At 37.6% G+C, this 57,671-nt stretch carries 56 protein-coding genes (2 of these 56 cut by a window edge); all 56 read left to right on the top strand.

Annotated elements, in window-relative coordinates; translation table 11 throughout:
* A protein-coding gene (locus D1Z92_RS03230) for a chemotaxis protein CheD (protein WP_128894219.1) crosses the window boundary here: on the top strand, positions 1-166 show its final stretch. It extends 329 nt beyond the left edge of the window; only the last 166 of its 495 coding nucleotides appear in the window; its start codon lies off the left edge, out of view; it ends in the stop codon at positions 164-166.
* Between the two features lie 3 nt (positions 167-169).
* Positions 170-601: a hypothetical protein gene (locus D1Z92_RS03225; RefSeq protein ID WP_128894218.1), complete on the top strand. Its 432-nt coding sequence runs from the start codon at positions 170-172 to the stop codon at positions 599-601.
* A gap of 17 nt (positions 602-618) precedes the next feature.
* On the top strand, positions 619-1,407 hold the full coding sequence (locus D1Z92_RS03220) for a sigma-70 family RNA polymerase sigma factor (protein ID WP_128894217.1): 789 nt from the start codon (positions 619-621) through the stop codon (positions 1,405-1,407).
* A 27-nt stretch (positions 1,408-1,434) separates the two neighbouring features.
* Complete coding sequence (locus D1Z92_RS03215; RefSeq protein ID WP_128894216.1) at positions 1,435-2,838, top strand: flagellar assembly protein A; 1,404 nt, start codon at positions 1,435-1,437, stop codon at positions 2,836-2,838.
* Between the two features lie 49 nt (positions 2,839-2,887).
* Positions 2,888-3,211 (top strand): hypothetical protein, encoded by a 324-nt coding sequence (locus tag D1Z92_RS03210; RefSeq protein WP_128894215.1) that lies wholly within the window; start codon positions 2,888-2,890, stop codon positions 3,209-3,211.
* A 57-nt stretch (positions 3,212-3,268) separates the two neighbouring features.
* Positions 3,269-3,796: a DUF6115 domain-containing protein gene (locus tag D1Z92_RS03205; RefSeq protein WP_128894214.1), complete on the top strand. Its 528-nt coding sequence runs from the start codon at positions 3,269-3,271 to the stop codon at positions 3,794-3,796.
* Positions 3,783-4,271 carry a hypothetical protein gene (locus D1Z92_RS03200; protein WP_128894213.1) on the top strand — a complete coding sequence of 163 codons (489 nt, stop codon included), beginning with the start codon at positions 3,783-3,785 and terminating at the stop codon, positions 4,269-4,271. Before D1Z92_RS03205 ends, D1Z92_RS03200 begins: the two co-directional genes overlap by 14 nt.
* Positions 4,272-4,497: 226 nt before the next feature.
* Positions 4,498-5,196: a 30S ribosomal protein S2 gene (rpsB, locus tag D1Z92_RS03195; protein ID WP_128894212.1), complete on the top strand. Its 699-nt coding sequence runs from the start codon at positions 4,498-4,500 to the stop codon at positions 5,194-5,196.
* Positions 5,197-5,311: 115 nt separating this feature from the next.
* Positions 5,312-5,959 (top strand): translation elongation factor Ts, encoded by a 648-nt coding sequence (tsf, locus tag D1Z92_RS03190; RefSeq protein WP_128894211.1) that lies wholly within the window; start codon positions 5,312-5,314, stop codon positions 5,957-5,959.
* A 100-nt stretch (positions 5,960-6,059) separates the two neighbouring features.
* Positions 6,060-6,788 carry a UMP kinase gene (gene pyrH / locus D1Z92_RS03185; protein ID WP_128894210.1) on the top strand — a complete coding sequence of 243 codons (729 nt, stop codon included), beginning with the start codon at positions 6,060-6,062 and terminating at the stop codon, positions 6,786-6,788.
* Entirely contained in the window at positions 6,788-7,342 is a 555-nt protein-coding gene (gene frr / locus D1Z92_RS03180) for a ribosome recycling factor (RefSeq protein WP_128894209.1), read from the top strand. The genes pyrH and frr overlap by 1 nt, the downstream gene beginning before the upstream one ends.
* A 61-nt stretch (positions 7,343-7,403) precedes the next feature.
* On the top strand, positions 7,404-8,165 hold the full coding sequence (gene uppS / locus D1Z92_RS03175) for an undecaprenyl pyrophosphate synthase (protein ID WP_128894208.1): 762 nt from the start codon (positions 7,404-7,406) through the stop codon (positions 8,163-8,165).
* Position 8,166: 1 nt separating this feature from the next.
* Positions 8,167-8,955: a phosphatidate cytidylyltransferase gene (locus tag D1Z92_RS03170; RefSeq protein ID WP_128894207.1), complete on the top strand. Its 789-nt coding sequence runs from the start codon at positions 8,167-8,169 to the stop codon at positions 8,953-8,955.
* Positions 8,956-9,057: 102 nt separating this feature from the next.
* On the top strand, positions 9,058-10,221 hold the full coding sequence (locus D1Z92_RS03165) for a 1-deoxy-D-xylulose-5-phosphate reductoisomerase (protein ID WP_128894206.1): 1,164 nt from the start codon (positions 9,058-9,060) through the stop codon (positions 10,219-10,221).
* 172 nt (positions 10,222-10,393) lie between these two features.
* A complete protein-coding gene (rseP, locus tag D1Z92_RS03160) occupies positions 10,394-11,662 on the top strand; it encodes an RIP metalloprotease RseP (protein ID WP_276318860.1) in 1,269 nt (422 codons plus the stop codon).
* Between the two features lie 13 nt (positions 11,663-11,675).
* Positions 11,676-13,124, top strand: coding sequence for a proline--tRNA ligase (gene proS, locus D1Z92_RS03155; protein WP_128894205.1), 1,449 nt, complete (start codon positions 11,676-11,678; stop codon positions 13,122-13,124).
* Positions 13,125-13,248: 124 nt separating this feature from the next.
* Positions 13,249-17,550, top strand: a complete 4,302-nt coding sequence (locus D1Z92_RS03150; protein WP_128894204.1) for a PolC-type DNA polymerase III — start codon at positions 13,249-13,251, stop codon at positions 17,548-17,550.
* A gap of 144 nt (positions 17,551-17,694) precedes the next feature.
* Positions 17,695-18,153 carry a ribosome maturation factor RimP gene (rimP, locus tag D1Z92_RS03145; protein WP_128894203.1) on the top strand — a complete coding sequence of 153 codons (459 nt, stop codon included), beginning with the start codon at positions 17,695-17,697 and terminating at the stop codon, positions 18,151-18,153.
* Between the two features lie 29 nt (positions 18,154-18,182).
* Positions 18,183-19,271 carry a transcription termination factor NusA gene (gene nusA / locus D1Z92_RS03140; protein WP_128894202.1) on the top strand — a complete coding sequence of 363 codons (1,089 nt, stop codon included), beginning with the start codon at positions 18,183-18,185 and terminating at the stop codon, positions 19,269-19,271.
* 33 nt (positions 19,272-19,304) lie between these two features.
* Positions 19,305-19,625 carry an RNase P modulator RnpM gene (gene rnpM, locus D1Z92_RS03135; protein ID WP_128894201.1) on the top strand — a complete coding sequence of 107 codons (321 nt, stop codon included), beginning with the start codon at positions 19,305-19,307 and terminating at the stop codon, positions 19,623-19,625.
* Positions 19,606-19,938: a L7Ae/L30e/S12e/Gadd45 family ribosomal protein gene (locus D1Z92_RS03130; protein WP_240666552.1), complete on the top strand. Its 333-nt coding sequence runs from the start codon at positions 19,606-19,608 to the stop codon at positions 19,936-19,938. Before rnpM ends, D1Z92_RS03130 begins: the two co-directional genes overlap by 20 nt.
* Positions 19,935-22,337: a translation initiation factor IF-2 gene (gene infB, locus D1Z92_RS03125; protein WP_276318859.1), complete on the top strand. Its 2,403-nt coding sequence runs from the start codon at positions 19,935-19,937 to the stop codon at positions 22,335-22,337. The genes D1Z92_RS03130 and infB overlap by 4 nt, the downstream gene beginning before the upstream one ends.
* Positions 22,338-22,348: 11 nt before the next feature.
* Positions 22,349-22,699 (top strand): 30S ribosome-binding factor RbfA, encoded by a 351-nt coding sequence (rbfA, locus tag D1Z92_RS03120; protein ID WP_128894199.1) that lies wholly within the window; start codon positions 22,349-22,351, stop codon positions 22,697-22,699.
* Between the two features lies 1 nt (position 22,700).
* A complete protein-coding gene (locus D1Z92_RS03115) occupies positions 22,701-23,684 on the top strand; it encodes a DHH family phosphoesterase (RefSeq protein WP_128894198.1) in 984 nt (327 codons plus the stop codon).
* Positions 23,681-24,607 (top strand): tRNA pseudouridine(55) synthase TruB, encoded by a 927-nt coding sequence (truB, locus tag D1Z92_RS03110; RefSeq protein WP_128894197.1) that lies wholly within the window; start codon positions 23,681-23,683, stop codon positions 24,605-24,607. Before D1Z92_RS03115 ends, truB begins: the two co-directional genes overlap by 4 nt.
* Before the next feature lie 82 nt (positions 24,608-24,689).
* Positions 24,690-25,628, top strand: coding sequence for a bifunctional riboflavin kinase/FAD synthetase (locus D1Z92_RS03105; protein ID WP_128894196.1), 939 nt, complete (start codon positions 24,690-24,692; stop codon positions 25,626-25,628).
* A gap of 299 nt (positions 25,629-25,927) precedes the next feature.
* Positions 25,928-26,197 (top strand): 30S ribosomal protein S15, encoded by a 270-nt coding sequence (gene rpsO / locus D1Z92_RS03100; RefSeq protein ID WP_128894195.1) that lies wholly within the window; start codon positions 25,928-25,930, stop codon positions 26,195-26,197.
* 226 nt (positions 26,198-26,423) lie between these two features.
* Complete coding sequence (gene pnp, locus D1Z92_RS03095; protein ID WP_128894355.1) at positions 26,424-28,514, top strand: polyribonucleotide nucleotidyltransferase; 2,091 nt, start codon at positions 26,424-26,426, stop codon at positions 28,512-28,514.
* Between the two features lie 252 nt (positions 28,515-28,766).
* Positions 28,767-29,756 carry a polysaccharide deacetylase family protein gene (locus D1Z92_RS03090; protein ID WP_128894194.1) on the top strand — a complete coding sequence of 330 codons (990 nt, stop codon included), beginning with the start codon at positions 28,767-28,769 and terminating at the stop codon, positions 29,754-29,756.
* Between the two features lie 118 nt (positions 29,757-29,874).
* On the top strand, positions 29,875-31,125 hold the full coding sequence (locus tag D1Z92_RS03085; protein WP_128894193.1) for a M16 family metallopeptidase: 1,251 nt from the start codon (positions 29,875-29,877) through the stop codon (positions 31,123-31,125).
* A complete protein-coding gene (gene dut / locus D1Z92_RS03080) occupies positions 31,115-31,561 on the top strand; it encodes a dUTP diphosphatase (RefSeq protein WP_128894192.1) in 447 nt (148 codons plus the stop codon). The genes D1Z92_RS03085 and dut overlap by 11 nt, the downstream gene beginning before the upstream one ends.
* 136 nt (positions 31,562-31,697) lie before the next feature.
* Positions 31,698-32,597 (top strand): dipicolinate synthase subunit DpsA, encoded by a 900-nt coding sequence (dpsA, locus tag D1Z92_RS03075; RefSeq protein ID WP_128894191.1) that lies wholly within the window; start codon positions 31,698-31,700, stop codon positions 32,595-32,597.
* Complete coding sequence (locus D1Z92_RS03070; protein WP_128894190.1) at positions 32,594-33,193, top strand: dipicolinate synthase subunit B; 600 nt, start codon at positions 32,594-32,596, stop codon at positions 33,191-33,193. The genes dpsA and D1Z92_RS03070 overlap by 4 nt, the downstream gene beginning before the upstream one ends.
* Positions 33,194-33,454: 261 nt before the next feature.
* Entirely contained in the window at positions 33,455-34,492 is a 1,038-nt protein-coding gene (locus tag D1Z92_RS03065; protein WP_128894189.1) for an aspartate-semialdehyde dehydrogenase, read from the top strand.
* 78 nt (positions 34,493-34,570) lie between these two features.
* Complete coding sequence (dapG, locus tag D1Z92_RS03060) at positions 34,571-35,791, top strand: aspartate kinase (protein WP_128894188.1); 1,221 nt, start codon at positions 34,571-34,573, stop codon at positions 35,789-35,791.
* 38 nt (positions 35,792-35,829) lie between these two features.
* Positions 35,830-36,702, top strand: coding sequence for a 4-hydroxy-tetrahydrodipicolinate synthase (gene dapA, locus D1Z92_RS03055; protein ID WP_128894187.1), 873 nt, complete (start codon positions 35,830-35,832; stop codon positions 36,700-36,702).
* Positions 36,703-37,152: 450 nt separating this feature from the next.
* Positions 37,153-38,829 carry a ribonuclease J gene (locus D1Z92_RS03050; protein WP_128894186.1) on the top strand — a complete coding sequence of 559 codons (1,677 nt, stop codon included), beginning with the start codon at positions 37,153-37,155 and terminating at the stop codon, positions 38,827-38,829.
* A 211-nt stretch (positions 38,830-39,040) separates the two neighbouring features.
* Complete coding sequence (locus tag D1Z92_RS03045; RefSeq protein WP_370741195.1) at positions 39,041-39,799, top strand: ClpP family protease; 759 nt, start codon at positions 39,041-39,043, stop codon at positions 39,797-39,799.
* On the top strand, positions 39,796-40,020 hold the full coding sequence (locus D1Z92_RS03040) for a YlzJ-like family protein (RefSeq protein ID WP_128894185.1): 225 nt from the start codon (positions 39,796-39,798) through the stop codon (positions 40,018-40,020). The genes D1Z92_RS03045 and D1Z92_RS03040 overlap by 4 nt, the downstream gene beginning before the upstream one ends.
* Positions 40,021-40,186: 166 nt before the next feature.
* Positions 40,187-42,814 carry a DNA translocase FtsK gene (locus tag D1Z92_RS03035; RefSeq protein ID WP_128894353.1) on the top strand — a complete coding sequence of 876 codons (2,628 nt, stop codon included), beginning with the start codon at positions 40,187-40,189 and terminating at the stop codon, positions 42,812-42,814.
* A 76-nt stretch (positions 42,815-42,890) separates the two neighbouring features.
* Positions 42,891-43,622, top strand: coding sequence for a spore cortex-lytic enzyme (gene sleB, locus D1Z92_RS03030; RefSeq protein WP_128894184.1), 732 nt, complete (start codon positions 42,891-42,893; stop codon positions 43,620-43,622).
* Positions 43,623-43,727: 105 nt separating this feature from the next.
* Complete coding sequence (gene yfmF / locus D1Z92_RS03025; RefSeq protein ID WP_128894183.1) at positions 43,728-45,017, top strand: EF-P 5-aminopentanol modification-associated protein YfmF; 1,290 nt, start codon at positions 43,728-43,730, stop codon at positions 45,015-45,017.
* Positions 45,014-46,294, top strand: a complete 1,281-nt coding sequence (yfmH, locus tag D1Z92_RS03020; protein WP_128894182.1) for an EF-P 5-aminopentanol modification-associated protein YfmH — start codon at positions 45,014-45,016, stop codon at positions 46,292-46,294. Before yfmF ends, yfmH begins: the two co-directional genes overlap by 4 nt.
* Before the next feature lies 1 nt (position 46,295).
* Entirely contained in the window at positions 46,296-47,045 is a 750-nt protein-coding gene (gene ymfI, locus D1Z92_RS03015) for an elongation factor P 5-aminopentanone reductase (RefSeq protein WP_128894181.1), read from the top strand.
* A 91-nt stretch (positions 47,046-47,136) separates the two neighbouring features.
* The gene (locus tag D1Z92_RS03010; protein ID WP_128894180.1) at positions 47,137-47,388 is read left to right on the top strand and encodes a DUF3243 domain-containing protein; all 252 of its coding nucleotides are present in this window, start codon (positions 47,137-47,139) and stop codon (positions 47,386-47,388) included.
* Positions 47,389-47,653: 265 nt separating this feature from the next.
* Positions 47,654-48,409, top strand: coding sequence for a DUF3388 domain-containing protein (locus tag D1Z92_RS03005; RefSeq protein ID WP_128894179.1), 756 nt, complete (start codon positions 47,654-47,656; stop codon positions 48,407-48,409).
* A gap of 62 nt (positions 48,410-48,471) precedes the next feature.
* Complete coding sequence (locus D1Z92_RS03000) at positions 48,472-49,299, top strand: helix-turn-helix domain-containing protein (RefSeq protein ID WP_164931431.1); 828 nt, start codon at positions 48,472-48,474, stop codon at positions 49,297-49,299.
* 88 nt (positions 49,300-49,387) lie between these two features.
* The gene (locus D1Z92_RS17200) at positions 49,388-49,552 is read left to right on the top strand and encodes a DUF4175 domain-containing protein (RefSeq protein ID WP_164931430.1); all 165 of its coding nucleotides are present in this window, start codon (positions 49,388-49,390) and stop codon (positions 49,550-49,552) included.
* Between the two features lie 177 nt (positions 49,553-49,729).
* A complete protein-coding gene (gene pgsA, locus D1Z92_RS02995) occupies positions 49,730-50,305 on the top strand; it encodes a CDP-diacylglycerol--glycerol-3-phosphate 3-phosphatidyltransferase (RefSeq protein WP_128894177.1) in 576 nt (191 codons plus the stop codon).
* A gap of 85 nt (positions 50,306-50,390) precedes the next feature.
* Positions 50,391-51,650: a CinA family nicotinamide mononucleotide deamidase-related protein gene (locus tag D1Z92_RS02990; RefSeq protein ID WP_128894176.1), complete on the top strand. Its 1,260-nt coding sequence runs from the start codon at positions 50,391-50,393 to the stop codon at positions 51,648-51,650.
* Between the two features lie 129 nt (positions 51,651-51,779).
* Positions 51,780-52,817 carry a recombinase RecA gene (gene recA, locus D1Z92_RS02985; RefSeq protein ID WP_128894175.1) on the top strand — a complete coding sequence of 346 codons (1,038 nt, stop codon included), beginning with the start codon at positions 51,780-51,782 and terminating at the stop codon, positions 52,815-52,817.
* Between the two features lie 120 nt (positions 52,818-52,937).
* Complete coding sequence (locus D1Z92_RS02980) at positions 52,938-53,594, top strand: regulatory protein RecX (protein WP_128894174.1); 657 nt, start codon at positions 52,938-52,940, stop codon at positions 53,592-53,594.
* Between the two features lie 201 nt (positions 53,595-53,795).
* Positions 53,796-55,337, top strand: a complete 1,542-nt coding sequence (gene rny, locus D1Z92_RS02975; protein WP_128894173.1) for a ribonuclease Y — start codon at positions 53,796-53,798, stop codon at positions 55,335-55,337.
* A gap of 282 nt (positions 55,338-55,619) precedes the next feature.
* Positions 55,620-56,417: a TIGR00282 family metallophosphoesterase gene (locus D1Z92_RS02970; RefSeq protein ID WP_164931446.1), complete on the top strand. Its 798-nt coding sequence runs from the start codon at positions 55,620-55,622 to the stop codon at positions 56,415-56,417.
* Between the two features lie 124 nt (positions 56,418-56,541).
* Positions 56,542-56,802, top strand: a complete 261-nt coding sequence (locus D1Z92_RS02965) for a stage V sporulation protein S (RefSeq protein WP_128894352.1) — start codon at positions 56,542-56,544, stop codon at positions 56,800-56,802.
* A gap of 73 nt (positions 56,803-56,875) precedes the next feature.
* Positions 56,876-57,671, top strand: the 5' portion of a protein-coding gene (locus tag D1Z92_RS02960; RefSeq protein ID WP_164931429.1) for a dipeptidase. 155 nt of this gene lie beyond the right edge of the window; 796 of the gene's 951 nt are visible here — the first part of the coding sequence; its start codon is at positions 56,876-56,878; its stop codon lies off the right edge, out of view.

Here is a 57,671-nt window from a genome sequence, read left to right as displayed (position 1 = left end):
AATAGGTTTGCGTAATGTAGAGATGTGTCACAACCTTTTAAAACAAATGAGCATTCCAATTGAAGGTGAAGATGTAGGTGGCAATAGTGGCCGTACCATTGAATTACACATGGATACTGGAAAACTAACGATAAGCACCGCAAATAAATTAATAAAGGAATTGTAGAATATGAGAAAAAAAATATACTTCAGCTTAATTATAGCAGTGATTACTTTTTTATTTATTCTTTTCATTTCTCTAGCTAGAAATCCTTTATCTACTACTTTGCGTAGCAGTGTTTATGGATTTGCAGTTTCATTTGTCATCATGTTTATCAGTAATCTTTTTATTTCTACATTTTTGAAAAAAGAATCAACAAACAATGAAGAAGAAGTAACTAGCGGAAGTGTTATCGACTTTACAACACCAGAAGATGAACTGAATCATAATACGATACAATCTGAGATGAATGAAAACAAAACTCAAAACGATAAGGATGATCAAAGTAAACAGAATAAAAACGACTTTACACCACTACACTTACCTAAACTAGCGAAAAAAGAAAAAGAAATTTCAGAAAGAGATTTGGTGAATGGTGTACGTCAAATGTTAAATGAGTAAGGAGGGAATGATGTTTGATGAGACATGCTAAGCAATTGGATATATCTACAGATCACTTATGGCAAGAGTGGAAGTATAACGAAGATGCTGAAGCACGGAATGATCTCATAGAGAACTATATACCTTTGGTGGATTATGTGGCTAGTAGAATGGCGATTGGATTACCTTCCAATGTATCACGTGATGATCTTCATAGTTATGGTATTATGGGATTAATAGATGCCGTTCATAAATTTGATATTACTAGAAACTTGCAATTTGAAACATATGCTTCATGGAGAATTAAAGGTGCCATCATTGACGGATTAAGGCAAGTAGATTGGGTGCCAAGATCTGTACGTGAAAAAGCAAAAAAAATGGAGGAAGCATATCGTATACTGGAACAAAAACATTTACGAACCGCAACAGATGAGGAGATTTGTGAATATTTAGAAGTAGATAAAACTCAGTTTCATCAAATGTTGCAAGACATTTCCTTCATCGCGGTTAGTTCGCTAGAAGAGCCAATCGCTAGTGATGAGATGGAAACGAAAATAACGATGCTAGTAGATGAAAAAGGAAAAAAACCTGAACATGCTGTAAAAGACGTTTATTTAAAAGAAATGTTGTCTCACGCTTTAAAACGACTGACGGAAAAAGAACGAATGGTTGTTTCTCTACTATATTATGAAGATCTTACGTTGAGTGAGATTGCAGAAGTGATGTCATTAACTCCTTCACGTATATCTCAGCTTCACTCCAAAGCTATACTTCGTTTGCGTGGATCCTTGAGTAGACAAAAACAACAATTAATGTTCAATGATTAACTATCATGAAGAGGGTGTGAACGAAAGATGGGAAAATCTATCGATGATTATTTACAAATAGAAATATCCGTGGATGAATACAACGCATTATTAACTTGGATCATTCCACCAGATGATGACTGGTCTTTTACGATTCAAGAACTACAAGATTGGCTTGCCAACAAAAAAATTGTCTATGGTATTTCTACAGAAGCATTAGCTAATATCGTTATTGATCCCTCTTATTATGGTAGCAAACGTATCAAAATAGCACAGGGTAAAAAACCAGAACAAGGTAAGAATGGAGAAATTCATTATTTGTATGCTCACCAAGAAAGCATACATGCTCCCATGCAACTTGATGATGGGAGTGTGGATTATAGAGAAGTAAGAACGCTCGCAAATGTAAAAAAAGGACAAGCGATAGCACGTAAACTTCCTCCTAAGATGGGTGAGCCAGGACAAACGATAACAGGAAAAACGATACAGCCCACTAAAGGCATGGAAGCACATTTTAAATTAGGTAAAAATGTGGTGACCAATGAAGATAATACAACGTTATACGCTGCTATCGACGGGTTAGTTACGATAGGAGAAGACGGTGTTGTACATATACTTCCTTTACTTGAAATTAATGGGGATGTTGATTATACGATCGGGAATATTGAATTTGTCGGTCACGTTATGATTACTGGTAGCGTGCTTCCTGGTTTTAAAGTGAAGGCAGAAGGTAATGTACATATAAGAGGCAATGTTGAAGGAGCTATCGTAGAAGCTGGTGGTTCGATTGAAATTAATGCGGGTATTTTAGGGAAGAAAAAAACAACAATTCAATCTGGTAAGGACATCAAAACCGTATTTATTCAAGATGCTAATGTACATGCCAAAAACAATATTATCGTTACACAAAGCATTATGCACTCTCATGTCAAAGCAGAGAATCAGATTATTTGTACAGGTGTAAGAGGGTTTATTATAGGTGGCTTAATTCAGGCTGGTGAAAAAGTGAGAGCGAACCAAATCGGGAACATCATGTCTACACCTACAGCTATTGAAGTTGGCGTTATCACAGATGTGAGAAATGATATTTACATCTATAAAGAAAAATATGAACATGCTGTAAGTAACTTGAACAAACTCAATCAAGCTCTAGCGATGCTAAATCAACAAATATCCAATGGACAATCTGTTTCAGAAAAATTAAAAATGAAAGTAAAGTTAACGAACACCTATGCACAAACGAAGCAGGAAGTTGAAGATTGTAAGCAAAAGCTAGATGTATTAGAGGGCGCGTTAAAAGGTTCAAATAAAGCAGTAATTGAAGTGGTATCCAAGATTTATGGAAACACCAAGTTATCTATGGGTAGACAGAAAAAAGATATAAAATTGGAAATGGAAAGAGTTACTTTTTTCTTAGATGAAGGTATAATTAAAATGAGGACGAAAGCCTAACGTAATGAACAAAGAAGCTTAACTCAAATGAAAGGATTGATGATTGATAATGAACTTGAAACCGATCGAACTACAAGTGACTTTATCCCGCATGCAAGATGCTGCTCATCATCAAAAAAATTCAAATGATAAGCCTGTTTTGGATCAAGAGCGATTAGCGATGCAAGTCGAAAAAGAGCAACGGCTTGCAAAAGAAAAAAGTGTAGAAGTGGATGAAACGGATCATGCGATGATAAGAGATAACCAACAACAACAAGGAAAAGATAATAAAGACAATGTAGAGCAAAAAGAAGAAAATGAAGAAGACAAAAAGGAAGAGGAACAAGCAGCTTCTCATCCTTTCAAAGGGAAACATGTAGACTTAAGTTTATAAAAAGTCATCCATATATCGAATATCATCATTAAGGAAGCAAAAGGAGAAGAAGTCTATATGGCATCAATCGAGAGTTGGCAAATCATCGCATTAATTGGAGTGTTCATTTTCCTTGTTACACTTACATTTCCCAACAAACAAAAACATAATGGACAAGCTATGCAACACACACATGATCAATTTGGGGAAATAAAAGAGGAAGTGAACAAGCAAAGTGTACAGTTGTCTCAGCAATTGCACCAATATCAGCAGGAATTATCTCAATTATGGTTAAATGTTGAAGCAGTGGAAGAGAAATTAGTACATATCACGACTGCTATAGATGATCATCATAAAGAGCAGCAAAAAAACTGGGCTGAGTTTAAAGCAAGAACGGTAAATACAAACACCCAGCAAGTCAAAACAAATGAAAATACAGTTGCCAATACAGGTTTACGAGATAGATACAGTTCTTTATTTCAACTATATGAATCCGGAAAGTCTATTGATCAAATTTGTAAACAACTTGAAATGGAATCAGGAGAAGTGCAACTAATTATAAGGTTGTCACAGCAGGAGGGGCGAGCTAAACATGATGAATTATAAAGTTTGGCTTCGGGGCTTTGCAGCTGGTATGGTGCTAAGCTCTATTTTGTTTGCCATTACGACGTCAGATGAAGATGTGCCTGAGAAAGCAGATGATGCTGGTAGTGTCAGTGCAGCAGGTGATGCAGTCATCTATCCCGAAGATCAAGTCATGTACACGGAAGATCAAGTACAAGAGAAATTAAAAGTAGAAAGAGAGCGTGTTTTAGCAGAAATCGATGTCAATCATCCTAGTCAGATGCAAAGTATTGTAGCCATTCAGAATGGGGTGAGTGCACAAGAAGTGAGTTCCATGTTAGAACAAGTAGGTCTTATTGAAGATCAAACTTCTTTCTTATCTTTAATGCAAGACATGAAACTAATCTCGAAAATTAAAGTAGGCGTATATACTTTTAACGGGGAACCAACAGAGGTAGAAATATTGCAAAAGATAGTAGGTCAGTCAACATGGGATCAAGCAAACCAAGGCTCTTAGCAGTAGTCGACATAAATAAAATACATGATAACGATAAAAATATGTCATAAAGATCAGCATAATAAACAACATGTTATTGCATCGCTTATATAGTTATGGTATATTAATTTTTGGTGTTATATTACACACGCCTCTGAACTCTGTTATAGGTGCTTCTACCTTAGAAGTTGTAGTGGAGGATGAAAGTGGCGGAGGATAAAAAAACCTTAGAGGAGGAAATTAAATAATGGGTGTTATTTCAATGAAACAGTTGCTGGAAGCTGGGGTTCACTTCGGGCATCAAACAAGACGCTGGAATCCAAAAATGGACAAATATATCTTTACAGAAAGAAACGGAATCTACATCATTGACTTGCAAAAAACAGTTAAAAAAGTAGAGGAAGCTTACAATGTCATTAAAGACATTGCTTCACGTAACGGTAAAGTATTATTTGTAGGTACGAAAAAACAAGCACAAGATTCCGTAAAAGAAGAAGCAGAACGTTGCAACATGTTCTACATTAATCAAAGATGGTTAGGTGGAACATTAACAAACTTCGGTACGATTCAAAAGCGTGTAGAGCGTTTGCACAAATTAGATCGCATGGAGATAGACGGAACTTTTGATGTACTACCGAAAAAAGAAGTTGTTCTTTTGAACAAAGAAAGAGCAAAACTAGAAAAATTCCTAGGCGGAATTAAAGAAATGAAAGAACTTCCAGATGCATTATTCGTAATCGATCCTCGTAAAGAGCGCATTGCAGTAGCGGAAGCTAAAAAATTAGGTATTCCAATTATCTCTATCGTAGATACAAATTGTGATCCTGATGATGTGGATCATGTAATTCCTGGAAACGACGATGCTATTCGTGCTGTTAAATTGCTTTCATCTAAAATGGCGGATGCAATTATTGAAGCTAACCAAGGCGAGCAAACAACAGCTTAATATACGGACCTAACTTATGAGGGTAGTCGGAAGGTTTTTACCTGATCACTGCCCTTTTTTCAAGACATGGTGATGGAATTTTTTATTTTAATACCCTAAAGGAGGACGTTAAATCATGGCAGTAACCGCAGCATTAGTAAAAGAGTTAAGAGATAAAACAGGAGCAGGGATGTTAGACTGCAAAAAAGCGCTTGAAGAAGCAAACAACGATGTGAAAAAAGCATCTGAAATACTTAGAGAAAAAGGATTATCTGCAGCAGCTAACAAAGCAGGCAGAATCGCGTCAGAAGGTTTGGTTGAATCCTATATCCACGCTGGTGGACGTATCGGTGTGTTAGTAGAAGTGAACTGTGAAACAGATTTCGTTGCAAAAAATGAAACTTTCAAACAGTTCGTTAAAGATGTAGCAATGCACGTTGCAGCTGCTAATCCAAAATACGTAACAAAAGAAGAAGTTCCAAATGAAGATCTGGAAAAAGAGCGTGAAATCTTGAAACAACAAGCATTAAACGAAGGAAAACCTGAAAAAATCGTTGAAAAAATGGTTGATGGTCGTATGGCTAAATTCTTCGAAGAATATTGCTTGATGGAACAACAATTCGTTAAAGATTCTGACAAAACGATTTCACAATTGTTGAACGAAATGGTAAGTCACATTGGAGAAAACATTTCCATTCGTCGTTTTGCAAGATACGAACTTGGTGAAGGATTAGAAAAGAAAGAAGAAAACTTTGCAGAAGAAGTAATGTCACAAGTAAAGTAATAAAATGAATGCATAGATTGTACCCTTAGGAGACACGTCGTGTTTCCTTCTTTTTTAAAATAATGAACATATACTTACACAACAAATGGAGGTTTGATTCTTGACAAAACCTAAATATGATAGAATTGTACTAAAGCTGAGTGGTGAAGCATTGGCTGGCGATATTGGGTTTGGTATTGAAGCGAATATGATGACATCCATTGCCAGTCAAGTAAAAGAAGTAGTAGACCTTGGTGTAGAAGTTGCCATCGTCGTTGGTGGTGGCAATATTTGGCGAGGTATTTCTGGTAGCAGCAAAGGTATTGACAGAGCGACTGCAGATTACATGGGAATGTTGGCAACAGTCATGAATTCTTTAGCACTTCAAGATGCTTTAGAAAAAATTGAAGTTCCTACAAGAGTCCAGACTTCAATAGAAATGAAGCAAATTGCAGAACCTTACATACGCAGAAGATCCATTAGGCACTTGGAAAAAGGAAGAGTAGTCATTTTTGCTTCTGGAACAGGTAATCCTTTCTTCTCCACAGATACGACAGCAGCGTTGAGAGCGGCAGAAATTGAAGCTGAAGTGATCTTAATGGCAAAAAACAATGTTGACGGCGTATATTCATCCGATCCGAAAAAAGATCCAAATGCGAAAAAGTTGGACTCTTTAACGTATTTAGATGTGCTGAATCAAAATTTAGGCGTGATGGATTCTACAGCCTCTTCACTATGTATGGACAATAATATTCCATTGATTGTGTTTTCTATCACGGAAAAAGGAAACATTAAACGTGTTGTTCTAGGTGAAAAAATTGGAACAAATATTAAAGGGAGTGTATCATAATGGCTGAATCAGTTAAAAAAAATGCAGTAGAGCGCATGGATAAAGCGATTGCCGCATTAAAAAAAGAATTAACTTCTTTAAGAGCAGGAAGAGCGAATCCTTCTATATTGGACAGAATTGAAGTGGATTATTACGGTGCAACTACACCATTAAATCAACTTGCTAACATTAGTACTCCTGATGCTAGATCTTTGCTTATTCAACCGTGGGATAAATCTTCTTTGCCTCTTATCGAGAAAGAAATATTAAAATCTGATTTGGGATTGACTCCGTCCAATGATGGCACGAATATTCGTATTACGATCCCACAATTGACAGAAGAGCGCAGAAACGAATTAGTTAAGCTAACGAAAAAGATCGGTGAAGAAGGTAAAGTAGCCATCCGTAATATTCGCCGTGATAGTAATGATGCCATTAAGAAATTAGAAAAAACGGAAATTACGGAAGACGAATCACGTCGATATCAAGAAGAAGTTCAGAAATTGACAGATCAATACATTAAAAAAGTAGATGAAAATCTTGTAGAAAAAGAAAAAGAGATTTTGGAAATATAACTCAACATGCCCCGATGAAACGGGGTTTTGTATATGCTATGCATTCATGGGGGAAATAATTATGTGGACATGGAAGCGTTGGCTGAAGCGATCTTCCGTTACGGCCGAACAAGTGAAAAGTAACGGTTCCATACCAAGTCATATTGCCATCATTATGGATGGAAATGGTAGGTGGGCTAAGCGGCGTGGGCTACCACGTTCTGCTGGTCATCGAAGTGGTATGAAAAATGTAAAACATATCGCACAAGCAGCTAATAAAATTGGTGTTGACGTATTAACACTATATACATTTTCAACGGAAAACTGGAAAAGACCACAAGATGAAGTGGACTATCTGATGAAACTGCCAGAACAGTTTTTTGAAATTGAAATCAAAGAGCTAGAAGAAAATAATGTGCAAGTTCAAATGATAGGAGATATGGAAGGCTTGCCCGACCATACACTTAAACCTATTCAACAATCAATAGAACGAACGAAAAATAATACCGGAATGATATTGAACTTTGCTGTAAATTATGGAAGTCGTACAGAAATGGTTGCAGCAATCAAACAATTGGCAAAAAAAGTGAAGGAAGAAGAAATGGAATTGGAGCAAATTAATGAAGAGTATGTTTCGCTTCATTTGCAAACTAAAGATTTACCAGACCCAGATCTGTTAATTCGTACAAGCGGCGAACAGCGCATTAGTAACTTTTTACTATGGCAGCTTGCTTATACGGAATTTTCTTTTTCACCTTTATACTGGCCTGATTATAAAGAACAACATCTTTATGAAGCAATAGAACAATTTCAAACGCGTGGAAGAAGATATGGGGGCTTGTAATATGGGACAGCGAGTATGGACAGGCATTTTAGCAGCGATCGTTTTCTTAAGCTTATTATTTTTTGGAGGCACATCCTATACCATTCTTTTATTATGTTTGTCACTAATTGGTTATTTTGAATATGTTAGATTAGTGGGTCTCTCTTCGCGCAATCAATATGCATCATGGATCGGGTATGTTGGCATGTTGTACTTTGTCATACCATGGAAAGAGTGGGAGATAAGTATGATTTCGCCGTTATACTTCATATGGATCATGATGTTTTTGTTCATGTTTGTTACGGTCATCTCCAAAAATAAATTACATATCGAAAAAGTTGCCTATTTATTTTTAGGTATTATATATATCGGAGTGGGTTTTCAGTCCATGTTAAGCGTTCGTCTTGTTTCTGAGGAAGGTATACTATGGTCATTTCTTATATTTTCTAGCATATGGATGAATGATATCGGAGCTTATTTTGCAGGAAGTTATTTAGGTAAAAGGTTGCTGTGGCCAACCATTAGTCCGAAAAAGACAGTGGAAGGTGCACTAGGAGGTCTGTTACTATCTATCGTTACTTCTATCGTATTTTATGTGATTTTTCCCGACACCATTGATTTTGTTTCTGCATTGACTGTAGGTATCATTGCTGGAATATTTGGACAAGCAGGGGACTTAATACAGTCTGCTTACAAGAGAAAGTTTGGAGTAAAAGATTCAGGAAAAATTTTGCCCGGTCATGGTGGCATATTAGATCGCTGTGATAGTTGGCTTATCGTCTTTCCTGTCGTTTATTTTTTAATTTTTTAAACGTGTATAAGTTGTCATTTTACATGAAAGTAATACAACCAATAGCATGTATGGTAAAGATGTAGAAGATATTATCGTAAATCTTAACTGGAGAAAATGATAATGAAAAAAATTAGTATTCTTGGATCTACTGGCTCAATTGGGACGCAAACACTAGACGTCATATCGTACTATCCACATCTTTTTCAGGTGGAAAGTTTAGCAGCAGGGACAAACTTACGTCTTCTAAAAGAGCAAATAACACAATATCAACCGAAATTAGTTGCAGTTTCGACATCAGAGCTAGCTATCGAACTTAAAAACGAACTGAACAATGAAATAGATTATCCTGTTGAAATTATGCACGGAATGGAAGGGTTGTTGGCTGTAGCCACGTATTCAAGTGCGGATTTTGTCGTTTCTGCATTAGTTGGCAGTCTTGGTCTAAAGCCTACCTTTGCAGCGATCAAAGCAGGAAAAACAGTCGGTCTTGCGAATAAAGAGTCTTTAGTGAGTGCAGGTCATCTGGTTACACAAGCAGCGAAAGAACATGGTGTGGATATTCTTCCGATCGACAGCGAGCATTCCGCCATTTTTCAAAGCTTACATGGTGGAAAGCAGGATGAAATACACAAAATAACGATTACTGCCTCTGGAGGGGCTTTTCGTGACTTGAATCGAGATCAATTGAAAGATGTGACTCTAGAACAAGCGCTAAAGCATCCTAATTGGGCGATGGGAGCGAAGGTAACCATTGATTCTGCTACGATGGCGAATAAAGGATTGGAAGTCATTGAAGCTCATTGGTTATTTGATATTCCATATGAAAACATTGATGTGCTAATACATCCGCAGAGTATCGTACATTCTATGGTGGAATTTAACGATGCTAGTGTCATCGCACAACTCGGTATCCCAGACATGACTGTGCCTATACAATACGCATTATCTTACCCAGATCGAATTCCAACTGGGAAAGACAACAGATTAGATCTTGCTGCAGTAAGTCGATTAGATTTTAGAGAAGCAAGCTTTGATCGTTATCCAGCACTGCGTCTCGCTTATGAAAGCGGAAAAGTTGGTGGAACTGCGACAACGGTGTTTAACGCAGCCAACGAAAAAGCAGTGGCATTATTTATGGAAAAAAGAATACCTTTTTTAAACATCGAGTATATTGTAGAACAAGTTCTACACCGGCACGATGTGAAATTTGCCCCATCATTAGAAGAAATTGAAGAAGTAGATCGTTGGGCAAGACATGCAGCGCTTGACTTCGCACAAGTTTAATGATGACTAGAAATGTTTGTGATCTTGAAATACACCATCGTGAGACTCAAATCATAAGTGGATTTTTTCCTCTTTTTGAATTGGTTAATTTTAATGTTTTTGTATGCTTGTCATTCATTATAGTATAATGTTACATTAATAGCATGTATGCAAAAGTAAGGAGGCTTATAAGGTGACAATAGAAGGTATTTTATTAACAGCGTTAATGTTTATGCTTATCGTTGGCATACACGAATGGGGACATTATTATTTTGCAAAGAGAGCAGGTATACTTGTTCGTGAATTTGCTATTGGATTTGGACCTAAAATATTTTCGTATAAAAAAGATGAAACGAGATTCACCTTTCGCCTTTTTCCTATCGGCGGTTATGTGAGAATGGCAGGAGAAGATCCTGAATTACTCTCTGTTGAAAAAGGGCAGACCGTTGGATTAATGTTAAAAGATGAAAAAGTGACTCGCATATTTGCCGATGAGTTTGAACATCGTACAGATTGCCTTGTTGGTACGATTACAAATGTCGATCTAGAAGACAGTTTACAAATACAATTGGATTTAGATGGTGAACTTCATACGTATGATGTACATCCACAAGCAATGATTATGTCTAAGAAGACAGAAACACAAATTGCTCCTAGGGATCGCCAATTCGGAAGTAAATCCGTTGGCAAAAGAGCAATGACTATTTTTGCTGGGCCAATGATGAATTTTATATTGGCATTCGCTTTACTCCTTGTATTTACATTTATGGTGGGTGTCCCTACTGGAGAGAAAACGTTATTGATCAATGATATAACTGCAGATTCAGCAGCAGATGAAGCAGGTTTACAAAAAAACGATGTGATATCTAGTGTGAACGGGGAACAGTTCAACACAGAAAATGAAGTGACGTTGAGAGAGATGATTATCGCTTCTCCTGAACAAGAAATGGAATGGGTTGTCATTCGAAATGAGCAAGCGATCACTTTAACGGTCACTCCAAAAGATGTAGATGGCAATGGCTTAGTTGGGATTACGATGGGACAGCCAATGAAAACGCCTGATATTATTTCCGGTGTTCAGCAATCTGCGATTACGATGGGAAATATGTTCAAATTTAGTTTAGAACAAGTGAGAGAACTTATAACATTCAATGTGAAACTAGATGAACTTGGTGGTCCTGTTCGTATTACAGAAGAGACTGGGAAAATATATGAAACGTACGGTTTAGATCGCTACATTATGTTTGCTGCATTTTTTAGTTTATGGTTAGGTGTGTTAAATTTAGTACCTTTCCCTGTATTAGACGGAAGTCGCCTATTATTCTTAGGGATAGAAGCGGTCAGAAGAAAACCGATTGATCCATCCAAAGAAAATTTAGTTCACTTAATTGGATTTGCGATGTTAATGGTGTTAATGATCGTCGTAACATATAACGACTTATTTAGATTATTTAAAGGTTAGTTGGAGGTTAATCATGGGTAAAAATAAAAAGTTTGTTTCGGAAATTACACCACAATCAGAAGATTTTTCCAAGTGGTATATCGATACGATTAAAAAAGCAGATTTAATGGACTATTCTCCTGTGCGCGGATGTATCGTATTTAAGCCTGAGGGATATGAAATATGGGAATTAATTCAGCGTGAATTGGATCAAAAATTTAAAGATACAGGGCACCGCAATGCTTATTTTCCAATGTTTATACCAGAGAGCTTTTTTCAAAAGGAAAAAGAACATGTGGAAGGGTTTAATCCTGAACTTCCATGGGTTACAGAAGCAGGTGGAGATATATTAGAAGAAAGGTTAGCCATCCGTCCTACTTCCGAAACGATGGTGGGTCATATGTATGCGAAATGGATTCAGTCTTATCGTGATTTGCCTCTAAAAATAAATCAATGGGCTAGTGTTGTGCGTTGGGAAAAAAGAACGCTACCGTTCTTAAGAACGAGTGAATTTTTATGGCAAGAAGGCCATACTGCACATGAAACAGAAGCAGAAGCACGTGAAGAAGCGATGCAGATTCTTGAGATTTACCGAGAATTTGTTGAAAACTTCCTAGCTATTCCTGTCATTGTGGGGGAAAAGACACCTTCAGAAAAGTTCCCTGGTGCGAATAATACGTATTCCGTTGAAGCAATAATGAAGGACGGAAAAGCTGTTCAAGCTGGAACTTCTCATTACATGGGTACGAGATTTGCGGAAGCATTTGATATTCAATTTTTAGATCAGAACAATGAACAGGCATATGCTCATACGACTTCTTGGGGAGTAAGTACGCGCTTAATTGGTTCCCTTATTATGGTACACGGCGACGATAGAGGTTTAAGCTTGCCGCCAAAAGTGGCTCCAACACAAGTGGTGATGATACCAATCGGACCAGCAAAAACGAGAGAACAAGTGACAGCAAAAACGAATGAACTATACAGTCAGTTGAAGGCTGCAGGCATTCGTGTCAAAGTAGATGACAACCCAGATCAAAGTCCTGGTTGGAAATTCAACGAATATGAAATGCGCGGTATTCCGTTAAGAATAGAATTAGGACCACGTGACATGGAAAATAATCAAGTCGTTGTCGTTTCCAGAGTTTCTGGCGAGAAAAAGATGATTTCTCAGGACAACCTTGCTGAACAAATTTTACACATGCTTGATGACGCTCAACAGCAAATGTACAACAAAGCAAAGCAATTTTTGGATGAGCGATACACTTCTGTCGATACGTTAGATGAATTAAAGCAACAAATAGAAGAAAATCGCGGATTTTATTTAGCTGGTTGGTGTGGATCGGCTTCTTGTGAGCATCAAGTGAAAGAAGAATCTGGTGCTACTTCTCGTAATATACCATGCGAAGTGAAAGATTATAAAAGTAAATGCCTCGTTTGTTCGGAAGAAGCAAAGCATAACGTTGTATTTGCAAGAGCTTACTAAAAAGCACATAAGTAGCTTACTACGTGATACTATCTATCTCTTGCAGATGATGTAGCACATGTAAAATAGTTAGGTCTAGGGCATGGGGAAACCTTTGCCCTATCGCTTTTTTGGGGAGGAAGTCATGAGTAACCACTTAGGGAATAAAGAAAGATTTCAGGTTTTAATGCAGCAAGCCAACATACCAGCGCAAGTGCAGCAGGAACATTTTCACGATGCCAGCATTAAACATGTGCTTTGTGGTACAACCGAAAATACATGGGAAATTCATGTGAATAAAGAGCAACTTATATCGCCTGACATATACCGAGCGTTTTATATGAAAGTACAAGATGCTTTTTCTCATATCGCCAAAGTTTCGTTTGTTATGCATTTTCAGCAAGTACAAACAAGCGAAGTCATTCAAACTTTTTGGCCACTTTTTGTGGAATGGATTCAACATAAGATGCCCTCTATTAATGGGTGGATACTAAAAGCTACAATTAAAGCAGCAGATGATACGCTTGAAGTATGTTTGTTGGATCAAACGGGATTACAGCTTGCCAAGAAAAAAGAAATGGACAAGCAAATTCAATTTTTCTACAGACAATACTTTCAACTGAATATCAAAGTAACCTTCTGTGTCAATGAGAGCAGTGAACAGCATTTCGAGGCGTTTGCAGAACAGATTGTACAAGAGGAGCGCAGTGCTACACAGGAAATGATGGCTGCTGCTACAGAAGTAGTGACAACGATAGAAAGTGATGAGCAAGAAGCACTGTCTTTTGGTTATGAAATCAAAGAAGCACCAGTACCGATACAAACGGTACTAGAGCCAGCTAAAAGAGTTATATTACAAGGTACGATATTAAAACTAGAAGAGAGAGAATTACGTACAGGCAATACGTTAATTCAATTTCTACTTACAGATTTTACAGACACGATGCAATGTAAGATTTTTGTGAAAAATAAAGACGACTTGAAACAGTTAAAGCGATTAAAAGATGGTACTTGGGTTGTGGCTAGAGGTAAGGTAGACTACGATACGTTCATGAACCCACCAGAATTAAGTTTTATGCCAATGGATGTGCATGAAATCAAAGCACCTAAGCCACGTATGGATGAAGCGGAAGAAAAAAGAGTAGAGTTTCATTTGCATACAAGTATGAGCGCAATGGATGCCGTAACTTCTGTGAAAGAGTATGTGAAAACGGCGGCGGATTGGGGTCACAAAGCGATAGCGATTACCGATCATGGCAACCTTCAAAGTTTTCCAGATGCTTTTCATGCTGCTCATAAATATGGAATGAAAGTAATTTACGGTGTAGAGGCAAATGTCATCGATGATGCGATTCCTGTTGTGGAACGTCCATTAGAGATAGATTTAAAAGATGCAGAGTATGTCGTATTTGATATAGAGACGACAGGATTATCGGTTACAAAGTCCAAAATTATTGAAATCGGTGGAGTGAAAATGAAAGGTGGTAAAGAAATTGACCGCTTTTCCGAATTTATCGATCCACATGAAAAAATTCCGTATCATATCACGCAATTAACAAACATTACGGATGATATGGTGAAAGGTGCACAAGAACTAAAGCCCGTGTTGGAGCAGTTTGTTGCATTTGCAGGTGATGCTGTACTCGTAGCACACAATGCTAGATTCGATATGGGATTTATGCAGGCAAATTTAAAAGAAAATGGCTTAAGCCCTTTTACTAACCCTGTGATTGATACACTAGAATTTGCTAGACTGCTTTTCCCTACGATGAAAAATCATAGACTAAATACCTTATCAGATAAATTTAAAGTGAGCTTAGATAATCATCATAGAGCGATAGATGATTCGATTGCCCTAGGTTTTATTTTATTCCACCTCATTAAAGAGGCAGAAAAGCAAGCAATGGTTACGCTTAGTGAATTAAATCGGGATGTCGGTAAAAACTATAAGACTGCTAGACCTTTTCACTGTTGTATTTACGCAAAAGACTTAGTAGGAAAGAAAAACTTATATAAACTCGTTTCGATGTCCAATACGGAATACTATCATCGTGTTCCACGTATTCCGAGAAGTAAGCTAACTGAATTTAGAGAAGGACTTCTTGTATCTTCTGGTTGTGAAAAAGGGGAACTGTATGAAGCGGTTTTAAATAAATCGCTTGAAGAAGCAGAACAAGTCGCACAATTTTATGATGTACTAGAGGTGCAACCTTTAACGACCTATATGCATCTTGTAGAAAAAAATCTAGTTCGTGACTTGCAGCACATTAAAGAAACGCATCAAACTATCTTGGATATCGGGAAAAAATATAACAAACCCGTCATCGCTACAGGGAACGTTCATTATTTAAATGAAAACGACAAACTGTTTCGCGATATTACGATTTTCGGTATTACTGGTTTTAGCCCGTTAAAAGATCAAAAGAAGCCAGATGTTCATTTCCGTACGACAACAGAAATGCTGGATGAATTTAGCCATCTGGATAAACAAACGGCATATGATATCGTCGTGACGAATACGAATGCATTAGCAGACCAATTTGAAGATATAGAACTGTTTCCTAAAAAGCCATTCTTTCCTGTTATTGAAGGAGCGGATGAGGAAATTCGTCAGACGTGTTACGCCACAGCAGAACAGATTTATGGTAATCCATTGTCTGATGTCGTAGTCAAGCGTTTGGAAAAAGAACTAGAACCTATCATTAAGTATGGATTTGCAGCGTTGTATCTAATATCTGAAAAACTCGTCAAAAAATCTAACGATGATGGTTACTTAGTAGGTTCACGGGGATCGGTAGGTTCATCTATCGTGGCGATGATGCTAGGCATTTCAGAAGTTAATCCGCTGCCACCACATTATACGTGTTCACAGTGTAAGCATAGTGAATGGTTTACAGATGGCAGTGTAGCTAGTGGATTTGATTTAGATAACAAAGATTGCCCAACATGTGGTCATGCTTTAAAAGGAGAAGGGCAAGATATTCCGTTTGAAACATTCCTAGGTTTCAAAGGAGATAAAGTTCCCGATATTGATTTGAACTTTTCAGGGGATTACCAGCCTCATGCTCACAATTATACGAAAGTACTGTTCGGTGAAAAAAATGTGTATCGTGCGGGAACCATCGGTACGGTAGCAGACAAAACAGCCTTTGGTTTTGTAAAAAAATACGCGGAAGAAAAAGCAAAAACGTGGAGAACTGCAGAAGTGGTTCGTTTAAGTACAGGATGTACGGGAGTGAAACGAAGTTCAGGACAACATCCAGGAGGTATCGTTGTTGTTCCAGATTATATTGAAGTCGAAGATATTACGCCTATTCAGTTTCCTGCTGACGATACAACATCGGAATGGAAAACGACCCACTTCGATTATCATGCTTTCGATGCCAATCTACTTAAATTAGATATTCTCGGACATGATGATCCAACGATGATGCGTATGTTATATGACTTAACGGATGTGAATCCACTTTCCATCCCGATGAATGATCCTAAAGTCATGAGTATCTTTTCTTCGACGAAGGCGCTTGATGTCACACCAGAGAAAATTCGAACGCCTGTAGCCACGTATGGTATTCCAGAGATGGGAACGAAATTTGTTAGACAGATGTTAGATGAAGCAAAGCCAACGTCATTTTCTGACCTGTTGCAAATTTCAGGACTGTCACACGGTACTGGGGTTTGGTTAGGTAACGCGCAAGAATTAATTAAGAACAAAACATGTACAATCAAAACCGTTATTGGTTGTCGTGATGACATCATGTTGTACTTAATTTATAAAGGTGGCATGGAAGCGGGACTCGCTTTCAAAATTACGGAAAGCGTCCGTAAAGGTAAAGGGCTTACCGATGAATGGATTCAAATGATGAAAGAACACAATATCCCGAACTGGTACATTAACTCGTGCTTGAAAATAGAGTATATGTTTCCTAAAGCGCATGCGTCTGCTTACGTTATTTCCGCTGTTCGTACCGCTTTTTATAAAGTGTATCATCCAATTTCTTTTTACGCAGCGTATTTCTCTATCCGCGCAGAGGATTTCGAAATCGAATTGCTTTGTCAAGGTTATGATGCCATATTAAAAAGGCTGAAAGAAATAGAGGAAAAAGGGTTTCAAGCATTGCCAAAAGAAAAAGCAATGATCAGTGTGCTAGAGATGGCGTTGGAAATGACGTCACGAGGATTTAGCTTTCAGTCCATTGATTTATATCGTTCTCAAGCTAGAAAATTTCTTATCGATGGAGATAGTCTTATTCCTCCATTTTCGGCCATTCCTGGTGTCGGCATTAACGCAGCACATAACATTGCAGAAGCGAGCCAAGAAGGGGACTTTTTGTCGATAGAAGATTTTAGAAAAAGAACGAAAGCGTCGAAAACCGTCATCGAGATATTGCAATCGTTAGGATGCTTTAGAGGGTTGCCAGAAACGAATCAGCTATCGCTATTTTAAGCGCTGTGTGTAGTACAAATCCAACCCTGTTGTAAAAAGTTATAAACATATGTTATAATCTTCAATAGAACAAGATAGTTTATTCATGAGGAGTGGGGAAACCCACTCTTAACTTTTGTCCAAAATAAAGGAGAGATACATTGGATGGCTCGTCGGATTGAAACCATAGTTGAAGATTTGATCACTCCTTATCTTACAGAACATCAGTTTGAACTCGTTGACATCGAGTATGTGAAGGAAGGTAAAAATTATTTTCTTCGTATCTTCATCGATAAAGATGGTGGTGTAGATATAGATGACTGTGGTCAAATAAGTGAATACATAAGTGAAAAATTGGACGAAGACGATCCAATTACAGAAGCTTACTTTTTAGAAGTATCTTCACCTGGAGCAGAGCGCCCGTTAAAGAATGAAAAAGATTATTTGAGAGCAGTAGGAAAGCATGTCTATATTAAAACATACGAACCTATTACTGGCAAAAAAGAATTCGAGGGCACGCTTACAGCATACGAAGAAGAAACATTTGTTGTAGAAGAAAACAAAAAGTCATATAAAATCCCATTAGGAAAAGTAGCCAATGCCCGCTTGGCAATTTTATTTTAGAAAAATGGATTGAGGAGGATTTAGAAAGCATGAATACGGATTTTATGGATGCTTTGTCTGAACTAGAGAAAGAGAAAGGTATTGGCAAAGATGTATTAATTGACGCGATAGAAGCGGCATTAATCTCCAGTTACAAAAGAAATTTTAACACAGCGCAAAACGTACGCGTCGATATTAATCGTGAGAACGGTTTGATCAAAGTATTTGCTCGTAAAACAGTAGTAGACGAAGTGATCGATCCAAGATTAGACATTACGGTGGAGGCTGCTCAGGCGATAAATGGTCACTACCAGTTGGATGACATTGTAGAAATTGAAGTGACACCGAGAGATTTTGGCCGCATTGCAGCGCAAACGGCGAAGCAAGTCGTAACACAGCGCATACGCGAAGCAGAGCGTGGATTGATCTACGAAGCGTTTATTGACAAAGAAGAGGACATCGTAACAGGCATTATTCAACGCGCAGATCAAAGGAACTACTATATTGATCTCGGCAAGGTGGAAGCGATTTTACCAAGCAGTGAAGTGATGCCTACCGATCGATTCTCACAAGCCGATCGTATTAAAGCGTACATTACAAAAGTAGAGAATACGACCAAAGGGCCTCAAATTGTGTTATCTCGTACACATCCTGGCCTGCTTAAAAGACTTTTTGAGCTTGAAGTTCCTGAAATTTTTGATGGAACCGTTGAAATACGTTCTGTTGCAAGAGAAGCGGGACATCGCTCGAAAATAGCGGTATACGCAAAAGATCCAGATGTCGATCCAGTCGGTTCATGTGTTGGTCAGAAGGGTACTCGTGTCCAGGCCATTGTCACAGAACTGAATGGGGAAAAAATAGATATTGTAAATTGGTCTGAGGATATTGAAGTGTATATTGCAAACTCGCTTAGCCCGTCCAAAGTAACACGGGTTGAAGTGTTAGATGGCGATAAGATGGCGAGGGTCATTGTTCCAGATGATCAGTTGTCCTTAGCCATCGGTATCAAAGGTCAAAATGCAAGATTAGCTGCTAAATTGACAGGTTGGAAAATTGATATAAAAAGTGTTAGCCAAGTTACAGAAAAAGACGATTTTGACGATAGTGACGATTTCTTTGCACAGATGTCGGATGACTAACATCACTGCATTTGAAAGAAGGAGGTTGTTACAATGAAGACAAAACGTGTACCATTACGGAAATGTGTAGCATGTCAAGCGATGGTGCCAAAGAGGCAGCTCATACGTATTGTGAAAACAAGCGATGATGAAGTGTTAGTGGATACAACGGGTAAAAAAAATGGCCGTGGTGCTTATATTTGTGGTTCACCAAAAAGCATCGAACTCATGAAAAATACAAAGTGTATCGAGCGGTCATTAAATACTCGCATATCTGCGGAACAATATGAACATATTGTTCATCAACTAGCTGCCGTTCCACAAAAATATGCTTGTGAGAGCGCAGGTGAAAACCATGGTGGAAATCAAACATAAAGTCATTTCACATCTGGGTCTAGCAACAAGAGCAAGTAAATGTGTGACAGGTGATGAAAAAGTAATGCAAGCGATTAGAAACAAGCAAGCAAAACTTGTGATTTTATCTACCGACGCTTCGGATGGTACGAAGAAAAAGGTAATGGATAAATGTAAAAGTTACGATATTCCTCTCTTTGAATACATGACAATGGAAGAGATAGGAAACAGCACGGGTAAGAGTGAACGTGCGACAGCAGCAGTTATGGATGCAGGATTTGCAAAAATGATACATAACTGTATTGCTCAATTAGCGGAGGTGAACAAGTATTGACTAACGGAAAACGTAGAGTATATGAATACGCCAAATCATTAAATATGAGCAGTAAAGAAATCATATCGATTCTTAAAAGATTAGACATCCCCGTTGCCAATCATATGAGCGTTATCGAAGAAACTCAAATTAGTAAAGTAGAACAGTTCTTTAAAAATATTAAAGACAATGCCCCAAAAAGCACTGAGAACGCATCATCTAACAGTACACCTACACCAAAAGTAGATCAGAAAAAAGCATCTGTTCCAGTAAAAGAAAACCCGGTGAAAGACAAAAAGGTACAGAGCAAACCAGAAAAAGTAGAAATTAAAAAGCAAAAAGAGGTTAAAACTGATTATAGAGTGAATAAGAGTACACCACAGGCAAAAGGGCAACATAAACATACAACGGTACCTGCAAGTTCAAACCAAACGAAACAATCCAAACAAACAGAACCAGTAAAACAAGATAATAGAGCATCATCAAATTCTGAGCAAGTGAGGCATAATGTGAATAAAACTACTCCAACGAAAACCAAACAAAATCAAGGTCAAGGTCAAAGGAATCAATTCGGCCAAAATAAAAATAACCGTAGAAACAAAAACAACTACAAGCAAGGAAACAAAAGAAATAGAGTACCATCAAAGCCAGTAGAAAAAGTGGACAATACACCGAAAAAAATTATTGTTCGTGGGCCAATGACAGTCGGTGAGCTAGCTAAAATATTGCATAAAGACGCATCCGATGTCATCAAAAAATTGATGTTGATGGGAACGATGGTCAACATAAACCAAGAAGTGGATTTAGATACGATTCAGCTTATTGCAGATGAGTACAAAGTAGAAGTGGACTTGAAACTCCCAGTGGAAGAAGATCCGTTTGAAATGGAAGAAGTCGTAGAAAATGAAGCTAACTTGAAAGAGCGTCCACCAGTTGTGACGATTATGGGACACGTCGATCACGGTAAAACGACTTTACTTGATGCTATTCGTCATACAGAAGTTACGGCTGGAGAAGCAGGTGGAATTACCCAGCATATCGGTGCTTATCAAGTTGAAATAAATAAAAAGAAAATTTCATTTTTAGATACACCTGGACACGAAGCGTTTACAACGATGCGTGCTAGAGGTTCCAAAGTAACGGATATTACCATTCTTGTCGTTGCAGCAGATGATGGCGTAATGCCACAAACCGTAGAAGCAATCAACCATGCTAAAGCGGCTAATGTACCAATCATCGTTGCAGTGAACAAAATTGATAAGCCAGAAGCAAATCCAGATAAAATTAAACAAGAACTAACAGAATATGAATTAGTGCCGGAAGAGTGGGGCGGAGAAACGATTTTCGTTAATGTATCAGCCAAAGCTCGTACGGGTCTAGATGAACTTCTAGAAATGATTCTACTCGTTGCAGAAGTACAGGAACTAAAAGCAAACCCAGATAAGCCTGCAAGAGGTACAGTCATTGAGGCTGAATTGGATAAAGGAAAAGGTGCAGTAGCGAGAGTGTTAGTACAAGAAGGTACACTGCACGTTGGAGATCCTTTTGTAGCTGGAAATTGCTTTGGTAGAGTTAGAGCGATGATCAATGATAAAGGAAGAAGATTAAAAGTAGCTCCACCTTCCACACCAGTTGAGTTAACAGGTCTAACCGAAGTTCCTCAAGCTGGGGACAGAATTATTGCCTTTGAAGACGAAAGAAAAGCAAGGGAAATTGCAGACAAAAGAGCAATTAACCAAAGAGAATCTGATCTTAGCAAGTCTAGCCGAGTGACGTTGGATGATCTTTATCAACAAATTAAAGAAGGCGAAATGAAAGAACTTCCTGTTATTATTAAAGGTGATGTGCAAGGTTCAGTAGAAGCACTTCGTGGATCCCTAGAGAAAATCGACATTGAGGGTGTTCGTGTTAAAATCATTCATACGGGTGCTGGAGCGATTGCAGAATCAGACATCATACTTGCTTCTGCTTCCAATGCTATCGTTATCGGGTTCAACGTTCGTCCAGAGCCTGCTGCTAAAATGACAGCGGAGCAAGAACAGGTAGACATTCGTCTTCATCGCATCATTTACAACGTGATTGAAGAGATTGAAGGCGCAATGAAAGGGATGCTTGATCCAGAATATGAAGAAAAAGTAGTCGGTCAAGCTGAAGTACGTAACATATTTAAAATTAGTAGAGTGGGTACCGTTGCTGGTTGCATGGTTACTCAAGGTAAAATCGTTCGTAACGCTGAAGTACGCCTTATCCGTCAAGGTATTGTCATTTATGAAGGTGAGCTAGACGCATTAAAACGCTTTAAGGATGACGCTAAAGAAGTTGCACAAGGTTACGAATGCGGAATATCCATCAAAAACTTTAACGATATGAAAGAGCAAGATATTATTGAAGCTTTCGTTATGGAGACTGTTGAAAGATAGAGGTGACAGACATGAGCAACATTCGCTCAAATCGTGTCGGAGAACAATTAAAAAAAGAACTTAGCGAAATATTACGTTCCGAAATCAAAGATCCAAGAGTTGGTTTTGTGACGGTAACGGGAGTAGATGTAACCAATGATCTCTCCCTAGCTAAAGTGTATTTAAGTGTTTTAGGCAATGAGCAGGAACAACAACAGACATTAGAAGCTTTGCAGCAAGCGATGGGATTTATTCGTCGTGAAGTTGGAAAAAGAATTCGATTAAGACATACTCCAGAAATATCTTTTAAAATAGATGCATCTATCGATTACGGAAGTCGTATCGAGCATTTACTTAAAGATTTAAACCGTGGAGACAATTAATATGACACTGCATTCTTCCTTTAAAGAAGCGGCGCAATTTATGACAGATCATCATCATTTTTTAGTGATATCTCACGTAAATCCTGATGGTGATGCTGTCAGTTCTACATGCGCCATCAGCTATATGCTACAAGCCATGAATAAAACATATCAGTTAGTGAATCAAGATGTTATTCCTAACAAATTAAGTGTCATACCAAATGCAGATCAAGTGAAGGTATGGAACGAAGATTTCATGACATTGCAGCCATTTGATGCTGTCATTGCAGTAGATTGTGCAGATCAAATGCGAATGGGTTCTTGTCATGAGCAAATCATAGGCAAGTTGCCTGTTCTTAACATTGATCACCACCCAACGAATGATGCATACGGGACAGTCAATATCATTTGTCCTTCTGCTGCATCTACAACTGAAATCATCTATGATCTGATGGATGTCATATCATTGGAGTGGAACTTACCTCTCGCAACATGCATCTACATTGGTTTATTAACAGATACAGGTGGATTTCGCTATGCGAATACGACAGCTAAAGTGATGCAGATTGCGTCCCATTTGATTTCACTTGGCATTGATGCCCATTATTTTGCACAAGCACTGTTGGAACAAATGACCTTCTCACAGATACAGCTGCTAAAACATGCATTAACTACGTTAACATTTGATGATGATGGATCATTAGGTTGGATTACGATTACCAAATCGGATTTATCCTTGGTGAATGCATCATTTTCGGATAGCGAGGGATTAGTCAACTTGCCAAGGAATGTGGAAGGGGTAGAGGTAGCTGTTCTATTCAAACAATACGGCGACGATGAGATAAAAATTAGTCTACGTTCCAATGGAAAAGCTGATGTTGCGGAAATTGCCTCTTATTTCGGCGGTGGTGGTCATAAAAATGCTGCAGGCGCAACGTTACATACTTCATTAGAAAAAGCAACGTTGACCGTATTAGAAAAATGTAGGCAGGTTATTCAAAAATGAATGAATTTGAAGGCGTAATACCGATTTGGAAACCAGCAGGCATGACATCGCACGACGTTGTTGCTAAGGTAAGAAGAATCATCTCTATGAAAAGAGTCGGGCATACGGGTACACTAGATCCCCAAGTGACAGGCGTTCTCCCTATATGTATTGGTAGAGCAACGAGAGTGGTTGAATATATGCAACAATTGCCGAAGCAGTACGAAGCTGAAATGATGTTCGGCATAGAAACAGATACACAGGATCTATCTGGCGAAGTGATAAACAGCGTAAGTAAAGTAGAGCTATCCTTGGAAAAAGTGGAACAAGCCTTAGCTCATTTTTCTGGTGTGATAGAGCAAGTACCCCCTATGTATTCTGCTTTAAAAGTAAACGGAAAGAAACTATATGAATTAGCCCGAGAAGGGAAGACGGTGGAAAGAAAAGCGAGAGAAGTGACGATTCATCGTTGTGATCTCATACATCATCAGCTACATGCAGACCATCCGAAAATATCACTCAGAGTGGATTGTTCGAAAGGAACGTACATCCGCACGTTGTGTTATGATATTGGAAAAAAATTAGGGTTGCCGGCAGTTATGACGAAGCTGGTGCGAACGGTGTCTTGTAATATCACTGCTAACGAGGCCATTACATTAGAACAACTAGCAGAGCAAGTGGAAAATGAGGATTGGAATCACTCCCTTATTCCAACGGACAAAGCGATAAAGCATATACCAGCCTATCATATTAACAACCAATATGAACGGAAAGCATTGCAAGGACAAAAAATTCCTTTACATGCTGTCCATAAAGGCGACCCAACAAAGGATGTAGACGAAGATACTTTATGTATTCGTCTGTACGGATCGGAAAAGTTTCTAGGGATCTATGAACGCCGCAGCAACGAACAGCTCATCGTTCCTGTTAAAGTTTTTTCTTAGTGTCGAAATCGTATGCTGGAATGACATATTCCTTTACTTATAAGAAACATCATACTTTTGAAAGAATTTAGGTGTATGAAAGATGGAAATAATTCATTTAAACTATCCTATATCGTTATCTGATTTTCCCGTTGAAGACCAAGTGATTGCTATTGGGGACTTCGATGGCATTCATCGTGGTCATCAACAAGTGATTGGACAAGCACAAAGGAAGGCCAAACAATGCGGAGCAAAAAGTGCGGTGATGACTTTTCATCCTCATCCGAGAGAAGTACTTGGCAAATCCATGTATGCAAGAAGCCTTGCCCCTTTTCAAGATAAAATGAAAAGATTGAAACAGCTTGGAATTGACTATACTTATGTTATACATTTTAATGCATCTTTTGCGAAGCTTACGCCAGATCAATTTGTCCATCAAGTGCTCAACAAATTATCACTTAAAGCAGTCGTAGTTGGATTTGATTTTCGATTTGGTCATCGAGGAGCGGGAACAGTGCAAACATTGCGTGATTTGTGCGGTAGCGACGTAGATGTTAGCGTAGTGGATTCATTTCAATTAGATGCAATGAAAGTGTCTAGTACGTCAATAAGAGAGTTGTTATCCCAAGGAGAAATCAAAGCCGTAACCAATTACTTAGGAAGGCCTTACGCTATCGTTGGCACAGTAATACATGGAGATGCAAGAGGAAGGCAAATTGGTTTTCCTACAGCAAATTTACAGTTAGTCGAGTCTTATGTGCTGCCTAAAAATGGTGTATATGCTGTCACCGCTGTCATCGATGATAAAGCTTATGAAGCCATCATGAACATAGGGAATCGACCTACATTTAAATCAGACCATGAAGCGAAAAGTGTTGAAGTCCATTTATTTAACTTTAATGAGTCCATCTATGGCCAAGAAATACATGTAGAGCTTATGGAGTTTGTAAGAGATGAGAAAAAGTTTTCTTCTATAGATGAGCTTGTTTTGCAAATTAATGAAGACATTAAAAAAGTAAAGCAAATGTCATTATCTTGTTAACTATATAAGATGAAGAAATAATTTAATACAATTTTACGCCTCAGTAGCCAGGCGTAAAGCGTGTGATGTGGAGATTTCTCCATCTTATGCATTGTGGTAATAAGTTGGTTTAATAAGTTCATTCAACTTATATAATATTATTTTTTTAGGCTAGTCCTTTATTCATTTACTTTCTTCATTCTATTTGCTATAATTAATGGCGTTGTATTTCATGCTTTGTAGAACCGTAGCTTGGAATATCGATCCACTCCGGCGTTTTCTAGGCTAGTGGCGATTATATTAATAAGGAGGTGAACAGGATGGCAATAGCACAAGAGCGTAAACAACAGATCATTGAAGAATTTAAGGTGCACGAATCAGATACAGGATCTCCAGAGGTACAAATCGCTATCCTTACGGAAAACATTAACAATCTGACTGAACATTTTCGCACACATAAAAAAGATCATCATTCCCGTCGCGGATTGTTGAAAATGGTAGGTCAGCGTAGAAAATTATTAGCTTACTTACGAAACAAAGATGTCAACCGTTATAGAACGTTGATCGAAAAACTCGGCCTACGTCGATAGGAAACAAAGCAACCTGTTTTGTTTGTCTCAACATCGTGTGATGGAGATAACAGAATAGGTTGTTTTTAAAAGTTTACATATGTGGTTTCAAAAATAAAAAAATGTTTCATATCGTTAAGAAAATAAATCGGTATTCACAATATAGATGAGAATTAACCTTTGAAACTTAAAATTCAAAATTGAATAATAGGAGGGAAGACAAGTGGAAAATCAACATGTAGTTGAAATGACTTTAAACGGGAAAGATCTGAAGATTGAAACAGGTAGATTAGCGAAACAAGCCAATGCAGCCGTCACGGTTACTTATGGTGATACAGTTGTACTTAGTACGATTACCGCTTCTTCCGATGCTAAAAATCTTGATTTTTTCCCTCTCACTGTAAATTACGAAGAAAGATTATACGCAGTAGGTAAAATTCCCGGTGGATTTATCAAAAGGGAAGGAAGACCGAGCGAAAAGGCTATATTAGCAAGTAGACTAATTGACCGTCCGATTCGTCCCTTATTTCCAGATGGATTTAGGAACGAAGTGCAGATTGTCAGCATTGTAATGAGTGTGGATCAAGATTGTTCTCCTGAAATGGCAGCAATGATTGGTACTTCAGCAGCATTAAGTATATCCGACGTTCCATTCCATGGTCCTATCGGTGGGGTCATTGTGGCTCGTATAAATGGAGAATATATCATTAATCCAACAGTAAAACAAGAAGAAGAAAGTGATTTTTATATTGTTGTTGCAGGAACGAAAGACGCTATCATGATGGTGGAAGGGGAAGCAAATGAAATTCCCGAAAAAGAAATCTTAGAAGCCATTATGTTTGGTCACGAAGAAATTAAAAAAATAGTAGCAGTACAAGAGGAACTTGTTGCTCAATGCGGTAAAGAAAAAATGGAAGTGGAATTGCGTCAAGTGAATGCTGACATAGAGCAAGCTGTAAGTGAATATGCTCAAGCTGATTTGATTGAAGCAGTTCAAATTCATGAAAAGCATGCACGACAAGATAAAATTGATGGCATTCAACAGCAGACTATCGAACATTTTACGGCTTTGTATGAAGAAGATCAGGACAAGTTAAAAGATGTCCGAGAAGTACTTAGTTCCATCGTGAAAAAAGAAGTACGCAGACTCATTACACATGAGAAAGTTCGCCCAGATGGACGTGCTGCGGATGAAATCCGCCCTATAGACTGCGACACTTCATTGTTGCCAAGAACCCATGGTTCAGGGTTATTTACAAGAGGACAAACCCAGGCACTTAGTATTTGTACATTAGGTGCACTTGGTGACGTACAAATATTAGATGGATTAGATCTGGAAGAATCCAAACGATTCATGCATCATTACAATTTCCCTCCATTTAGCGTTGGGGAAGCAAGACCTTTGCGAGCACCTGGCAGAAGAGAAGTAGGCCACGGAGCATTAGGAGAAAGAGCATTAGAAAAAGTCATTCCTTCAGAAACAGAATTTCCTTATACGATTCGACTCGTATCAGAAGTGTTGGAATCTAATGGATCTACGTCCCAAGCGAGTATATGTGCAAGTACGTTAGCGATGATGGATGCTGGTGTTCCAATTAAAGCGCCAGTTGCTGGTATTGCAATGGGATTAATTAAAGATGAAGCCGAAATGACGATCTTAACGGATATTCAAGGGATGGAAGATCACCTAGGGGACATGGATTTCAAAGTCGCTGGAACGGCTCAAGGTGTTACCGCTATCCAAATGGATATTAAAATAGATGGTATTAATCGCGAGATACTACATGAAGCACTAGAGCAAGCGAAAAAGGGTCGCCTATTCATTTTAGGTAAAATGAATGAAGCGATTACAGAGCCTAAAAAACAATTATCTCCATATGCGCCTAAAATTTTGAAAATGATGATTAATCCGGAGAAAATTCGTGATGTGATAGGCCCTGGTGGAAAAATCATTAATAAGATTATTGAAGAAACAGGCGTTAAAATAGATATTGAACAAGACGGTACGGTGTTCATCGCTTCTTCTGATGCAGAAATGAATGAAAAGGCGAGAACGATTATCGACAATTTAACGAAAGAAGTTGTCGTTGGTGAAACGTACCTAGGAACAGTGAAAAGAATAGAGAAGTTTGGATGTTTTGTAGAAGTACTTCCAGGAAAAGAAGGATTAGTTCATATTTCTCAATTATCTACGGAGCGAGTAGCTAAAGTGGAAGATGTCGTTGGGCTAAATGACTCCATTACAGTGAAAGTGACGGAAATTGACCAACAAGGTAGAATTAATTTATCTCGCAAAGCAACGTTACAAAATCAAGAAACAAAAAGCCCGAAAAACTAATGTGAATAGTACCGTAACACATAAGAAGACCCCTGCTTGTTAGTAGGGGGAATAAGCTTTATTTATGTTGAGAGAGCATCGTAAGGTGCTTTTTTTAATGTTTACACTCTTTTAGTCATACGTTGGACTGCTAGCACATATACTTGTAGACGACAAGTACAGGCTATGCTGCATAGAACAATGTACAATCATTTGTATCATTGTCACCTTCTCAGTGGTGATGAAGCTCATGAGACAAAAGGAGTGTAAACAATGAAACGAATTAATGGCATACATGTAGCAGTAGGATTGTTATGTTTTCTTCTGCTTTTTTTGTGGATGGATCAATCCCCTTCACTTCGTAGTTACATACAATTTCTCAAAGCAAAACCATCACCATACGCTGCTTCTTCTTTGGTAAAAACAGAAGAACAATGGATGGCGGAAATCCAAAGCAGAGCAACAGAAAGAAATATTGCCCCTGTAGATGCCAAAATTGATCCGGTGTGGAAAGCTATTCCTGGCTATAATGGACGAGAAGTGGATATCCCAACTTCATTGAAATTATCTAAAGATCAAGGGAAACTAAGTATAATATATAAAGAAGTAGAACCAAACATAAAGCTTGAAGACCTTGGATATCAGCCTATATACCGAGGTAATAGTCACAAGAAAATGGCTTCCATTATGATTAATGTCGCCTGGGGTAATGAATACATTCCACCTATTTTGGATACGTTACGGCAAGAAAATGTTCACGCTACTTTTTTTTTAGACGGAAGTTGGCTTTCTAACAACATGGATGTAGCTAAAATAATAATGGATGAAGGCCATGAGCTATCGAATCATGCTTATTCACACAAAAATATGAGTCAACTATCACATGCAAAAGCAAGAGAAGAAATCATGAAAACAGAACAGCTCCTAAAACAATTAGGTGTGGAAAATAAATTTTTTGCACCCCCATCAGGCGATTTCGATAAAGAGACTGTTAAAATTGCAAAAGATATGGGACTCTATACGATTTTATGGACATTGGATACTGTAGATTGGAAAAATCCACCTCCGGAGAGTATTGTAAAAAAAATTTCAAATAACATAGAGCCGGGTAGTCTAATTTTAATGCATCCGACAGCATCTTCAAGTCAATCACTGTCTCAAATGATACAGGTAATCAAAGATAAAAATCTCGCTCTGAGTACAGTGAGTGAACTGCTATCTTCAAAACGAAGTGACACGGTTGAGCGTACTCATCATTTTTGATATGATACTAACATTATATAAAAGAAAAATTAAAGTGGGTAGAACATGTTTTGTATGTTGTCATAAACATAAGTAATTTTAAAAATCGCAAAATGTTCGTTTATATAGGAGGCAGAAGGTGAAAACATATCGTTTAAATAATGGACTTCGTGTCGCTTTACAATCTATCCCTACTTCTCGCTCAGTATCTTTTGGTATTTGGGTAAAGGCAGGTTCTCGCAATGAAACGGAGGATAACAACGGAATTACACACTTAATAGAACATATGTTGTTTAAAGGAACAGATAAATATAATGCACTTCAAATTGCTGAGAATTTTGATGGTATTGGTGGAAATATTAATGCTTTTACGTCAAAAGAATATACGAGTTACTATACAAAAGTGTTAGATGAGCACTTACCGTTAGCGGTAGAAATACTATCTAGCATGTTTTTCGACTCTACATTTGATGAAACAGAACTGGCAAAAGAGAAGAAAGTTATTTTTGAAGAAATATCTATGTATCGTGACACTCCAGATGATCACGTACATGATATGATTGCGAAAGCTGCTTATCCAGATCATTCTTTGGGATATACGATTTTAGGAACGGAAGATGTATTGAACACGATGACATCAGATCATATTCGAGATTATATGGAGCAATTTTATACTATTCCTAATGTGGTGCTAAGCTTAGCTGGTAACGTGGACGAAAGTGTTTTGCCATTATTAGAAAAATATTTTGGACATTTTAATAACAAGAGAGAAAGTGTGGCTATTACACCACCTCAATTTCATAGTAATACGTTGTTTCAACAAAAATCTACGGAGCAACATCATATTTGCTTGTCTTTTCCTGGTGTATCTTTAGTGGATAAGTCGCTCTATCCTATCATTTTGCTCAACAATAGATTAGGTGGAGGAATGAGCTCCAAACTTTTTCAAGAAATTAGAGAAAAAAGAGGTTTGGCTTATTCTGTCTATTCTTATCACTCTACGAACTTGGATAGTGGCAATTATACGATTTATATGGGTACAGCACCAAATCAAACAGATGAAGTCATGAAGGTTGCGTTTGATATTATTTCTGAAACCATTGAAAATGGACTGAGCGATGAAGAAATACATCGTGGGAAACAGCAAATGAAAGGCAGTATTATATTAGCTTTGGAAAGCAGCCAAAGTCTCATGAATAGAATTGGAAAAAATGAGTTGCTTTTGCACAAGCATGAAACGTTAGATAATATGGTAAAACGGATAGAAAGCATTACAAAGGAACAAGTAAACCATGTCATTCAAGATCATTTAAAACAACCTTTTTCTCTAGCTATGGTAGGAGATAAAGATAAGATAAGTCATTTGAGGAGAGATCAATTTGCAATATAATATACAAATCAAAAAGTTACCAGGAAATGAAGATATAGGGATGCCAAAGAAAATGTCAGAATGGGCGGCAGGTTTTGATTTGCATGCTGCCGTAACGGAACCAACTGTGTTGAAGCCAGGGGAAAGAGCTTTGATTCCAACTGGGTTTTCTATGGCAATGCCTAAACAATGTGAAGCACAAATTCGCCCAAGAAGTGGGTTGGCATATAAGCACGGCATTACATGTTTGAACTCACCAGGTACGATAGATGCTGATTATCGTGGAGAAGTCAAAGTATTATTAATTAATCATGGTCAGGAACCTTTTACGATTGAAAGAAACGAGCGTGTAGCACAAATGGTTATACAAATTGTTCCTCAAATTTCTATACAACAAGTGGAAGAGCTAAGTGAAACAGACCGTGGAGAAGGCGGATTTGGGCATACTGGAGTTTGAATATAGCAAGATGAAAGAAGAAAAAGCGGGGGCTTTGTTGGTCTCCCGCTTTTTTGTATGCATTTATACACCAACCATTTCTAGTTGCATAAACTAATATAGGATTTTAGCTGAATTTGAGGGGTGTTGACTTCCTATGTTAACAGGGTTACATGTTGTATTTATTGGTGGTGATGCAAGGCAGCTAGAAGTCATTCAAAAATTTTACGAAATGGATGCCACCATTACATTAGTTGGATTTGATCAATTGGAAAACAAATTTGCTGGAGTGAAAAAAGAAAGATTGAGCGAACAATTGCTAAGTACAGCCGATGTTATCTTACTCCCTCCTATTGGCACGGATGACAAAGGAAATATCAATTCCGTATTTTCAGGGGAAGATCTACAACTTAGTGAAAAATATTTCAAATCATTAGCGAAACATTGCAGTATTTATACCGGTATAGCAAAGCCATATTTGAAAGAAATGTGTAGAAAGCACCAGATAAAATTTGTTGAATTGTTAGCACGAGATGATGTAGCTATATTTAATTCCATTCCTACTGCCGAAGGTGCAGTGATGTTAGCAATTAAAAATACAGACATTACGATCCATAGTTCAAATTGTATTGTGCTAGGTATGGGTAGAACAGGAATAACATTAGCAAGAGTGCTGCAAGGTTTAGGTGCTAACGTGCAAGTAGGGGTAAGGAGGGGCGAGCAGTTTGCTAGAAGTTTTGAAATGAACCTTAAGCCCTTCTATAGTAAAGATTTAGTGAATCATGTTAGTGAAGTTGACTTGCTTTTTAACACAATTCCATCTATGATAATCACAGCAGAAGTCATTGCCAACATGCCAAATAGGACCGTCATTATCGACCTTGCTTCTAAACCAGGAGGAACAGATTTTCGTTTTGCAGAAAAAAGAGGTGTAAAAGCGATGCTGGCTCCAGGTTTACCAGGGATTGTAGCACCGAAAACAGCAGGTCAAATTATTGCAAATTGTGTATCTGAGATTGTAATGGAAGATTATCAGATATGGAGGAATGCAAAATGAATTGGTCTGATAAACACGTTGGTTTTGCTTTATCAGGTTCACACTGTACCTTTGCTGAGGTGATGCCACAAATACAACAATTTGTGGACGCAGGAAGTAAAGTAACGCCCATCATTTCAAATACGCTGAAGACAACAGATACTAGGTTTGGAACAGCAGAAGATTGGCGAAAACAGTTGAAAGATATAGCAGGTAATGATATCATTTCTACAATCGTAGATGCGGAGCCATTAGGTCCTACTAAACTTCTGGATGTGCTTGTGATCGCACCTTGTACTGGTAATACGACAAGCAAACTCGCAAATGCCCTAACAGATAATGCAGTTTTAATGGCAGCAAAAGCGCAAATGCGAAATCAGAGACCGTTGGTCATCGGTATATCTACGAATGATGGTCTTGGATTAAATGCAGCTAATATTGCAAAACTATTAGCAATGAAGCATATTTATTTCGTTCCTTTTGGTCAAGATTCTCCTGAAGGAAAACCAAACTCACTCGTTGCTAGAATGGAATTGATATTTGAAACGTGTGAGCATGCATTACAAGGTAAACAATTACAACCTTTAATCATAGAAAAGTTTAAATATATAGGTTGAATTTATTTCTTATACTGTATAAGTTGAATGATTATTTATACAGCTTTTACTACGATGCATAAGATGGAGAAATTTCTACATTATAACCTTTACACCTAGCTATTGAGGTGTAAACTTGCATTACATCATTTCTTCATCTTATATAGATGCATTTTTTATGTACAGCATTTGATGTTACAAGAATTGTATTTTGTCAGATGTAGCATTTGCTATATCTGATCATATAGAAAATTATAGTGGATTGTGAAGGGAGAATATCATATGTCAGAACAAAAAAACTTTAATATTGCAGTCGTTGGAGCAACTGGAGCAGTTGGATCACAAATTATTTCACTATTGGAAGAAAGAAATTTTCCTATTGAGCAGTTAACATTACTATCTTCCGCGCGCTCTGCTGGTAGTGTCATCGATTTTAAGGGAGAACAAATTGTAGTACAAGAAGCTACAACTTCAAGTTTTGAGAATATAGATATTGCTTTGTTTAGTGCCGGTGGAAGTGTAAGTAAGACATTCATTCCACATGCGGTAAAAGCAGGGGCAATTTGTATCGACAATACGAGTGCTTATCGAATGGATGCTGACACACCGCTTATTGTACCAGAGGTCAATATAGATCATATCGATCAACATCGAGGCATTATCGCTAATCCAAATTGTTCTACTATACAAATGGTTGCAGCACTGAAGCCTTTATATGATGCTTATGGTATTGAATCCATTGTTGTGTCCACGTATCAATCCGTCTCTGGTTCCGGAACAAGTGCAATTAAAGAAACATATCGTCAAGTACAAGATATTTTGGAAAACGGTGAAACGAAAGCGGATTTTTTCCCTGTATCTTCTCTTCCAGTTAAACATCAAATTGCATTTAATGCAGTACCTCAAATTGATGTATTTCAGGAGAATGGTTACACTTTCGAAGAAATAAAAATGATACAAGAAACAAGAAAAATATTTAATGATTCATCCTTAAAAGTAACAGCAACCTGTGTGAGAATACCTGTTATTGCAGGGCACTCAGAATCTGTGTATGTTGAATTTAAAAACGAATATGATTTGCAAGAAGTAAGACAATTACTAGAAAATGCTCCAGGTATAGTAGTGGAGGACGATCCTTCTTCTCAACTGTACCCTCTAGCTACTAATGCAGCTGGAAAATTAGACGTGTTTGTAGGACGTCTTCGCAAAGATTTAGATAACCCGAAAGCATTGAATATGTGGGTTGTTTCTGATAATTTACTTAAAGGCGCAGCATGGAATGCTGTACAAATTGCAGAGTACATTGCGCTTCAAAAATAAAAACATAAAACATACTTATTATCATAACATCGAGAAAAAATTGAACTTATTTGCTGTGGGGAAAGGAAATACAAAGTAATGAAAATAATTGTCCAGAAATTTGGTGGGACTTCTTTACAGACAAAAGAAGCACGAAGTCTTGCTGTAGAACATATTCAAAACTCATTGAAAGATAACTATCACGTCGTTGTTGTCGTATCTGCTATGGGTAGAAAAGGAGACGCTTACGCTACAGATACGTTATTGCAACTTTCTAGAGAAAATGGTGGCATGCTCCCAGCAAGGGAGACGGATTTACTGTTAAGTTGTGGTGAAGTCATATCAGCAACTGTACTATGCAGTATGCTGATAGCTGAGCAAATTCCAGCAACCGTATTGACGGGTGCGCAAGCGGGAATCATTACAAATGGAGAGTTTAGCAACGCACAAATTGTTACCATTCAGACGAACAAAATGATGAGCTTGTTGGAATCTAATAAAGTCGTTATCGTTACAGGATTTCAAGGTAAAGCAGATAATGATGATATCGCTACGTTAGGTAGAGGCGCTAGTGACACGTCAGCAACGGCATTAGGTGCTGCTTTAAAAGCAGATTATGTAGATATCTTCACGGATGTAAACGGTATTTTGTCTGCTGATCCGAAAATTGTGAAGGATGCGAGGGCGTTATCCCAAGTTAGTTATGCGGAGATATGTCACATGGCGCAAAATGGTGCTAAAGTTATCCATCCGCGAGCAGTTGAATTAGCGATGCACGCGAATATTCCGATTCGAGTTCGATCTACTTTTTCCAAAGACGAAGGGACGCTTGTCACGTATCCAGAAGCATTGACAAATAGTAAAGTTTCAGATCGTTATGTTACAGGAATAGCGAGTGTAGATAAGATAACGCAAATTCAAATTAATGCAAAAGAAGGGCAGTACGATTTACAGCTAAAAGTGTTCAAAGCGATGGCACAAAATCAAATTAGCGTAGACTTTATCAATGTAACGCCATCTGGTGTGGTGTATACGATACAAGATGAATTTGTGTCCAAAGCGGATGAAGTGTTAAAGGCATTAGGTTATGAAGCGGAGTTCTTACCTCAATGTGCAAAGATTTCTGTCATTGGTGGCGGCATTAATGGTGTTCCTGGTATCATGGCGAGAATCGTAGAAGCACTAACGGAAGTAGACATTCAAATCTTACAATCTGCAGACTCCAATACGACGATCTGGGTGCTTGTAAGAGGAGAGCATATGAAAAAAGCAATTTGTGCTTTACATGATAAATTTAGCTTACATCTTGTTGAAGAATAAAGATTTCTCTTTAATTTCAACAAAAGGAGATGAAAAACATGGATTTTGGAAGAATCATTACGGCAATGGTTACTCCATTCAATGATGAACTGGAAATTGATTGGGAACAAACGAAAAAACTGATTGATTATTTAATTGAAGAACAGAAAGCAGATGGACTTGTCATTAGCGGTACAACAGGTGAATCGCCTACGCTATCGGAAGAAGAGAAATTAGACTTGTTTCATTATGCAAAACAAGTAGCAAATGGTCGTTGCAAGATTATTGCAGGTACAGGCTGTAACGATACGAACAAAACGATAGAGTTCTCTAAAAAAGCAGAACTTGCAGAAGTGGATGGTTTGCTTATCGTATGTCCGTACTACAATAGGCCAAATCAAGATGGAATTTACCATCATTACAAGGCAGTGGCGGAGTCCACGTCGTTACCTATTATGATGTATAATGTTCCTGCTAGAACCGGAGTATCGATAGCACCGGAAACGACGATTCGCTTGTCTGAAGTTGATAATATCGTATGTACGAAGGAAGCAGCAGGAGATTTGACCATCGTGTCGAAAATCGCTGCTGGCACATCAAATGACTTTAAGATCTATAGTGGTGTCGACGACTTAAATTTACCTATGTTGGCGGTAGGTGGATACGGTTTTGTCAGTGTAGTAAGCCATGTTGTTGGCAAAGAACTTAGTGAAATGGTGCAATACTGGTTAGATGGAAATCATGAAAAAGCAGCCAGCATTCATTATGATTTATTGCCTGTGTATGAATCCATGTTCATTAGTCCTTCACCTGGTCCGGTAAAATATGCATTATCATTAGCAGGGTTAAACCCAGGTAGTGTTAGATTACCATTAATTCCAGTCAACGAAGAAGATCGAAAAGTCATTATTGACAGTTTAAAGATGAAATAGAGTTTAAAATAAACCACAAACATCCCGTCATGATCTCATTTTTAAACTTAGTAATGGATTATGATGGGTTTTTTGTGTTGCATTGTATAGGATAACCAGATATATTATTATAGGGACAATCATTTTTAGAAGATGATGAAAAAAGACTACATCGTAGTATAAGTGAATCAAGGGAACTACTCATTTTTTGCTTAGTATGGATGTGGTAAGTTAAGTTTGGGAATGCTATACATAATACGTTAAATGTTGAGAGAGCAAAGTATAAACCATATTTTAGTGTGCGTGTACACTGCTCATACAGCGTTAGCAAAATAACATGATAGATCATCCCTTGTGCAAATGCTTTTTTATCGTGTATAATGAAATACAAGTGACTGGGTACGGTTTTTTATTCATTTAGTTTGTAAAGCGAAAATCGTCGCAACAAAATGTACAGGAGGTTTAATTAGGTTGGCTAAAAAAGTTAATGAGAAAGTAACCATTTTTGCCTTGGGCGGCGTAGGTGAAATTGGTAAAAATATGTATGTAGTTCAATGTGGAAATGATATTGTTATTGTTGATTGTGGTCTGAAATTTCCTGAGGAGGAAATGTTAGGAGTAGACGTAGTCATACCAGACATCTCTTACTTAATTGAAAACAAAGAGAAGATCAGAGGGGTATTGATTACACATGGTCATGAAGACCATATTGGTGGATTATCCTATGTGCTTAAGCAAGTGAACATGCCCGTGTATGCTACGAAGTTAACATTAGGATTAATTGATAACAAATTAAAAGAAGCTGGTATCTTAGGCGATACAAAGCGGATTCTTATTGATGAAAAATCAAATGTAAAGTTAGGAAAATTGACAGCGACGTTCTTCAGAACGAACCACAGTATTCCAGATTCAGTAGGAGTATGTATTGATACACCAGAAGGTCTTGTTGTACACACTGGGGACTTTAAATTTGATCATACCCCTGTGGATATGCAGCAATCTGATTTTCATGTGATGGCTGAGATTGGAAGCAAGGGTGTTGTTGCATTATTGTCTGATAGTACTAATGCAGAACGTCCAGGTTTTACTCCATCTGAAAAAACAGTGGGAGTGGAATTAGAAGAAGTATTCCACAAAGCTGAGCAGAGAGTTGTCGTTGCTACATTTGCATCCAATATTCATCGTATTCAACAAGTCTTTGATGCAGCATATAAAACAAACCGTAAAATTACGGTTATGGGTCGTAGCATGGTAAACAACATCAATATTGCAACAGAACTCGGATACTTGAATTTTCCAGAGGGAATGTTGATTGAACCTGATGAAGTAAATAAGTTACCTGCAAACCAAGTGGTGGTTCTTTCCACAGGAAGTCAAGGAGAACCTATGTCTGCTTTAACGAGAATGGCAAGATCCACTCATCGTAAAGTTGACATACTGCCTGGTGATACTGTTGTTATTGCTGCAACACCGATCCCTGGTAATGAGAAGTTTGTTGGTCGTGTTGTAGATGAATTATATAGATTAGGCGCTAATGTCATATACGGTCCAGGAAGTGTATCAGGTGTACACGTGTCTGGACATGGTAGTCAAGAAGAGTTAAAGCTAATGTTAAACTTACTGCGTCCGAAATATTTCATTCCTATTCATGGTGAATATCGCATGTTAAGACATCACGGGCTTCTAGCAGAACAAATGGGTATTGATCCAGAACACATTTTTATATGTGATAATGGTGATACGGTAGAACTGCAAAATGGAACTGCTCGTAAAGGTGCAAAAGTGCAAGCAGGTAACGTCCTAATTGATGGATTAGGCGTTGGTGATGTGGGCAATATTGTACTCAGAGATAGAAAATTACTATCCCAAGATGGAATTCTTGTTGTCGTTGTGACGTTGAGTAAGCAAGAAGGCAAAGTATTGTCTGGACCTGACATTATTTCTCGTGGATTTGTTTACGTTAGAGAATCCGAAGATTTAATGGATGAGGCAAATAAAATTGTATCGAATACGTTAACAAAATTGATGAACGAAAATGTAAACGAATGGGCATCGTTGAAAAATCATGTTAAAGAATCTTTAGGACGATTTTTGTATGAACAAACTAGAAGAAGACCGATGATATTACCTATTATCATGGAAGTATAATAAAGTCAGTCACTTAAAAAACCTAACCAGAGTATATAGCTGCTTGGCTTAACGCCAGCAGCTTTTATTATGTTTAATAACTCTTCATTTATTTAAGTTTCATTCATGTATAAAAAACATATATTTAAAGCAAACTAGAAATGATCTATTTACCTGTATAAAACAGTAACATTCAGTAAATAGGACTACCATCGAAGGCAGGGATCATTTCATGTATAAACAAGAAGAGCAACAGCCTACACCACCCAATGCGCCACCTGTACAACCCCAAACCCCACCAATGGAAAAGAAAAATCCAGTTGCTGAAAACATAGAGACATTTGGACAAACGAATTTACCACAGATGGATTCCAATATTCATTGTGTCACGATTATAGGTCAAGTAGAAGGACATATCGTCTTGCCACCACAAAATAAGACGACGAAATATGAGCATATTATCCCACAATTGGTAGCAGCGGAAACGAATCCGAAAATTGAAGGGATTCTCATCATACTAAATACAGTAGGAGGAGACGTTGAAGCAGGGCTAGCAATTTCCGAGATGATTGCGTCCATTTCAAAACCTACCGTAACCATTGTACTTGGTGGTGGTCATAGTATTGGTGTACCGATTGCTGTTTCCTCTGATATGTCTATTATCGCAGAGACAGCGACCATGACCATCCATCCGATTCGATTGAATGGACTCGTCATTGGCGTACCACAAACGTTTGAGTATTTAGATAAGATGCAGGAAAGAGTCGTTCGTTTTGTAACAGCACACTCCAACATATCTGAAGAGTTGTTTAAAGACCTCATGTTTAAAACAGGCGAACTGACGAGGGACATTGGGACAAATGTTATCGGAAGTGATGCGGTAAAGTATGGGTTAATTGATATGGTAGGGGGATTAGGTGAAGCGATAAGGGAATTAAATCGCATGATTGCAGAACACAAAAGTAAAATGGGAGGTGGAATGATACAATGATTATGTACTCCACCATTCCACAAGAAATTATTTATGAGAACATAGATAAAGTAAATCGAACACAAGAAATGGTGGTAGATGGTATTACGATGGAAGTGCAACCTATGGATGGTATGCAAGCTAAAATTGTGAGGTTGATTAGTGCAGACCCTCAGCTTTTTTTAAATGAAAAATACGCACCTGGACAAGTCATCACCATGCAGCCTTTTATATCTACCTGAAACAAAAATACAACGTACACAAAAGGATATTCGATATGACAACAAGAAGAGACATCATGACATAAGATGTCTCTTTTTTAAATCTTCCATTTGTATGCATTCCAAATAATTATGATATAATTGCACTGGAGGTGGGAACTTGACTAGACGACGAAAAAAGAAAAATATGAAACAAATTTTGAAATATGAAATCTACGGTATTTTATTCATTATAAGTGCTGCTATATCCATTGCTGGTACTGAATCGATCCCTGGGATTGGTTCCGTTGGACGAGCATTAAGCTATATTTCATTATTTTTGGCAGGACACTATTATTTCATATTTCCACTAATAGGGTTATACATAGGGTTATATTTAATATTAAGGAGAAAATGGCCTAAACACTGGTCTTATCGAACGACAGGCGTCGCATTGCTATGCATGGGGTTGCTGTTAACCAGTCATATTTTTTGGTTTGAAGGTCAACAATCCATTACAGCAATAACAGGAGAAAAACTATCATTTTCCAATATTATTCAGCAACCTTGGAATAACGTCACTTTACAATTGGGACAAGAGATAAGTGACAACGCGTTTAAGCAAGAACTTGGTGGTGGACAAATAGGCGCGTTTTTATTCGCTATCACTTATTTGCTATTTGATTTATTAGGAACAAAGTTAGTTGTATTCTCTCTCTTTATTATCTCTTTTATATGTATTACGAATTTAACTTTTCAAGATATTTTACGTATTAGCAAAACGAAAATCACCCCGTTCATGAAGAGATTCATGGCTAAAATATCTGAACTTCGCGGTTCTATTCGAAATAAACCATCTTTGCAGACCGATTCTTACTTAGATGAAGATGAGCATTTATTAGAGATTGAAGAAGAGTCATATAAACCGAGTAACAAACAGAGTACCAAAAGTAAAAAGCTTCCTTCTTTTTTTCAGTTGTTCAAAAAAGAATCTAGTGCTACATCTTCTACTCATGCAGAACATGAATTTGATGAAGATCATGAATTGGACGGAGACGTATTAGTTGGAAACCATAGTGTAGATAGTGAAAATGAGCAAGTTGTTTATCGACGAGAAGGCAAGTCGGATTTACAGCGTGAACAGTCACAACAACAAGAAGTAGATTTGAATGAGGACAATGGCAAGACAGGATCACCACTGTTTTTTGATTTTCAACAGAATATTGAGGATAACGATACCGGTAACTCACATAGCAGCAACCAGGAAACGATGAACGTATCCCCTGAACAAGCTGAGCAGGAAAACGAAGTAACCATACACACAGAACAACTAGATCCTTCTCTTACGGAAACAGATGAAGTTTTGCCTGAATCGGCAACAACAAATAAAGTCGTAAAGCCATATAAAATGCCTTCTATTGATCTACTGAATCAATTGCAAAACACAGCTAGAGGAAATAGCTTAAATTATAAAGCTAATGCTAGAAAATTAGAAGCGACGTTCGAAAGTTTCGGTGTTAGAGCCAAAGTGTTAGAAGTAGTTAGAGGCCCTTCTGTAACAAGATATGAGATACAGCCTGATATAGGGGTGAAAGTAAGTAAAATTGTCAGTTTAACGGATGACATTGCGCTTGCTTTAGCTGCAAAAGGTATCCGCATGGAAGCGCCTATACCAGGCAAATCTGCCATTGGTATTGAAGTTCCTAATAGTGAAGTATCAATTGTAACGATGAGAGAAGTCATGGAAACGAACGAATTTCAAAAATCAGATGCTAAACTATCCATTGCATTTGGTAGAGATATTTCTGGGCAGCCGATCATTGCAAATTTAGCAAAAATGCCACATCTACTCGTAGCAGGTGCAACAGGCTCTGGTAAGTCTGTTTGTATAAACGGGATTATTACTAGTATTTTATATAAAGCGAAGCCAGAGGAAGTAAGGTTACTGATGGTGGACCCCAAAATGGTAGAGTTAAATATGTACAACGGTATCCCACATTTGCTTGCGCCAGTTGTAACAGATCCAAAGAAAGCGTCTCTTGCTCTTCGTAAAGTAGTAAAAGAGATGGAAAAACGGTATGAACAATTTTCGAAATCAGGGACGAGAAACATTGAAGGCTATAATGCACATGTGAAAAAGGTTGGAGAGGAAACAGGAGAAAAACCATTGCCTTATATTGTCGTCATTGTTGACGAGCTCGCAGACTTGATGATGGTAGCAGCAAATGATGTAGAGGATGCGATATGTAGACTTGCTCAAATGGCGAGAGCAGCGGGAATACATTTGATTATAGCGACGCAGCGCCCATCCGTAGATGTTATTACAGGTGTAATTAAAGCCAATATTCCATCAAGAATTGCTTTTGGTGTCTCCTCTCAAGTAGACTCCAGAACGATTTTGGATTCCATTGGAGCAGAGAAATTGTTAGGAAGAGGAGATATGCTATTTTTACCTGTTGGTGCTTCCAAGCCTATTCGAGTACAAGGTGCTTTCCTTTCTGATGAAGAAGTGGAGAAAGTGGTTCACTTTGTACTAGAACAGGGCAAAGCAGATTATGAAGAAACTTCTGAGTTTCACATTACCGAAGTGAAGCAAGAAGAAAAAGAAGAATTTGAAGATGAATTATTCGATCAAGCGGTTCGCATCGTATTAGAAGCAAAGCAAGCTTCTGTTTCGCTGTTACAAAGAAGAATGAGAGTAGGGTACACGAGAGCTGCTCGATTGATCGATAGTATGGAAAATAGAGGAATTGTAGGGCCGTACGAAGGAAGTAAACCGCGTGAAGTGTTGCTAACTCTCTTACAATACGAAGAAAACACAAAAGAAGAAAGTTAAATGAATACATGAATAGGTACAGGTGACTTATCACAAAATACTCATAAATCTACGATGAAGAAAGGGAAAATTGTCGATGAATGTGAGAATAGTGATTGTCACCTGTTTTATTGTTGTAGCTTTATTTTTTGCATTAGACTTACAACCAGATAAAAATATCGAGGCTTTTAGCAACCAAACCATTAAATATGGGTCGAGTGGCAAGGATGTAGATGAGCTGCAAGGGAGATTAAAGTTTTTAGGCTACTATTACAGTGAGGTGGATGGACAGTTTGGTAATTTGACATTGCAAGCTTTGAAAAACTTTCAATATGCTTTTGGCTTGAAAGCGGATGGCATCGCTGGTAGTAAAACAAAATTAAAGTTATGGGAAGCGACGAAGAAATGGAGACCTACGGCGAAGGATACGACAGAAAAAATCATGAGCTATCCCTCAACTAAGATGCTGCCTCTATCTGAAAATGACATGAAGCTAATGGCAAATGCGGTACATGGAGAAGCAAGAGGGGAGCCTTATGAAGGGCAAATTGCTGTTGCTGCGGTGATCATCAATAGAGTGCAGTCGGAGTTATTTCCGAACACCGTTTCTGATGTTATTTTTCAACCACGTGCGTTCACAGCAGTGGCAGATGGCCAAATATATTTAACACCGAATCAAACTTCATACAGAGCAGTAAGAGATGCTTTAAGTGGTCTAGATCCTTCAGGAGATGCGATATATTATTTTAATCCAGATACCGCGACTTCGCCATGGATTTGGACTCGGCCACAAATAAAACGAATTGGCAAACATATATTTTGTAAATAGAATGGTTTTACATTTGTGTTGTTGATGTTTGTGAATATCCAAACATTGGGTTAAAATAGCAGGAGTAGTGAGCATTTATATGTGAACAGGAGGAGGGGATAAAGTATGTCTGCTGGGTTTGAAAGAAGAGAGTATAACAACATGAGAATTCATGTAAAGCCAACCACTCAGTTTAAAACGTATACGATGACAGCACTTTTAGCGGTCCCATTATGTGAACAAGAGGTAACCAAAACAGCGCTTATTCCGCATGTTTTGCGCAGAGGGACAAAACGATTTCCTCAAACAGATCAATTGCGTAAACACTTAGATCATCTGTATGGAACGGGGTTTGCTTTTGATGTTTTTAAAAGAGGCAACTATCAAGTGATGCAGATTAAATTAGATACCATTCATGAAGCGTTCATTCAAGAGAACCAAAACAATATGTTAGAAGCGTCATTTCGTTTTTTAAGTGAACTTATTACAGAACCGTATACAGAACAAGGGGTATTTAAACAAGAATACGTAGACACAGAAAAATTAACGTTACAAAAAAAGCTGCAAGCCGTTGTAAACAACAAAACGCGATACGCAGAACAGCGATGCTTAGAAGAAATGTGTAAAGATGAGCCCTATAGATTCACTGCTTTGGGTAAACTGGAAGATTTAGATCACATTGATCCCCACAATTTGTACGAAGCTTACAGGCAACTGATTGAGACTTGCTCGATAGACATTTATGTCGTTGGGGATACAACGACAGATAAGGTAACTTCTTTAGCTAAACAATACTTAACTATGGATAGAGCAGAAATAAACACACCATTTCATGCTCACCCTTATGTGAAGAATAGAAATAAAGAGCAAATGATTGTAGACCAATTGGAAGTGACACAAGGCAAGCTTAACATCGGTCTTCACGTACCAGTTACTTATGCTGATAAAGATTATCCTGCTTTGTTGATGTACAATGGAGTGCTTGGATCTTATCCCCACTCTAAATTGTTTGTCAATGTTAGGGAAAAAGAAAGCTTGGCTTACTATGCAAGTTCTAAATTAGACGGCATAAAAGGAATTATAACGATTCAATCTGGCATTGAGATACATAAAGTAGATCAGGTCATCAACATTATGAAGCAGCAGTTGGAATTGATGCGAAATGGAGAGATTTCATCAAATGAATTGGAGCAGACAAAAGCGATGATTCGTAATCAGATTAACGAATTAGATGACGCTGCATTTTCAAGCATCAGTTACGACTACAATCAAATTATCGCAGGCAAAGAACGAAACAAACATCAGTTGATTGAGCAATTGGAAGGAATTGAAGCGGAGCATATCCAGCATGTAGCTAAAAAAGTCGAATTGGATACGATTTATTTCCTGCGAGATAAGGAGAGTGACAACGTATGAAAATCAAAACGTATCCGGAGTTGAAAGAATCATTATTCTTCACCAAATTAGACAATGGTTTAGATGTTTACGTGCTTCCAAAACAGGGATATCGAAAAACGTATGCAACGTTTGCCACAAAATACGGCTCCATTGATAATCACTTTCAAGTGGAAGGAAAACCGAAAATAAAAGTGCCTGACGGCATTGCACATTTTTTAGAACACAAAATGTTTGAGCAACCAGAAGGTGATGTATTTGCTCAATTTGCTACTCAAGGCGCGTCTGTCAATGCATTTACCAGTTTTGATCGGACCGTATATTTATTTTCTTCTACAGAACAAATAGAGCAAAATGTGAATACGTTAATTGATTTTGTGCAAACGCCTCATTTTACAGATGAGAACGTTGAGAAAGAAAAAGGTATTATTACGCAAGAGATAAATATGTACAAAGATTCTCCAGACTGGCAAGTTTACATGGGTTTAATACAATCCCTCTTTCAACAACATCCGGTGCATATTGACATTGCAGGAACAGAGGAATCTATTCACGAAATTACAAAAGAAATGTTGTATGACTGTTATCATACTTTTTACCACCCTTCGAATATGTGTTTGTTTGTCGTCGGTGGTGTTGATGCAGAACATGTCACCTCACTTGCAGCGAACAATCAATCAGCTAAAAATATACACCCACAAGGGGAAATTAAAAGATACTTTGAAGCGGAACCTAAAGCGGTGAAGGCGCACGAAAAGAAAATTCAACTTTCTGTATCCATGCCGAAATGTTTGTGTGGCATTAAGGAAGTGTATGGCTATGAGGAAGGGACTTCATTATTACAAAAACAATTAGAAATGAAAATTATTATGGATCTATTATTTAGTCCGAGTTCAACATTGTACCAGCAATTGTATGATCAACAACTCATCACCGATTCATTTAGCTCAGATTACAAAGCGTATAACACGTTTGCTTTTTCTGTGTTTGGTGGAGATACGCCTGATCCAGATAGAATGATTCATATGATTCGTAGCAATATAGACGAATATATAAAAAATGGACTAAGCAAAGAAGAGTTTGAAGTAAGCAAGCATAAACAAATGGGGAGTTACTTACGTTTGTTCAATATTCCGGAGTTAATCGCGCATTCATTTACGGATTATTTATATAAAAATTGCGATTTCTTCGATATGATGTCCACATTTTCACGTATCACATGGGAGGGAATAAACGATCGATTGCGTCATCATTTTAACTGGGAAGTCATGAGTGTGTCTGTAGTCGAAAGAAAATAATATGAATAAAACATTGAACGAAATGACCGTATTGATTACCGGTTCAAGTAGAGGAATCGGAGCTGCAATAGCGGAACGATTTGCAGACATTAAAATGAATATCATCATTCATTACGTCCACTCACATGAGCATGCAAATCAAGTTGCAAGAAATTGCATCGCTAAAGGAGCAAAGGTAATGACCGTAGCGGGAGACATTAGTGTTTCCGATGAAATCAGTAAAATAAAAGAAAAATTAGATCAGCATGGATTGTATCCTGACATTGTCATCAATAATGCTGGGATTTCGCATTATGGCATGTTAATGGATACGACAGAAGAGCAATGGGATCATATTATGAATGTCAATTTAAAAAGTATGTTTCTGTCTTGTAAAGCGTTTGCACCTTATATGATTTCACAAAAGTGGGGACGTATTATCAATATTTCTTCTGTCTGGGGAATGACAGGGGCTTCGTGTGAAACGGCATATTCAGCATCTAAGGGCGGTGTGAATGCATTTACTAAGGCACTAGCTAAAGAGCTTGCACCATCTGGTGTAACCGTCAATGCTGTAGCTCCTGGCGCAGTAGACACCGTCATGTTGAATCATCTAGAGCAAGAGGAAAAGCAGATGCTGGAACAAGAAATCCCGTTGGGAAGGTTTGCAACAACGGATGAAATTGCATCGATGACGTATTATTTGGCTTTGCCAGAATCAAGTTACATCACAGGGCAAGTGCTTAGTCCCAATGGTGGTTGGTTGACGTAAACTTCATTTAAATTTTCGTGCATAGGTTGCTCACCTTAGACAAATATTATAACCGTATAAGGTTTAATTTTAAAAAGGAGTGAGTAATATCATGTCAACGGTGTTGGATTCATTCGATAAGTGGAAAAATTTTCTTGCTCAACGTGTTAATCAAGCACAAAAAATAGGGATAAATGATGAGATGATTGCAAAGCTTGCTTATGAAATTGGTGATTTTTTAGATGAAAAAGTGGAACCAAGAAATGATCAGGAATTGTTGTTAAAAGAATTATGGGATGTAGCGGATGAGTCCGAGCGAAAAGTCATGGCAACATTAATGGTGAAGTTAGTTGACCATGCTTAATGTTTCTTGCACATTTTGACTTTTTATGTAGAAAAGCCTCGCTTTAGTGGGGCTTCTTTCCTGTTTTTATTATAATGAATGAATTTGAATTTATTATTTTAAAAAAAACGATTTTTTGTAGAAAAAAGTATAAGAAAGTGTTTAAATATTATAAGATGCTCTAAGTGGTTTAAATATCAATATGAATTTAAACAGTATAACTATTATTTAAATTGTAATAAGATGGATGAGCAAGTTCAGTGTTATGAAATTGAGGTGAAATGGTATGAAGCAATGGTACATGGAATACGTTATACATAGAAACAGACCAGGTTTATTAGGAGATATAGCATCATTAATGGGGATGTTAAATATAAATATTATTACCATTAATGGGGTTGAAAATAGCTCAAGGGGAATGCTATTACAAACAGCAAATGATGAAAAAATTGATGCACTAGGTAAAATGCTTGAGAAAGTAGATAATATTACAGTCACCAAACTACGAACACCTAAATTAGTGGATATATTAGCCGTACGTCATGGAAGGTATATAGAACGAGATTCTGATGATAGAAAAACGTTTCGATTTGTTAGAGATGAATTAGGCTTACTTGTTGATTTTCTCGGAGAAGTGTTTAAAAGAGATGGAAATCAGGTAGTAGGACTCAGAGGTATGCCTAGAGTTGGAAAAACAGAATCCATTATTGCGGGTAGTGTTTGTTCGAACAAAAGGTGGAGTTTTGTATCTTCGACGCTTCTTCGTCAAACCGTTAGGAGTATGATGTCAGAGGAAGAATTAAATCCTAATAATGTTTTTATTGTTGACGGCATCGTCAGCACCATTAGAGCAAATGAAAAGCATGTGGAGTTATTAACAAATGTTATGGAAATGAACTCTACAAAAGTGATTGAACACCCAGATGTTTTTGTAAGGGAATCAGAGTATACGTATGATATTTTTGACTATATTGTTGAACTAAGAAGTCATCCAGATGAAGAGATTAATTATGATGCGATTACGACTTCGGTAGACTATTAAATATATAAAAATGACAAGGGAAAGTGAGGTGTACATGTTCAATGTCTGATCTAGGGGAGGTTTTGAAAAAAACAAGGTTAGAGCAACAATATACTTTAGATCAAATGGAAGAAATAACAAAAATCAGAAAATCATATTTGCAAGCCATTGAAGAAGGCAAATACAATATTTTACCTGGAAATTTTTATGCACGAGCTTTTATTAAAAGTTACGCAGAAGCCTTAGGTTTAGACTCCAATCATGTGATGGAACTTTACAAAAATGTGTTACCACAAGCTTATGCGCAACCAACCAATGCAACAAGTACAGGTAGACGAAAAAAAGCATTAAACGTGGATAAAGTAGCCAAATGGGTTTCTTTACTTTTGTTTATTTCATTTTTTATTTTAATTGTTGTTGTTATCTATCTTTTTGTTTTGTTGAACGGCGAATCAGATGATCATAGCATCCAGATGCCTGAACCTGTAACAGGACGATTTGCGGACAGTGATGAAAGTGTTGAAACGGTATTTAATGACGCTGAAGAAAATAATGTACAAGAAGAGCTTGCTGAAGAGCAGGCAGAGGAAGTTGTAGCGTCGACAGTGACATTGGTGGAGCAAGTGAATAATGTTTACACGTATGAAGTGGCCAACACAGACCAAATAAATATTAAAATTGAGTATACAGGTAGATGCTGGACGCAAATACGTAAAGGTGATGCTTATGGAGAAGTATTGGACGAAATTACTCCACAACAAGATGATACATATACTTTTGAATCACAAAATAATGTATGGATTAGCTTAGGAAATAGCAATGCGAAGTTGTACATTAATGATGTAGAATTAGAAGGAACGGACGTTGGAATGCGGGTACAAATAAATGTTGCTGGAGTAAATTCAATATGAGATAAGTATGAATAAAACCCATGAATCAGGTTAAAATAATTACAGCAAAACGAATACACAATACATCAACACCAAGTGAGGGATGAAGGTGACAATTAGTTGGATTGTAACTGGCTTGGGTGTTATCGTGAGTTTGTTAGGATGGTATTTAACACCTACTGCATGGGGTTACGGAATTTTTGGATTTGGACTTGCTCATATTGTTTTGGGCATATTGGATATGTTTAGAACGCCAGTCAGAAACGAAACATGAGGTTTACTTTTGCTGCTTCCCAACATCATCGCTAGTCGATGGTGGTTAGGGAAGCTTTATTTATGGCAAATTATTATTCTTTTTGACAGTGCGTGAACCATGTATTATACTTTTTTAAGTGATTAATCGATACAATATTTGGATGTGTATTAGGAATAATGAATTGAGGTGTTTTGTATGAATTTAGCTAATCGCATTACATTGGTGAGAATATTCTTAGTTCCAGTGATGTTGTTTTTTTTACTCGTGAATTTAGATTTTTCTCCACTCATTATAGGGGAGTTCTCTATTACTTATAATCAAATTATTGCGACGCTAATATTCATTTTGGCTGCTAGTACAGATGGATTGGACGGTTACATAGCGAGAAAGAGAAAAATAGTAACAAATTTAGGAAAGTTATTAGACCCATTAGCAGATAAACTGCTGATTGCGGCGGTACTCATTTCTTTGGTGGATATGGGAAAGTTAGATGCGTGGATTGCGATCGTAATTATTAGTAGAGAATTTGCTGTTACAGGTTTAAGGCAGATTGCGTTACTAGATGGTAGTGTAATAGCGGCAAGTAAATGGGGAAAATGGAAAACGGCGATTCAAATTACGGCCATCATTATCTTATTGCTCAACAATTTTCCATTTGCATTAATTGATCTTCGAGTGGATCTTGTAGCTAGTTGGCTCATGGCTATTATTACGATCTATTCTGGTGTAGACTATTTTATCAAAAACAAAAATTTGATCGCGGAAAAATAACATGTGACGATACTATCATTAAATCCCATATCATTATGGGATTTTTAAATATTCATACAGGTTCAATATCCAAAGGAGAGGTGTCATGAGAGCAGAAATTTTGTGTGTAGGTACAGAGTTGTTATTAGGTCAAATCGTCAATACAAATGCCAAATATTTATCAGAGCAATGTTCTATACTCGGTGTGGATGTGTACTTTCAAACCGTGGTAGGGGATAATAAACAGCGTATTCAAGATGCTTTACATACTGCATACTCACGTGCAGACCTCGTTATATGTACAGGTGGATTAGGGCCTACAGAAGATGATATGACCGCTGACGCTGCTGCAGCTTTTTTTGGCACGCATGTAGAGTTTGACAAGCCAGCATTAAATAAAATAGAAGGATTTTTTAAAAGTAGAAATATTGAAATGTCCGATAACAATAAAAAGCAGGCTCAAATTATTCATGGTAGTGTCACGTTGCATAATGAGGTGGGATTGGCAGTAGGCAGTGCTTTTCAACAACATGATAAAGCCATTATCCTCCTACCTGGACCTCCATCCGAGCTTTATCCTATGTTCGAACATGCTGCTGCTCCATGGATTCAGAAAACATTAATGCCGCAAAACGCTCTATCTATTTATTCTACCATGTTGAAATTCACCGGTATTGGTGAATCTAAATTAGAAGATACGATCAAAGATTTAATTGCTGCACAAACAGACCCAACTATTGCGCCATATGCGAAGGAAAACGAAGTATCCTTACGTATTACAACAAAAGCGGATAGTAGAGAGGCTGCAGAAACAAAATGGAGAGACACCAAGCGAGAGATCTTAACGCGGTTAGGTGCACATTTTTTCACTGAAGGACAAGATTCATTGCTGGAAACCACCGTAAAAGAGTTGAAACAAGCTCACCAACGTATTTCTGTTTTGGAATGGGGAACAGGAGGAAGTTTTACAAACTTGATTGCTGCTTCTGCACATCATGACGAAGTGTTGTCCCATAGTATGATCATACAATCTTTATATCAATTACAAACGTTGTTTCCTAATCAGACCATCCCTGTAGAGGAAGAGCAAATTAGCCTTCGTTCGATTTCACCAATAGGGCGTGATGTCATAGAGGGTAGTAATGTGGATTTATTTATTTTCATTTATTCAAAAAAAATGTCGGATACAGAAAAAAATAAAGATGTCCCAAACACATTTGTTAGCTTTATAGATAAATTTGGAAATGAATTTGAGCAGCATGTATTATTATATGGTAATCATGAAATAAGACGAGTAAGAGCCGCTAAAACGGCGTTATCATTACTTTGGAAATTTAGAAAAAACATCGCTGAAAAACGAAATTAACTTAAAAATAGAATATATGTTCGAAAAAAAGCTTGGCAAATGTCTCGAAACCATATATGATAAATATATAAGTCATGAGTTCATTCGTATATTGAAAATGGAAAACTAATAGATAGGGAAGTGAAGATTGTGTCTGATCGTCAAGCAGCTTTAGAAATGGCGCTTCGCCAAATTGAGAAACAGTTCGGAAAAGGTTCTGTCATGAAATTAGGTGAATCCACAGAGTTTCAAGTAGAAACGGTATCCAGTGGGTCGATTGCTGTCGATATTGCACTAGGTGTGGGCGGATTACCAAGAGGAAGAGTTGTCGAAGTATATGGTCCTGAATCTTCAGGTAAAACAACCGTATCCCTTCATGCGATAGCCGAAGTACAAAAATTAGGAGGACAAGCAGCTTTTATCGATGCGGAGCATGCACTAGATCCTCAATACGCTGAAAAATTAGGCGTCAACATTGATGAATTGTTATTGTCTCAACCCGATACAGGAGAGCAAGCACTTGAAATTGCAGAAGCATTAGTTCGCAGTGGTGCGGTAGATATTATCGTTGTAGACTCTGTTGCTGCACTTGTTCCCAAAGCAGAAATAGAAGGGGAAATGGGTGATTCTCACGTTGGTCTACAAGCTAGATTGATGTCACAAGCGCTCAGAAAATTAGGTGGTGCCATTCGTAAATCCAATACGATTGCTATCTTTATTAATCAGCTTCGTGAAAAAGTGGGCGTTATGTTCGGTAACCCTGAAACGACTCCAGGTGGAAGAGCATTGAAGTTCTATTCCTCCGTGCGACTCGATGTTAGACGTATAGAGTCGATTAAACAAGGGAATGAAATTGTAGGTAACCGTACTCGTGTAAAAGTGGTTAAAAATAAAGTAGCGCCTCCATTCAAACAAGCAGAAGTCGACATTATGTATGGCGAAGGTATTTCTAAAGAAGGAAGTATTGTCGATATTGGTACTGAAATGGACATTGTAAATAAAAGTGGAGCATGGTATTCCTATGAGGGAGAACGCCTTGGTCAAGGTAGAGAGAATGCGAAACAATTTTTGAAAGAAAATGTAGCCATTGCAATGGATATCGAACAAAAAATACGTCAACAAGCCAATTTGATTGCGGCTGAAGAGTCACCTGATCAAGAGGATGAGACATTAGATCCTGTGGAATAAATGAATGTGTAGAGACTAAATGAATCGCACCTGCATAGGTGCGTTTTTCATTATACAGCAACATGGATGACGATATAGAAGAATAGTATACATGAGTGCAATGGAAGTGGGAGAAGGTATATGGATTTGAACAATAACAATAATAAAAAAATTATTACTGCTGTTGTTTTAGATAAAGAGCAGAAACGTTATCAAATATACATAGAGGATCAATACGCTTTTACCGTTCATGAAGACATATTAGTGCGACACCAACTCATAAAAGGATTATCCATAGACGCAGAACAAATGATGAAAGTGACACAAGAAGAAGAAATAAATCAAGCTTATCAACGTGCAATGCGATGGATAAGCTATAAGATGAGGACAGCATATGAAATAGAAGAAAAATTACTTGCTGAACAATATGATCCTCATCTTTGTGCAGAAGTCATCCAGCAATTAAAAAAACAACAGTATGTGGATGATCAATCCTATGCAAAAATGTACGCAAAAGATCAAATGAAAATAAAGAAAAAAGGACGACAAAGAATTGAAATAGAGCTAAAAGCAAAAAAAATAAAAGATAGTTTCATTCAAGAGGCACTGTCCGAACTAAACAGTGAAGAAGAATTTAATGTTGCTTTGCAACAAGGAATAAAAAAATGGCATTTGCTTCAACATGAGAGTATACAAAAAAGAAAACATAAAACGATATCATTTTTACTAAGAAAAGGGTATACAATGGAAATATCCAGTAAAATTGTAAAGCAAATAGAAAATGAATCCAACCTATAAAATACAAGACACTATCTTACCTTTCTTGACAAAAAGAATTTACTAAAGCTACAATGAAGTAGTGTGATATGTACACACTCGGATTAATTGTTCAGTTTTTTGAGAATGTTAATTGAGTTCGCTGAAATGGTAATGAATATTAATAGGGTTAAAAGCCGAAAATTCCCAAGCAAGCCTTGGTGTCAGCAGGAGGTGAAGGACATGGAAAATCTCCTTTGGATAATTATCATTCTTGTTGTTGGTGTTTTATGCTTAGGAATCGGTTATTTTATCCGTAAATCTCTTGGAGAAGCGAAAATCTCTAGTGCTGAAGAAGCTGCTTCAAACATTGTAAAAGATGCGAAAAAGGAAGCGGAAGCACTTAAAAAAGAAACCGTTTTAGAGGCTAAAGATGAAGTACACAAACTGCGTAATGAAGCAGAAAAGGACATTCGTGAAAGACGAGTGGATATACAACGGCTGGAAAGACGATTGGTACAAAAAGAGGAATCGCTGGATAAAAAGTTAGATTCACTTGAGCGTAAAGAAGAAAAAATTAACAATAAAGAAAAGATAATCGAACAAACCCGGGATGAAATCGAAGATATCAAATTAAAAAAGATATCAGAATTAGAGCGTATTTCAGGGTTATCCATAGAAGATGCAAAGAAAACAATATTGCATAACGTGGAGCAAGAAATTCGTCATGAAACATCGCAGATGATTAAAGATATTGAACAAGAGGCCAAAGAAGAAGCAGATAAAAAGGCAAGAGAAATTATTACACTTGCTATTCAACGATCTGCAGCAGATCATGTGGCAGAAACTACAGTTTCCGTTGTCTCCCTTCCTAATGAAGAAATGAAAGGAAGAATCATTGGTCGTGAAGGACGCAATATACGTGCGTTGGAGACGCTAACAGGTATTGATTTAATTATCGATGATACTCCAGAAGCTGTTATCTTATCTGGTTTTGATCCAATTCGAAGAGAAATTGCACGTACATCATTAGAGAAATTAGTTGCGGATGGTCGTATCCATCCAGCAAGAATTGAAGAAATGGTTGAAAAATCAAGAAGAGAAATTGACGAGCGTATTCGTGAGTATGGTGAGCAAACAACATTTGAAGTCGGTGTTCATGGATTGCATCCAGATCTAATAAAAATATTAGGTCGATTAAAGTTCAGAACAAGTTATGGACAAAACGTGTTGAAACACTCTATGGAAGTGGCATATTTAGCAGGGTTGATGGCAAGTGAGTTAGGGCAAGATGTAACCTTAGCAAAACGATCAGGATTGCTTCATGATATCGGTAAAGCATTGGATCATGAAGTGGAAGGGTCCCATGTTGAAATTGGGGTTGAAATAGCGAAGAAATACAAAGAACATCCTGTTGTCATTAACAGCATAGCGTCACATCATGGAGACTGTGAAGCAACTTCCATTATTTCCATGTTAGTTGCAGCGGCAGATACATTATCTGCGGCAAGACCAGGCGCACGAAGAGAAACGTTGGAAACGTATATAAAACGTTTAGAGAAGCTTGAAGATATAACAGAATCGTTTGATGGAGTAGAAAAATCTTATGCGATACAAGCAGGACGAGAAGTAAGAGTTATGGTACAACCAGAAAAAATTGATGACACAGAATCGTTTACATTAGCTCGTGACATCACGAAGAAAATCGAAAGCGAACTCGATTATCCGGGACATATTAAAGTAACAGTAATACGCGAAACACGAGCAGTAGAATATGCAAAATAAATAAGATGATACACAATGAAAAGTGGCCTTCGAGCCACTTTTCATAGTATATAGATAAAATTTAAAAAATGATGAATAGAAATGTAAGATGAAGAAATGATGAAATATAAGGTTACGCTTCAGTAGCTAGGCGTATAGGTAGAGAAGTAGAAATTTCTCCATCTTATGTATCGTGGTCATAAGTTGGTTGAATAAGTTCATTCAACATTATGCTAAATCACAATGTCATGTCGAGCACATGACATTTTTAATCAATTTATAACAAAAGGATGAGTGGACATTATTAAGCTGTTATTTGTAGGAGATATTGTAGGTTCTGTAGGAAGAAAAGCATTAAAGGAAACGCTTCCTTATTTGAAAAATAAATACTTACCTGACTTTGTTGTTGTTAATGGTGAAAATGCCGCAGCAGGTAAAGGCATTACAAAAGATATTGCCCATGATTTTTTTAATCAAGGTGTACACGCCATTACGATGGGTAATCATACTTGGGATAAAAAAGAAATATTTGAATTTATAGATGATGAACAACGTTTAATTCGACCAGCTAATTTTCCACAAGGGACTCCTGGTAGAGGATATACGGTTATTAAAAATCAGCAAAAAAAGAAATTAGCTGTCATCAATATACAAGGACGAACGTTTTTACCTGCGATTGAATGCCCGTTTCAAACGGTAGATCGCATCGTAGACAAAGTGAAATCAGAAAGTAACTGTATTTTCGTGGATTTTCATGCTGAAGCAACGTCCGAGAAAATAGCGATGGGATGGTATTTGGACGGTAAAGTATCTGCCGTGGTTGGGACACACACCCATGTGCAAACACATGATGAGGTCATATTACCAAATGGTACAGCATATGTTACAGATGTGGGGATGGTAGGATCAAGTGAAGGTATATTGGGTATGGAAAGAACTGCAGTAATCAAAAAGTTTTTGACTCAACTTCCTGTTCGTTTTAATGCAGACAATGGGAAATGGCATTTTCATGCATTATTGATTGAAATAGACGAAAAAACAGGAAATTCCAACAAAGTGAAATTAATTAGAATATATGAAAATCAGGTGATAATTGACTAAATATATAAATTTTTCTTTTCATCAGGAGGAATTTTTTTAAAACTTCACGAATATTAATAACTACTGAAAATGAATCAAACTTGCGATCATTAACATACCCAACCATTTGAGGAGGTACTGAATGATGGAAGTATTAAAAGTTTCAGCAAAATCCAATCCAAATTCTGTGGCTGGTGCATTGGCAGGTGTACTTAGGGAGCGGGGAACAGCGGAATTACAAGCGATCGGTGCCGGTGCTTTAAATCAAGCAATAAAAGCGGTTGCAATAGCAAGAGGTTTTGTTGCGCCCAGTGGTGTAGATCTCATCTGTATTCCGGCATTTACAGATATTACGATTGAAGGAGAAGATCGAACGGCGATTAAGTTAATTGTTGAACCTAGATAAAAAAATACGGAACGTATTCTGTTTACATTATGTAAACAGTTTTTTTTTGTTTAAAAAAGAAAGGGGAATGCATGTGAAACACCATTTTCGTGTCATAGATGCGCACTGTGATACACTGTTAAAAATGTACTACAATAAAGATCTAACGTTCGATGCAGACAAGCATCTCGATGTCACATATAAAGGCCTGAGTGAAGTCAATACGTTAATGCAGTGTTTTGCTATTTATTTATCGGAAGAAGACCCTCACACCTCATTTGAGAGTGTCCTGCAGTACGTTACGAACTTTTACGAGCGTATTATAAAGTCCAATCACAATATGCATTGGGTAAAAAGCAAGCAGGACTTAATGCACGCCCTACAGCATCAAAAAATAGGTGCTATGCTAACGATGGAAGGTACAGATGTCCTGCATGGCGATCTGAATAAAGCCGTGCTGCTGTACTTATTAGGGATTCGCTGCGTTAGCTTAACGTGGAACTTCGGCAATTGGGCAGCTGATGGGGTAAAAGAGCCAAGACAAGCAGGACTGACGTTAAAAGGAAAACGTTTTATCCAAAAGTGTAACGAACTTGGCATTATTTTAGACGTATCTCATTTATCTGAAAGATCATTTTGGGAGCTGACGGAAACGACAAGCAAACCATATATAGCGTCACATTCGAACGTATTTGACATTTGTAATCATCCCAGGAATTTGAAGCGAGAACAGTTAAAATGCATCATTGAACAAAAAGGTATGATTGGTCTTAACTTTGTGCCATACTTTATTTCAAGTCACCCAGATGAGGCGAATATATCGACACTGCTAAAACATATCGATTATATTTGTGCGATGAAAGGGAAAGAACATATCGGCTTTGGATCTG

It is taken from the genome of Longirhabdus pacifica, assembly GCF_004115085.1.
GTDB classification, from domain to species: domain Bacteria; phylum Bacillota; class Bacilli; order Paenibacillales; family DSM-105158; genus Longirhabdus; species Longirhabdus pacifica.
The sequence above is the reverse complement of the archived record's forward strand: the minus strand, read 5'-3'. Positions and strand labels throughout refer to the sequence as shown.

Bases quoted from the DNA above. Each gene is read 5' to 3' on its own strand.
- D1Z92_RS03225 (WP_128894218.1), top strand. From the start codon at position 170: ATGAGAAAAAAAATATACTTCAGCTTAATTATAGCAGTGATTACTTTT.
- D1Z92_RS03220 (WP_128894217.1), top strand. From the start codon at position 619: ATGAGACATGCTAAGCAATTGGATATATCTACAGATCACTTATGGCAA.
- D1Z92_RS03215 (WP_128894216.1), top strand. From the start codon at position 1,435: ATGGGAAAATCTATCGATGATTATTTACAAATAGAAATATCCGTGGAT.
- D1Z92_RS03210 (WP_128894215.1), top strand. From the start codon at position 2,888: ATGAACTTGAAACCGATCGAACTACAAGTGACTTTATCCCGCATGCAA.
- D1Z92_RS03205 (WP_128894214.1), top strand. From the start codon at position 3,269: ATGGCATCAATCGAGAGTTGGCAAATCATCGCATTAATTGGAGTGTTC.
- D1Z92_RS03200 (WP_128894213.1), top strand. From the start codon at position 3,783: ATGATGAATTATAAAGTTTGGCTTCGGGGCTTTGCAGCTGGTATGGTG.
- rpsB (WP_128894212.1), top strand. From the start codon at position 4,498: ATGGGTGTTATTTCAATGAAACAGTTGCTGGAAGCTGGGGTTCACTTC.
- tsf (WP_128894211.1), top strand. From the start codon at position 5,312: ATGGCAGTAACCGCAGCATTAGTAAAAGAGTTAAGAGATAAAACAGGA.
- frr (WP_128894209.1), top strand. From the start codon at position 6,788: ATGGCTGAATCAGTTAAAAAAAATGCAGTAGAGCGCATGGATAAAGCG.
- uppS (WP_128894208.1), top strand. From the start codon at position 7,404: ATGTGGACATGGAAGCGTTGGCTGAAGCGATCTTCCGTTACGGCCGAA.
- D1Z92_RS03170 (WP_128894207.1), top strand. From the start codon at position 8,167: ATGGGACAGCGAGTATGGACAGGCATTTTAGCAGCGATCGTTTTCTTA.
- D1Z92_RS03165 (WP_128894206.1), top strand. From the start codon at position 9,058: ATGAAAAAAATTAGTATTCTTGGATCTACTGGCTCAATTGGGACGCAA.
- proS (WP_128894205.1), top strand. From the start codon at position 11,676: ATGGGTAAAAATAAAAAGTTTGTTTCGGAAATTACACCACAATCAGAA.
- D1Z92_RS03150 (WP_128894204.1), top strand. From the start codon at position 13,249: ATGAGTAACCACTTAGGGAATAAAGAAAGATTTCAGGTTTTAATGCAG.
- rimP (WP_128894203.1), top strand. From the start codon at position 17,695: ATGGCTCGTCGGATTGAAACCATAGTTGAAGATTTGATCACTCCTTAT.
- nusA (WP_128894202.1), top strand. From the start codon at position 18,183: ATGAATACGGATTTTATGGATGCTTTGTCTGAACTAGAGAAAGAGAAA.
- rnpM (WP_128894201.1), top strand. From the start codon at position 19,305: ATGAAGACAAAACGTGTACCATTACGGAAATGTGTAGCATGTCAAGCG.
- D1Z92_RS03130 (WP_240666552.1), top strand. From the start codon at position 19,606: ATGGTGGAAATCAAACATAAAGTCATTTCACATCTGGGTCTAGCAACA.
- rbfA (WP_128894199.1), top strand. From the start codon at position 22,349: ATGAGCAACATTCGCTCAAATCGTGTCGGAGAACAATTAAAAAAAGAA.
- D1Z92_RS03115 (WP_128894198.1), top strand. From the start codon at position 22,701: ATGACACTGCATTCTTCCTTTAAAGAAGCGGCGCAATTTATGACAGAT.
- truB (WP_128894197.1), top strand. From the start codon at position 23,681: ATGAATGAATTTGAAGGCGTAATACCGATTTGGAAACCAGCAGGCATG.
- D1Z92_RS03105 (WP_128894196.1), top strand. From the start codon at position 24,690: ATGGAAATAATTCATTTAAACTATCCTATATCGTTATCTGATTTTCCC.
- rpsO (WP_128894195.1), top strand. From the start codon at position 25,928: ATGGCAATAGCACAAGAGCGTAAACAACAGATCATTGAAGAATTTAAG.
- pnp (WP_128894355.1), top strand. From the start codon at position 26,424: ATGACTTTAAACGGGAAAGATCTGAAGATTGAAACAGGTAGATTAGCG.
- D1Z92_RS03090 (WP_128894194.1), top strand. From the start codon at position 28,767: ATGAAACGAATTAATGGCATACATGTAGCAGTAGGATTGTTATGTTTT.
- dpsA (WP_128894191.1), top strand. From the start codon at position 31,698: ATGTTAACAGGGTTACATGTTGTATTTATTGGTGGTGATGCAAGGCAG.
- D1Z92_RS03070 (WP_128894190.1), top strand. From the start codon at position 32,594: ATGAATTGGTCTGATAAACACGTTGGTTTTGCTTTATCAGGTTCACAC.
- D1Z92_RS03065 (WP_128894189.1), top strand. From the start codon at position 33,455: ATGTCAGAACAAAAAAACTTTAATATTGCAGTCGTTGGAGCAACTGGA.
- dapG (WP_128894188.1), top strand. From the start codon at position 34,571: ATGAAAATAATTGTCCAGAAATTTGGTGGGACTTCTTTACAGACAAAA.
- dapA (WP_128894187.1), top strand. From the start codon at position 35,830: ATGGATTTTGGAAGAATCATTACGGCAATGGTTACTCCATTCAATGAT.
- D1Z92_RS03045 (WP_370741195.1), top strand. From the start codon at position 39,041: ATGTATAAACAAGAAGAGCAACAGCCTACACCACCCAATGCGCCACCT.
- D1Z92_RS03040 (WP_128894185.1), top strand. From the start codon at position 39,796: ATGATTATGTACTCCACCATTCCACAAGAAATTATTTATGAGAACATA.
- D1Z92_RS03035 (WP_128894353.1), top strand. From the start codon at position 40,187: ATGAAACAAATTTTGAAATATGAAATCTACGGTATTTTATTCATTATA.
- sleB (WP_128894184.1), top strand. From the start codon at position 42,891: ATGAATGTGAGAATAGTGATTGTCACCTGTTTTATTGTTGTAGCTTTA.
- yfmF (WP_128894183.1), top strand. From the start codon at position 43,728: ATGTCTGCTGGGTTTGAAAGAAGAGAGTATAACAACATGAGAATTCAT.
- yfmH (WP_128894182.1), top strand. From the start codon at position 45,014: ATGAAAATCAAAACGTATCCGGAGTTGAAAGAATCATTATTCTTCACC.
- ymfI (WP_128894181.1), top strand. From the start codon at position 46,296: ATGAATAAAACATTGAACGAAATGACCGTATTGATTACCGGTTCAAGT.
- D1Z92_RS03010 (WP_128894180.1), top strand. From the start codon at position 47,137: ATGTCAACGGTGTTGGATTCATTCGATAAGTGGAAAAATTTTCTTGCT.
- D1Z92_RS03005 (WP_128894179.1), top strand. From the start codon at position 47,654: ATGAAGCAATGGTACATGGAATACGTTATACATAGAAACAGACCAGGT.
- pgsA (WP_128894177.1), top strand. From the start codon at position 49,730: ATGAATTTAGCTAATCGCATTACATTGGTGAGAATATTCTTAGTTCCA.
- D1Z92_RS02990 (WP_128894176.1), top strand. From the start codon at position 50,391: ATGAGAGCAGAAATTTTGTGTGTAGGTACAGAGTTGTTATTAGGTCAA.
- D1Z92_RS02980 (WP_128894174.1), top strand. From the start codon at position 52,938: ATGGATTTGAACAATAACAATAATAAAAAAATTATTACTGCTGTTGTT.
- rny (WP_128894173.1), top strand. From the start codon at position 53,796: ATGGAAAATCTCCTTTGGATAATTATCATTCTTGTTGTTGGTGTTTTA.
- D1Z92_RS02965 (WP_128894352.1), top strand. From the start codon at position 56,542: ATGGAAGTATTAAAAGTTTCAGCAAAATCCAATCCAAATTCTGTGGCT.